The organism is bacterium (genome assembly GCA_021372615.1).
In the GTDB taxonomy this organism is placed as follows: Bacteria; Armatimonadota; Zipacnadia; order Zipacnadales; family UBA11051; genus JAJFUB01.
Genome location: JAJFUB010000150.1, coordinates 1 through 57,671 on the forward strand (window position 1 = coordinate 1; position 57,671 = coordinate 57,671).

The following is a 57,671-nucleotide window of genomic DNA, read 5'->3' on the forward strand; positions in this document are numbered from 1 at the left end:
GGGGCCCGCCGCACACGACGCGGCACCCGCCGCCTGAGTGTGTCGTCGAGATGCGCAAGTAGGACCCAAGGGGAGTTGGACTGACGTGAAGTCGAAGGCATGTCGTGACGCAATTGTCTTGACGGATGGGGAACGCGCGGCGCTGGAGGATCTGGCGCTGCAGCACCTCGGCCATTCCGCCGGAGCCCGGCGGGCCTGTATCATCCTGCTGAGCGCGGACGGCCGCAGCGTGACCGACATCTGCAACATGCTCGGCTGCACGCGCCAGACGGTCGTCTCCTGGCGTCGCCGCTTCCAGCGGGCGCGCGTCGAGGGCCTGCACCGGGCCCGGTCGGCGCGCCGCCTCGGCTCCTGCGGTTCGGTGCCGATACAGCCCTGACGCCGCCTCCGCGCCCGCGGCAGGACCCTCGCTCCCCGGCGGCGAATGTTCCTACATTCCCCGCAAGGAGCCACCGGTGCCTACGTTAGCCATCCTCAACGGCGCACTCGAGGGGCAGGTCTTCGACCTCGACAAGCCCATCATCACGCTGGGGCGACGGGCTGACAATGATGTCGCGGTGACGCTGGACCCGCGCATCTCGCGCTTCCACGCCCAGCTCTCCCAGCGCGGGCAGGAGTGGCTGCTCGAGGACCTCGGCAGCGCCAACGGCACCTTCGTCGGCCAACGCAAGATCCACGGCCCTACCGTGATCCGCCCCGGCGACCGCTTCCGTCTGGGCCGCACGTGGCTGGCCCTGGTGCCCGAGCCGATTCACACGTCCGAGGCCGAGGCCCGCGAGCGCGTACAGCTCACCGAGGAGGAGCCCGTGGACCTGCTCGGCACGCCGGCCGAGGAGAGCGACGCCCTGGCGCCCGAGGTCTCCACGGCCACCTCCGCGCCGCAGTCGGTCGTCTATTCGCTGGGCCTCGACCAGCCGCAGAGGCCCACCGACGAGAAGTACGCTCAGCGCTGGTTGGAGGTCATGGGCCATGTCAGCCGCAGCCTGGCCTCGACCCTGGACCTGGGGCAACTGCTGGATGTCATCATCGAGAGCATCATGGCGGTCATGCCCGCCGATGCCGGCTTCGTGATCCTCGTGGATCGCAAGACCGGGGAACTCGTGCCCAAGGCCATGCGGCAACGGGGCGCCGGGGACGCGCAGATCGCCGTCTCGCGCCACATCCTGGAGTATGCCCTCGCGGAGCGCGCGGCTCTGATGACCGCCGACGCCATGAGCGATGCGCGCTTCGAGAACCTCGACAGCGTCCAGGACCTGCGCCTGCGCTCGACGATCTGCGCCCCGCTCTTCCACGGCGAGGAGGCGCTCGGCGCGATCTTCCTCGAGGCTCGCTCGGCCACCGGCGCCTTCACCGAGCAGGACGTGGAGATGCTCCGGTCCATCGCGGCCCAGGCCGCCACGGCCATCGAGAACGCCCGCCTGTATACCGACGTGCGCCAGGCGCTCGATACGGTGCAGCAGGCCCAGGAGCAACTGCTCCGCAGCGAGCGCCTCTCGACCATCGGGGCGCTGTCGGCCAGCATCGCCCACGACATGGCCAACATCGTCACCCCGCTCAAGCCGCTGCTGAAGCTGGCCCTGCGCGACCAGGACACCGACCCCGACCTCACCGAATCCCTCAACCGCCAGATGGACCGCCTCACGACCCTCCTGGAACGCCTCATGTCCTTCTCCAAGAGCGAGACCCACCTGGGGTCGGTCAACGTCAACGAGCTGCTGCAGAAGACCGTCACGCTCATCCGCAGCGAGATCTACCACCGCAACGTGGAGCTGGTCATGGACCTGGCGGAGGATGTGCCACCGGTCCTGGGCGACGCCGCCCAGCTCGACCGGGTCTTCCTCAACGTGTGCATGAACGCGCTGGAGGCCATGGAGACGATGCCGGAAGGGGAGGAGCGCGCGCTCACGATCAAGACCGAGCGCGACGGCGAGGAGGTGGCGATCAGCTTCAGCGACACCGGCCCGGGGATCTCCGAGGCCGATCAGGAGCGGCTGTTCGAGCCGCTATTCACGACCAAGGAGACGGGCACGGGCCTGGGCTTGCACTCCTGCAAGCGTATCGTGGAGGAGGAGCACCGGGGCACGATCGAGGTGGACTCGATGGAAGGCATCGGCGCCACCTTCACGGTCCGTCTGCCGGCCACGCCGTAGCGTCGAGGCCCCCGGGGGGCTCCATCGTGCCCAGTAGGGCAGGCGGCCTCGCCTGCCCGTTCCGCCGCGCGCGGGCGAGGCCGCCCGCGCTACTGGACAGCGGAAACCCCTACGGCGACGCCGTAGCGCCCCCTCGTCCCTACTCGAACCACAGCGCCCCGTAGCGCTCGACGTTGTGGAACGACCCGAACGCCGGGCGCCAGCTTGAGATCTCCCACTGCCATAGCGGCGAGTCCGGGGTCCGGTAGTGGTAGTTGCGGCAGAAGTTCACTCGCCACGGCGCCTGCTTGGTCGGGGTAGGCAAGTCCAGCGAGGCCAGCGGCACCGCCAGCTCCGCCGTCCACTCCTTGTCCCTCAGCACCGTCTTGTACTGCACCCCGGCGCAGTTCCACCGGAACAGGTCCATCGAGAACTCGCGCGTCAGGTCCGGCTGGTAGTTGTCCGCGAAGATGTCGCGGGGCCCCAGCAGGAACTGGACCTGCCTCTGCCCCTGCACCAAGAATACCTCACAGCTCTCGTCGTCCCACACCTTCCCGTCGCGGCTGCCCGCCTCCACCGTCTGCTTGGTCTCCGGCTTCTCCAGCGGGGCGCGCATGGCGATGTACAGGTTCGCCCGGTCGCGCAGCAGGCGCATCGTGGTCTGGGAGCGCAGTTGCGGGTTGTTGTACATGTCGAAGAAGCCCTCGACCGGGGCGGCGGCCTGCCAGCAGGCCTCATCGGGCCGGCCGTCGATCTTCGGCGCCGTGGCCGACAGGGGCACAACCACCTGCTCGTTCTTCACCGGGGCCCCGGCGGACGCGGCGTAGCGCCGACTGCTGGCCTCGAAGGGCAGGAAGCCCGTCAGCGTCTTGGCCACGCGGGCATGGTAGGGCTCCTGGCCGCGGGTGGCCTGTTCGGCGGCGCGCAGGTACCCCATGGCACGCTGCGCGAACTCCGGCGGGTACGTCTTCAGCCAGCACGTGCTCCAGTCCCACATGGGCTTCGGGCCGCCCTTGGTGCCCGGGTCGGCCCAGGCGGCCTCCAGTTCGGCGTAGAACCGGCGCACCTGCGGCGCCGCCGGCCCGTAGAGCTGCGTCATGTACTCGTCCAGCAGCGCGTCCACATCCTGGTCCACGTTCCACATCAGCCGCATGGCCACGTACATGTCCAGCGCGTCCATCATCCAGTCGGCCCAGTCCGTGCTGGAGCGGCCGTCGGCGTAGAACTCGCACAGCTCGATGACCCGCCCCTGCACCCGCCCGCGCTCCAGGGCGAACCACTCCTGCATCGCGTGGGGGAAGACGCTCGGCGCGCCGTACGTCCCGGCCCCCCGCCGCGCATACCAGTAGTCCCAGACGTAGATGCCGGAGGTCTTCCGGGCCCACCCGCCTAGCTCGTCCAGGTACTCCTGCTTGCTCTCCGGCTGCCAGACGGCGGGCAGGTAGTTCGTGCACAGGGTGATGGCCACGTTGGGGAGCAGGTAGACCTCCGCCGGCGGCTCGCGGTATTCCGAGTAGGCGCAGCAGGTGACCACGCGGTCGGGATGGCTCTTGCGGATCTCGGCCGCGACGTTGTTGACGAAGGTCCAGACCAGCTTGCTCCAGTGGCCGGACTTCGGCTCCTCGGGGCCCGCCTGGGCCTGGCACTTATCGCACCGGCACTCGAACATCCCGTCACCGGGCATGACCGTGGCGTAGCGCACTTCGGGGTGCTTGTCGAAGAACTCGCGCATGTCGGCCACGGTCTGGGCGAAGACCTCCGGGTTGCTGAAGCACACGTAACCGCCGGGGTCGTGGGCCGCGCGCTGGCCGTTGCGCTGCAGGGCGAACCAATCGGGGTGCGTGTCGCCGAAGCGCTTGGGCCACTGGTTGAAGGAGTGCATGCCGATGGGGCTGCCGCCGACCCCTCCCCACCTCATGCGCCGCCACCAGACCTGCGTATCGCGCGGGGTGAAGTCCGGGTCCTTGGGGACGGAGTAGAACGCGAAGCGCGTGCTGTACGTCGGGGCCCCGTACCAGGACACCGGCCCGACGGAGAGCGAGGGGTGCCTGGGCACAACCCGCCCCAGCTCGCCGGGCCAGTACCAACGCACGCCCACCACGCGCTCCAGGAACTCGTACACGGCGTAGAGCGTGCCGAAGGGTTGCAGCGTGCCAAGCGGCTCGACGTCAACGGCGGCGTCCCCGCCGGACAGGATGATCGCCTCGCCCACGCGCTGCACGGTCCAGTGGTCGGGCGCGAAGAACGCCGGCGCCAGGCCGAGGCGCTCGCTCAGGGCGGTCCTGCCCAGGTGGAGCGTCGGGCCGCTGACCGGCTCCCCGTCCTTGACGACCGGCAGTTCGGCGCCGGTGCTCAGCTTCAGGTGCGCCTGGAGTTCCTGCAGGGCATACTTCAGGGCCTTGCTCATGGGGTCGGCGACAACGATGCTGGCGAGGGGCTTGCCGTCGCGCACGAGGTCCAGGGGCTTGCTGTCCGCCGGCCGCTCATAGGCCGCGAAGCCCGGCTTGCCGCTCACCGTCGCCGCCGCGGTGTCGGCTTCAATGACCAACTCGTCCACGAGCATCACCGGCGGTTGCTGGGAGTTCTCCAGCCACACCATGAAGTTGACGATGTTGGCTTCGGGCATCGGCGGCACGGTGGCGTGTAGCTCAAACGGCGCCCACTTCCCCGGCTGCGGGGTGAAGACAACCTGCTGGGCGATCGTCCCGGCCAGCTTCTCGCCGCTGGCGCGCATCTGCAGCGTGACCCGCCCCTCCCCGGCCAGCCACTTGATCTGCCCGCGGAAGACCACGGCCTGGCCCTTGTACGGGGCGAGCTTGCCGGGGTGGATGTAGCACCCGACGCCGATGACCCGCTCCTTGGTCTTCGTGCAATCCATCCGCAGGCAGGGCTTCTCCCGGACGGCGTCGGTCTCATCGGGCTTGACGGCGCCCTCAGCGACGTTGCCCGACAGAAGGGGGTAGCCGCCGACTTTGGGGAAGAGCGGCTTGAAGCTGAGGGTAAGGTTCGCCGGGGGCTGGGCGGGCACGACGGAGACGAGCCCCAGCAGGGCCGCGAGCAGTCCAAGCACTCTCATGGGAGGCACCTCAGACGTTCAGGCAGCGCCCGGTTGCCCGGGCGATGGCGGCGGCGTCCTTGCTGGCGAAGGGGACCGGCTCCTGGTACTGCCGCCGCGCGCGGTCCAGCGTCCGCAGGTAGGCGCTCAGGCGCTCGTTGACCACGTCGCTTTCGAAGACCGCCTGGCAGGAACGGTAGTCCGGGCCCAGGATCAAGTCGAAGCCCGCCCCGAAGGCCAGCACCCCCACGGCGACATAGGCGGGTAGCACCTCGGACCTCATCCCCCCGGTCACGAAGAAGGGGAAGCTGCGGTACGTGGCGGGATCCATGGCCCGGAAGTAGTCCGGCCCGCCCTCCAGGTGGGGATTGACGAACTTCACGAGGTTGGCGCCCCAATCCAGGGCCTGTGCAGCCTCGCCGGGGGTCTTCACGCCGGCGATGATCCCCACTTGCCCGGCGTAGCGGGCGTACGTGGGCTCCCGGAAGGGCAGCAGGGAGACGATGAAGTCTGCCCCGGCGTCCACGGCCTCGCCGATGGTCGGGACGATGTGCCCGGTGCTGTTGACGAAGTCCCGCAGCTTCCCCTCCTCCAGCAGCGTCGCCGCGCCGATGGCCATCTCCGGGAACTCCCGCTTGGCCTCGGCGATGAAGCGGATGGCGTCCGGGCGGCGGCACGAGATCTCGATCGCCTCAATGCCGACGGCCGCGACCTGCTCCACACACTGCAGCGGGGGCAGGTCGTCGCCTATCACGATCGGCACGAAGCCGCAGTACAGGATCTTGCCAATCGCCTCAGCTGCGGTCACTGCAGGCCCTCCAGGAAGCGCGCCAGCTTGCCGATCATGTGCGCGATGGTCATGCGTTGTGACTCCAGCGTCACGCCGCCGGTGTGCGGCGAGATCACCAGGTTCTCGTGGGTGGCGGCGTAGCGGATCAGCGGGTGGTCCGCCAGGTCCTCGCGCCATTCGCCCTTGATCACGTCGAGTCCTGCCCCGCCCAGTCGTCCGCTCTCCAGCGCTACCAGCAGCGCTCCCTCGTCAATGACCGCGCCGCGGCTGGTGTTCAGCAAGATCGCGCCCGGCTTCATCCGCGCGAAGGCCCCGGCGTCCAGCAGGCCCCGGTTCGCCTCGCTCAGGTGGATGTGCACCGAGAGCACGTCGGACTCGCCCAGGAGCGTGTCGAAGTCCACCAGCCGCACCCCCGGCGCCAGCGTCACAGGCCGGACGTCGCAGGCCAGCACCTGCATGCGGAAGGCGTGGCCGTACTGCGCCACGATCCGCCCCAGGCGACCATAGCCCAGGACCCCCAGCGTCTGGCCGGAAAGCTGTACCCCGCGGAACCGGTCGCGCGCCCACTCCCCTCGCTGCGCCGCCGCGAACGACCACGGCAGCTTCCGCGCCACCGCCAGCAGCAGTCCCCAGGTCATCTCGGCTGTCGCGGTGATGCTGTCGAGGAACTCCGTGTCCTCCTTCAGCGACAGCAGCGCGACGCCACACGCGGCCATCGCTTCCAGGTCGAGGTGATCCAGCCCCGTGGAGGGCGTGGCGACGACCTTGAGGCGAGGCGACTGCCGGATGATGTCGGCGGTGAGGCGGGCATGGAGGGTGGCGAGATAGGCGTCGAAGTCGGGGAGCAGGTCGGCCAGGACCTGCGCGTCGGGCGGGACGGTGACGACCTCCGCGAGACCGGCGAGGGGCTGCCAGATGTCCGGGAAGAGGTCGGTCTCGGCCATGTTGAGGACGCGTCGAGGCTGCGGGCGCCCCTGGTACTTGTCGCGAGTCAGGCACAGGTCGTAGGTGCGCTCAGCCTTGTGGCCCGGCGGCTCCGGCACGACTTGCTCCACCTCGTAGCCCACCTTGCGGAAGGCCCCACGGCTGCGGGGGTTGTAGTCGGCCACGCAGCATGCGTAGATGCGGTCGGCCGCCTGCTCGCGGAAGCCGAAGTCAGTCAGCAGACGGATCGCGTCGGCGCCCAGCCCCTGGCCCCACAACGCCTTCTCCCCGATCATGAGGTCAATGCGGAAGAGCTTCCCGCCCGGGTGTTGGGCCAGGATGCGGTCCACATTCATCTCCTGCAGCCAGCACTCGCCGATGGGCTGCCCCCCATGCTCCATCATGAAGCAGAAGGCTGTCTCGGACACGCTGCGGTAGATGTCCTGGACCTCCTCGAGGGGATAGCCCGGTACGTCCTGGCCGTCGGTCCCCGTGGAGGAAAAGTGCAGCACTTCGGGGTCGTTGTTCCAGCGCAGGAGGATGTCCCAGTCGTCCTCGGTGAGGGGCCGGAGCCGCAGGCGGGGAGATTGCAGGACGACGCTGTGGGGGCGGAGGCGGTCCATGGCCGTCAGGCCAACCGGAACTTCGTCGCGCCGCGCTCGATGTGTCCCATCTGCATGACCGGCAGGCCCCGCTCGGACAGGAACTGCACGAACAACTCCAGCGCCTCGGCCGCCACGATGACGATCATGCCGATGCCCATGTTGAAGGTCTTGTACATCTCGTCCCGCGCCACGCCGCCCAGGCGCTGGATCAGCGCACAGACCGGCGGCACGGGCACGGCAGCCGGGTCGCAGACCGCGCAGAGGCCCTCGGGGATGACGCGGGAGATGTTGTCCGGCCAGCCCCCGCCGGTGATGTGGGCCATCCCGTGCGGGCGCAGGCCCTCATCCAGCATCGCCACGAGGTCGGCGCAGTACAGGCGCGTCGGCTCCAGCAGGGCCTCGCCAAGCGTCTGGGGGAGTTCCGGAAGGCTCTCGTCCAGGTGCAGCCCCGCGTCCTCCAGCAGCACCTTCCGCGCCAGCGAGAAGCCGTTGCTGTGCAGCCCCGACGAGCCCAGGCCAAGGATGACGTCGCCCTCAGCCACGGCCGATCCGTCAATGATCTCGCTCTTCTCGACCGCCCCCACCGCGAAGCCCGCCAGGTCGTACTCGCCCTCGGCGTAGAAGCCCGGCAGCTCCGCCGTCTCGCCGCCGATCAGCGCGCACTGAGCCTGCTGGCAGGCGGCGGCGATCCCCTTGATGACGGCGCTGCCCGTCTCGGGCTTGAGCTTGCCGGTGGCGAAGTAGTCCAGGAAGAACAGGGGCCGCGCGCCCTGCACGACGATGTCATCCACGCACATGGCCACCAGGTCCTGGCCGATGGTGTCGTGCCGGTCCAGGGCGAAGGCGATCTTGAGCTTCGTGCCCACCCCGTCGGTGCCCGACACCAGCACCGGCTCGCGGTAGCCGGTCAGGGCATACAGCCCGCCGAAGTCCGAGAGCGTCTGCAGGACGCCGGCGGTGTGGGTGCGCCGGACGGCGTCCTTCACATCGGCCAGCATCGCCTCGGCGGCGGCAATGTCTACACCGGCGGACTTGTAGGTGGCCTGCTCACTCATCGCGGGGCACTCTCTTCGTGGTAGTGGGTGTACATCGATTATAGCCTCCGCTGCCGGCAAAGTAAAAGGCCCCGACGCCGAGGCGTCGGGGCCTGTACAGGATGCGTCCACGAGGCTGTCTAGTTGGCTTCGAGCCACAGGCGCTGGCCCGCGGTGTCGGTCGCGCGCAGGTTCTGCCGCGACATCCACTTGGCGTGGCCGTCCATGAAGGCGACGTTGGAGCCGCCGTTGTGCCGGTCGGCCACATAGCCGACGCCGCCGTCTTCGGTGCGGCACACCGGGCAGTAGATCCACGTATAGCTCCGGCTCTCACCAAACATCATGCACTCTGCCGGGTAGTTGATCGTGCCAATCGAGCGGCTGCTGTAGCGGTAGGGGTGGTGCGGATGCGGCCACCCATAGCCACAGACGCTGGCCTGCGACGGGCAGATGGCGACCTGGGAGTTCTTGATGTAGGGCAGGAGCACACTCGGCGCGCTCGTCGAGAGGATGCTCACCAGCGGGTACGTGGCCGGGCTCGTGTCGAACTGGCCCAGCGGCAGCATTTCGTCGTAGTCCTGCGTGTACTGCATGACTGCCAGCGCCAGCTGCTTGCAGTTGGACAGACAGGAGGACTGCCGGGCCTTCTCGCGGGCCTTGGCGAAGACCGGGAAGAGAATCGCCGCCAGGATGGCGATGATGGCAATGACGACCAGCAACTCAATAAGCGTGAATCCACGTCTCATACCATGTGACCTCCGCGGTATCTGTGATGTCGTCCGAACGGCACGGCATCTTACACTGACTCGGCCCTCGGGCACAACCGCTGCACGCCCCCGGCTGTCCACGCTGGCACGGCAGCGGCGGCGCCGCCGCGCGTGGCGGAGCTAGAAGTCCGGCCAGAACCGATCATCGCGTAGCGCGGACTTCTTGGCTGACTTCACGTGGCCGTCGAAGTACAGCACGTTCGCCATGTCGTTGTGGCGCTCCACGATGTGGTCGCCCCAGGCGTCCGTGTTCAGCCACTGGTCCTGGCAGTCAGCGAAGTAGACTGTCTCGCTCGGGCTGACGACCTGGCCCAGCCCTACGCCGCGGCCGTACGTCGCGAGGTCAGGGTAGGCGATGCCGATGCCGTTGCTGCCGTCGTACTTGTTCACATTGGCGGGATCCCAGCGGCCGCTGTTGCTCGGGCAGTTCCACACCTGGCTGTTCTTGATGTACGGCTCCATGATCCACTTGAAGTCAGTACGCGGGTTGGCGCTCTGGTACGCGAAGAACACCGTGAGTTCGTCGTAGTCCTGCGCGTACGACAGGGCGGCCAGACCGACTTGCTTGAGGTTGCTCAGACAACTCGACTGCCGGGCCTTCTCGCGGGCCTTGGCGAAGACCGGGAAGAGGATCGCCGCCAGGATGGCGATGATGGCAATGACGACCAACAACTCAATCAGCGTGAAACCACGTCTCATACCATGTTACCTCCGCAGTATCTGTGATGTCGTCTGAACGGCACGGCATATTACACTGACTCCCCCGCCGGGCACAACCGCTACCCGCGCGGGGAGCGCAGTCAGCACGTCAGATGCAGCGCCGCCGCCACGTCCCTGCCTTGCGTCCGCAGGTCCACGAAGTGCTCCAGGGCCTTGTCGGTCGGCATCGGCCGTCCGTCCACGCCCGCCTCGGCCAGCTTGCTCAGGACCTTGTCGGGCACTTCCATGGCGCCCATCTGGCCGGTGCCGATGACCAGGATGCGCGGCGGCTGATCCATGACCTCGGCCAGGTCGCTGAACTTCAGCCGGTGCCCGTGTTCCCGCACCCACGGGCTCAGCACCGTATCCCCGCGTATGATGACATCCTTGCGGTAACTCCGCCCCTGCCACCGCAGATGCCCGAAGCTGTACTCGTAGTCGGCCATGGGACCACCTCCCACTGATGTCGGGCAGGTCAGCCTTCCCCGACCAGGGAACCCCTACCTGCGCCACCCGCGCAGGAGGAGCCCCCATGCGATTGCTCACTGTTGCCCTGCTGCTCGCCCTGACGCTGCCTGCCTTTGCCCTGACCCTCGCCGACGGCGGCAAGGCCGCTGTGGTGATCGCCTTCCCCGACAGGCCCGACGGCGCCGAGCGCGAGGCTGCCGCCGAGTTGGCCAAATACCTGGGCAAGGTCACCGGCGCGGCCTTCGAGCAGGTCGCGGAGAAGGACCTGCAGGGCAAGCCGGCGGTCTTCGTCGGCGCCACTGCCGCCGCTGCGGCGGCCGGCGTCTCGGCCGAAGAGCTCGACCGCGACGGCTTTGTCATCAAGGCCGACGGGGGCAGCCTGTTCATCGTCGGCCATGACGCGACGGCTACCGAACTAGGGGCGCACTTCTTCCTGCAGCGCTACGGCGGCGTGCGCTGGTACGCGCCGCTGGAGCTGGGCGAGCACGTCCCCTCGCGCCCGCGCCTGGCCGTGCCCGACAAGCTGAGCGACACCCAGGAGCCCGCCTGGAAGTCCCGCCTGTGGAGTTCCGTGTCGCGCATGGACCCGATGTGGGAGAAGCGCAACCTGTGCCGGGCCCGCTACAACTTCCACCACAACCTGCTCAACGCCATCAAGCCGTCCGAGGTGTATGACCAGCACCCCGAGTGGTTCCCGCTCATCAACGGCCAGCGCCTCCCCAAGCCACCCGACACCGCGCACTCCTGGCAGCCCTGTTTCGCCAACCAGGAGCTGGCGACGTGGGTGGGCCAGAAGATTGTCGAGTACTTTGACAAGAACCCGACCGCCACGAGCTACTCCCTGGGCATCAATGACGTCGGCGCCGGCGGGTACTGCCAGTGTGAAGCCTGCCAGGCTCTCGACGACAAGTCTCAGCCCACCTTCCGCGACCGCCCCAACTACTCCAACCGCGTCTTCACCTTCATGAACCGTGTGGCGGCGATCACGTCCCAGAAGTACCCGGACAGGCTGCTGGGCTGCCTGTCGTACGCCAACTGCGAGGCCGTGCCCAGCTTCCCGGTGCACCCCAACATCATTCCGTACCTGACCAACGACCGGGCCCAGTGGCGTGACAAGCAGTTCCGCGCCCAGGACCAGGCGTTGCTGAAGCGCTGGGCCAAGGCCGCACGGCAGCTCGGGGTCTATGACTACTACTATGGCTCGGGCTATGTCATCCCGCGCTTCTTCCCCACCGTGAGCGCCGAGAGCATCAAGTTCTGTCACAGCACCGGCGTGCGCGCGTGGTATGCCGAGATCTACTCGAACTGGGGACTGGACGCCTGCAAGGCGTGGCTGGCCAGCCAGCTGCTGTGGGACGTCAAGCAGGACCCCAAGAGGTTGGTGGACGAGTACTACACGAACTTCTTCGGCCCGGCGAAGGGCCCCATGAAGAAGTACTGGGACCGCTGCGAGCAGATCTGGATGAAGCAGCCGGGCGAGGCCCGCTGGTTCAAGGGCTTCTTCCAGCTTGACCAGCTCGACATGTTCCCCCCGGAGGTGTGCGCGGAGTTGCGCGGCTACCTCGACCAGGCGGCGAAGCTGGCCGACAGTGACCTCCTCCGCAAGCGCATCAAGCTCTACTCAGATGCCTTCCACTACACCGAGCTGTACTCCGGCGTGTACTGGGGCGAGAGGCGCATGGCCGGGGCCACGGTGACGACGACGCGTGACGCCGAGAAGGTCCGCCAGACCCTGGTGAGCTACGCCCGGGCCGAGCAGGGCCTGCAGCGCCACTTCGACGAGGTCATCAACGTGGACCCGCTGCTCAAGCCGTGCCTGCCCTTCGCCGGGGAGGCGCGCTCGACGTTCGGCCAGGGGCTGTTGCCGGGCATCGTGCGCCTGGCTGACTACTATGAGAAGGCCGGCCAGCCCCTGCAGGAGCCCTTCCGGCTCTCGCCCGACCTGCCCGACGACAATCCGGTGGCGAAGATGTTCGCCGCCTACATGACGATGCGAACGCACCCAGAGACCGCCGAGGAGAAGCTGCCCAACCCGGGCTTTGAGGACAAGGCCGGCGGCACGACGCCCCAGGGGCCCGAATGGACCTCTGAGGGCTGCCCGCAGGGCTGGGGGAGCTGGATCCGGGGTGGCACCAAGGCAGAGCTGCGATGGGTGGCCAGCCCCGTGCACGGCGGTCAGCGCGCCGTCATGCTCAAGGGCGCCGAGGGTGCGGCCTGCTACCTGATGGACGTGCGCGGGGAGCCCGGCACCGTCTACCTGTGCACGGTCTATGCCCGCTGCCGGGTCAGCCGGCCTGAGCGGGTACACCTGACCATCAAGTGGCGCGACCCCAAGGGCGCCTGGTTCAGCGGCGCCCCGAACCAGAGCGTTTCGTTGCCCCAGGCGGAGCTGAAGGAGTGGACGCCGCTGAGCCTCATGTTCACGATGCCCCGGGGCGCGGGCTCGGCTGTGATCATGCTGGGCGGGGAGGACATGAAGCCCGATGACGCCGTCTGGTTCGATGATTGCTCGGCCAAGCAGTTGCGGGTGAAGTAGGGCTCGAGGGGTGCGCCAAACCTGCTTGACATCGCATCCGGTTGGGGTATCTTGTAGTTGTCGTTTCCTGGAGGAGGTGCACTCATGCGCATTCGGCGACGCGGGTTCACGACCGTCGAGGTCATGGTCGTCACCGGCATCCTCACCAGCCTGGCGGGTGGCGGCAACAGCTTCCAGAACGTCACGAACAAGGCCCACCAGGTCGCCTGCTTCAACCAGCTACGGCAGATCTTCATGGCCTTCCAGATGATGGCCACCAACGACGAGCCCCTGCCGCAGGCGTGGTTCTATCCGCCCGACAACCACCCCTACCGGGAGCAGTACAACATCGTCAACATCATGGCCCGCCAGGGCGTGCCCAAGAACTTCTTCATCTGCCCCTCGGCGCCCCAGGAGCTGCAACAGCGCGGCTGCTGCTATCTGTACAATGACAAGCTCTCCAACCGCAACCTGGACGGCGTCGAGGACCCCGTCAATACCTGGCTCATGATGGACGTCAACGGCGTCACGGACCAGGTCCCGCCGGCCCACAACGGCGGCTGCAACGTGCTGTACTGCGACGGCCACGTCAAGTGGGTGCCCTCGGCGTCCATCCCCAAGCTCATCACCCAGGCCGTAGACTACCGGGGCGAGTAGCCCCCGGAGGAGCACACTCACCCCGACGGGCAGGCGAGTCGCCTGCCCGTCTGCCGTATTGGCTTGCCCTACTATGGCCCGCTACTCCGTCGCTGCCAGGCCCACCTGGGCCGCTACGACCTGGGTCAGGTCGGCGTCGGCGATCGTCTTCCCCTCCCGCACGATCCGGATGTGCCCGCCGATCGCCCCGGTCGTGGGCAGCGTGACCGTCACCTGCGCCCCGTGGGCCTGCAAGGTCAGTCGGGCCTGTCCCCCCTCCAGCCGCGCCTCCGCCGGCTCCATCACCGTCACGGTCTGATCGCCCACTTGCAGCAGGTGCAGGAACACGTCGTCCGCCCGCGCCGCGCCGGGCTTCACCTCCAGTCGCCACCGCCCCATCAGCTCCGGCACTTCCTTGTACTCCAGCTTCTTGATGCCGGTGTATTCGCTCTTCACAATCGCCTCGGCCGGCCCGGCGTTCAGGTCGTAGTTGACGCCCTCGACCAGGAACTCTCGGCCGGGCCCCCCGACCTTCTCCACCGTCGCGTCCGTCGGCAGCAGCGTCCGGCACAGCAGCCGCCCCTGGCCCTGATCCGCCCGCGCGGTGAGGCCGTCCATGGCCGGCTCATTGGCGAAGTGGATCAGCCACGTCTTGGCGTACTCCGGCTTCGTGGCCGCGACGCGGTCGAAGACGACGAAGTGATCCGGCATCACGAAGAGGAACTGCCGCACTATCTGCGCGCACTTCTCGGTGTTGTATGTGGGCGTCGCGTCCACCGCGACATAACTGTACGCGGGGTGGGTCTCGAAGGCGATGACCTTCGATCCGACCTGCTTGTCCTGCCCCCCGGCCTGCGCGACCACCGTGCCGTTCCAGTACGGCGAGGGCTTCTCCCCGGGCATCTTGATGAGCAGGCAGTTGTGGGCGATGGTCTGGGCGAAGTAGTTCTGCAGGTTGTCCGTGTTGCCCTGGCGGGTGCCGGTGTCGAGGGCCAGGTAGCCCTGCTTGAAGAGGGTGAAGTGCCCGGCGTCATAGTGCCGGTGCTGGGCGGTCGGCCCGTCCCCGGCGATCATGCAGTACGTGTCGGCAGGCCCGTCGCCCGAGCGCATGAAGACCTGCCCCATCAGCGGGAAGAAGCGCGCGGCGGGCAGCCGCCTGGGGTCCAGCGGCGCCGGGGCGCTGTCGAGGTCGGTCAGCAGGTACGGATGGATGCACAGGCCGCTGGTGGCGAAGTACACCGGGAAACGTTGGCGCAGGTATGCGGCCAGCGCCGCCTCCTGCGGCCGCGTCTTCCCGTACAGGGCCATGATGTGCGACAGGTGGTTGTACATGGGCCAGCGCGTCAGCCGGTTGTCCACGTGCGGCGTGTCGCCATAGCCGAACTCCAGCAGCCCCGGCAGCGCGTTCCACATGATGTAGTTGGGGAAGCCGGCGACGTAGGCCAGCTCCTCCCGGCGGTCCAGCCCCGCGGCCGACTTCATGCAGTGCAGGTAGTTCCACTCGGCGAGGGGGTATTCGCCCATGGAGTAGCCCAGCGTCGGTGAGGCCGCGCCCCCGTCGTCGCCGGCCATGCTGCGCCGGTGGGCGATGACCTTCTGGTAGGTCGCGTAGCCCTCGTTCAGGCACCGCAGCGCCATGGCGTCATCGGCGCCGGTGCGATGCAGCGCCAGGCCGGTGAACAGCGCGAGGTTGTCGTCGCCGTAGTAGCCGGTCTGGTAGCCCCCACGGTTCTGGCGCTGCTTGCCCTTGCCGTGGAGGGCCTCATCCACATGCTGGAGGAAGCCCCGCGCCAAGTCCATCCGCTCGGCTGCGGGCAGCTCGTTCCAGGTCCAGTCCAGCGCGCTCAGCCACTCCAGGCGGCTGAAGCCGTACCAGTTGACCGACTTGCCCTGGGCGAAGCAGGCCTGGTAGTAGTCCAGGCTGGCCCACAGCATCTGCCGGATGCGTTCCAGGCGCTGCGGGTCCGGCTCGATCCGCTGGACGAGGGCCGCTCCCATGAGCCGGTCCCCCCAGTCGTAGGCCTCGTAGGCGCTGCCCTCACGCTTGGGGGGCCGCTGGATCGCCGACCACTCCCCCGGAGGCTTCGGGTTGTCGGCCGCCTTGCGCACCTCGGCGAAGTGCTCCTTGAGCGGCCCCTTGGCCCGGGCTTTGACCGTCGGCCAGGTGTCGACGTTGAAGTACAGGCGGGGGTGATCGGGGCGGATCGTGCTCCAGTCAGGGGGCTGAGCCACTCCAGCCGAGCACAGGACCAGCAGGAGCGCCAGGCACACCGGCGGCCACAGCGAGGGCATGGTCATCACCTCTGCCCCGCAGTTCGCCAGCCCAAAGCGAAGAGCCTTCCGGACGCGGATGACTCATCCGCCGGAAGGCTCTCATGGTTCGCGTGCGACCAGATGTGTCGTGACTAGACCAGGACGGCAACGACCTTGTCGCCCTCGGCGACGTTGATGACCTTGACGCCGCCGGCGGTCCGGCTGCGCACGGAGATGTCGTCCACGTTGGTCATCAGGGCCATGCCCTGGGCGGTGATGATGAGGACGCGCTGGCCCTTGCCGGTCTTGACGTGCTCGGCCGCGGCCACTGCATCGCCCTCGCCGACCTTGAAGCCGCCAACGCCCTTGCCACCCTTGCCCTTGGTCGGGAACTGGGTCTCCTCGACTACCTTGCCCTGCCCCTTCTTGGTCACGATGAGAACTGCTTCAGCCATGTTGTTGTCTCCTTTGCCGGGTCCTTCCAGGTCGGGGGGTACCCCACCAGGTAACTCGAATGCAGCGATTTTAGCCCAAGCGCCGCCCTAGATGCAACATGAATCAGCCGCTGAGAGTGCGAGAGCGGGCGGCGGAGGTCCTCGCAGGGCGCCGGAGAAGGGGACGGGCGACGGCTCTACGCCGCCCCGAAGGCCGCCACCACCTGAGCCTGGAGAGCCCCCAGATGGCAACCACCGAGGCCGACTTCTACGTGAGCCCCGCCGGTCGTGACAGTTGGAGCGGGACCTGCCCCGAGCCGCAACGTGACGGCCGCGACGGTCCCTTCGCCACCCTCGCCCGCGCCCAGAAGGCCGTGCGCAAGCTGCGCGAGGCGGACGGCCGCCCCGTCACCGTGCTGATCCGCGGCGGCGTCTACCGCCTGGCCCGCCCGATCGTCTTCACCCCCCGGGACAGCGGCTCCGCCGAAGCCCCCGTCACCTACGCGGCGTACGGCGACGAGCGCCCGGTGTTCAGCGGCGGGCGGCTCATCACGGGCTGGACGAAGCGCCAGGACGGGATCTGGACCGCCGATCTGCCTGACGTCAAGGCAGGCAAGTGGGCCTTCAACCAGCTCTGCTGCGATGGGCAGCGGTGCGTCCGTGCCCGGCACCCCAACGAGGGCTTCCTGCGCACCGCCGGTCTGCCGCCGGGCATTGACAACCCGCACACCCAGCGCGGTAACCCGGCCGCCTGCCAGACGCTGAGCTTCCGCCCCGGGGACATCAAACGCTTCCATAACCTGGAGGATGTGAACCTCTTCGTCTACCACGCCTGGACGGCCTCGCTGCACTGGATCGAGAGCCTCGACCCGCGGCGCCACGCGGTGACCTTCACGGCCCCCTCGGGCTGGCCGCTGGGGTACTGGGAGGCCGAGCAGCGCTACGTGATCGAGAACTGCCTGGAAGCCCTCGACATGCCCGGCGAGTGGTACCTCGACCGCAAGCAAGGGCGGCTCTACTTCATGCCCCAGCCCGGCGAGGACCCCAACGACTCCGAGTTCGTGGCCCCGGTGCTGCGGGAACTCCTCGTTTTCAGGGGCAACCCGGCGCAGGAGCAGGTCGTCCAGCACGTGCATCTGCGCGGGCTGTCCTTCCAGCACGCCGACTGGCACATCCCCGACCGGGGCCGCGCGGACGGGCAGGCTGCCATCTGGCTCAGCGGCGCCGTCTTCGGGCGCGGGATGACCCACTGCTCGCTGGAGGACTGCGAGGTCGCCCACGTCGGCACGTACGCGGTGTGGCTGGAGCGGGGTTGCCGGGACAACGCCCTCCGGCGCTGCGAGTTGCACGACCTGGGGGGCGGCGGGGTGAAGATCGGCGAGACCTGCACCGTCACCGACGCGAAGCTCGCGACTGCGCACAACGCGGTAGATAATTGCTACATCCACGGCGGCGGGCAGGTCTTCCCGGCCGGCGTCGGGGTCATCATCCTGCGCAGCAGCTCCAACACCGTCACCCACAATGAGATCAGCTACCTGTACTACACCGGGGTCTCAGTGGGCTGGAGCTGGGGCTACGCCCCCAGCTCGGCCAGTCAGAACGTGATCGAGTACAACCACATCCACCATATCGGGCAGGGCGTGCTGAGCGACATGGGCGGCATCTACACCCTGGGCATCTCCCCCGGCACCCGCCTGCGCTACAACCTCATCCATGACGTGGAGTCATACAGCTACGGGGGCTGGGGTCTGTACCCGGACGAGGGCAGCACGCACATGCTGCTGGAGAACAACATCTGCATCCGCTGCAAGACCGGCGGCTTCCACCAGCACTACGGCCGCGAGAACGTCATCCTCAACAACATCTTCGCCGACGCCACGCTGATGCAGGTGGCGCGCAGCCGCGAGGAGCCCCACGCCTCCTTCACCTTCGAGCGCAACATCGTGTACTGCACCAACCCCACGGTCCTGGGCGGGTCGTGGAAGAACAACAACTACCGCATGGAGCGGAACATCTACTGGAACGCCAACGGGCCGGAGCTGGACTTTGGCGGCCTGACTTTCGGGCGCTGGCAGGCCGAGGGGCGGGACCTGGAGTCCGTCGTCGCCGATCCGCTCTTCGTGGACCCCGAGCACGACGACTTCCGCCTCCGGAAGGGCTCACCGGCCCTGAAGCTGGGGTTCCACCCCATCGAGACCGACAAGATCGGCCTCTACGGCCCGCCGGAATGGGTCAAGAAGCCACGGCGGTAGCGGACACAGGAGCCGCACAGCCACCCGTCCGGGCGATTCCGGGCGGGCAGCTGGCCCCGGAGCCGGCTCCCCGGATGGTGCCTGTGCCCCCGTCCCCTGACACATATCGAATACATACCATACTGCATTGTGTCGAGCCACCGGGGGTTGACTTCGCTTTTCCGGGGGCCTTATACTTTTGGCGCTATGCATCTCCGAAAACTGGTGGGCTTCGGCCCTTTGAGAGCGGTGGGGCTGGGGATCGCCCTGTTGGCAGTCTGCGTACACCCTGAGCCGGCGCTGGCCGCCAAGGCGCGTGCGGCGTGGGTGATCCCTGAGACCCTCAACGTCCGGTCCGGGCCGCGGATGGACAGCAAGAGGATCGATTCCCTGTCCCGCGGCGCCAAGGTCTACGTCATTTCCTTCGGCAACAAGTGGTGCTGGTGCTCGCTGCCGGGCGGCGGCAAGGGGTGGATCGCCGAGTGGTACCTGCAGTTCTCGGCGGACAAGGGCCGGCAGATCGCCCACTCAGCGGGCAAGTCCCCCGCGACGCATGTCAGCCGGTCGAGCCCCCCGGCCTGGGTCAAGGTCGCGGCGGCCAATGTCCGCAGCGCCCCGGGCCTGGGCGGCGACTCGTACGGGACGCTGGACAGCGGGACCAAGGTCTACGTGTTGGCCCGCCGGGGCGACTGGGCCAAGTGCAAGACCCCCGGTGGATCCGGCTGGATCCGGAACGACCTGCTGGAGTACAGCATGGCAGCCGGGCGCAAGCTGGCGGGGACCGGGGGCTCCGCCCCGCACGCCAGCTCCCCAGCTCCGAAGGTCGCAGCCGCCTCCGGCAAGGCCTTCGTGCTGGAGGACAAGGTCGCGCTCCGTTCCGGCCCCGGCAGCCGCTTTGACCGCAAGGCCACCGTCGTCAAGGGCCAGACGCTGTACATCTCGGGCACCAAGGGCATGTGGCGCAAGGTTACGGTCCATGGCGGCCACAGCGGCTGGATTGCCGCGTGGCTCATCAAGGAAGACAAGCCCAAGTCGCTGCCCGGAAACGCGAACACGCCCGACGTGGCGCGGACGGACAGGGTGCTGACGGCCTGGGTAACGGCCGACACCGCCCGTATCCGCGAGCGCCCCAGCAGCGAGGCCAAGGTCAAGTTCTCGCTCAAGCAGGGCACGAAGATCCACGTGGCGGCTGTCTGCGGCCACTGGTGCAAGATGCGCACGCTGTCCGGCAGCTATGGCTGGGTGGCCGGCTGGCTCATCAAGTTCGTGCCGCCGGGTACGGCCGTGACCGCCACGGAGGCCGGTGAGAAGGTCGAGGTCAACGTGGGCTGGGTGGCGCGACCGGTCGTGAACCTGCGCACCGCTCCCAGCACCGACGCCGCGACCAATGGCGACGCCCGGCTCGGAACCCGCCTGCTGATCATCGGCAAGAAGCCCGGCTGGTACAAGGTGGCGCTGGAGGACGGGAACATCGGCTGGATGTCGGCGCGGCTGGTGGACACCCGGTCCGAGCGCATGGTGCGCTATCGGGTCGCCACGGCCGGCAAGAGCGCCTCCAAGGAGTCCTCGTCGGCCACGCTGCAACAGGCCTCGCTCAGCGGTGCGGATGACTTCCCCTCACCGACCGCCGGGGGCAACGACGACGATGCCCCCAGCAGCGGCATGGGCGCCGATCTGGTGGCCACGGCCAAGCGGTTCATTGGTTGCTCGTACGTGCGCGGGGCCTCGCGCCCCGGCGCCTTTGACTGCTCCGGCCTGACCTCCTACGTCCACCGCGTCCACGGCATAGATATCTCGCGCTCGTCCGTGGCCCAGTTCCGCCAGGGCACGCCGGTCGCCCGTGACGACCTGCAACCGGGCGATGTCGTCTTCTTCCAGAACACCTACAAGCGCGGCATCTCCCACGTCGGCCTGTACATCGGCAACGGCCGCTTCGTACACGCCAGCAACCACCGGGGTGGCGTGAAGATCACCGGCCTGGACGAGGACTACTACGCGCGGCGCTATGTCGGCGCCCGCCGGATGTACTGAGCCCCGCCGGGGCCCACCATGCTCCTGATCCGCCAGGGACCTCCTGAAGCACGGAGGTCCCTGTGCTGTCTGGAGACAATCTCCACCCGTATCGCCGCCGTACCGAGACGAACAACATGATGAGTGTTCTGATAGTCATAGGTTACATTCTGTTCGTGCTCGTCCTGCTGTCGGGGATCATCGCGTGCCTGTGCGGCATGGCCGGCACGCTCCTGATCCTGCTGGCCGGCGTGGGCCTGTCGGCGGCCACGCACTGGCAGCGGCCCAGCCTGTGGGTCCTGCTGGTCCTGGCGGTCCTGGGGATCGGGGCGGAGGTCCTCGACAACGTCCTCAGCGCCGTGGCGACGCGGCAGCAGGGGGCGAGCAGCCGCACCGGTTGGGTGGCCATGCTCGGGGGGATCGGCGGCGCGCTGATCGGCTCGTGGATCGGCCCGCTGGTCGGTGCTGTCGGCCTGGTCGGCGGCCCGCTGGGGTTCATCATCGGGGTGGTGCTCATTCCCCTCGTCCTGGCCGGGGTCGGGGGCTACTGCGCCGCGTACTGGTATGAACTGCGCCAGGGCAAGACGCCCGAGGAGGCCCGGCAGGCGGGCAAGGGGGCCCTGGTCGGGCGGCTGCTGGGTGTCATGGGCAAGACGCTGATCGCCGTCATCATGTCCGGCGCCCTGCTGTGGATCGCGTTCGTGCACCCGAAGTAGACGTCCCGGCGTGGTGTGTAGCTTCGGCAATCACTCACATCGCAGTAACGCGGGCGGCCTCGCCCGCGCCGAGGCCGGGCAGGCGAGGCCGCCTGCCCTACTGGACGGGGAGGGTACCTACCCTATCTACAGGGGACGCCCCGCCGGGCGGCGCACGGTGGCGCGCGGAGGTTACGTGAAGGACTGCATCTTCTGCCAGATCGTCGGCGGCGAGGTCCCGGCGGCGGTGGTGCTCGACGACCCCTCCGCCGTGGCGTTCCTGGACCGTCGCCCGCTGCTGCCGGGCCACACGCTGCTTGTTCCCCGTGCTCATGTCCCCACGCTGATGGACCTGCCGCCCGAGCTGGTGGAGCCGCTCTTCCAGCGGGCGCGGTTGCTGGCGCAGGCGGTCCAGCAGGCCCTGGGGGCCGATGGCATCTTCGTGGGGATCAACAACCAGGTCAGCCAGAGTGTCCCGCATCTGCACATCCACATCGTGCCGCGTCACCGGGGGGACGGCCTGAAGGGGTTCTTCTGGCCGCGGAGACAGTACGAGAGCGAGGCGGCCATGGCCGACATCGCCACCCGCATCCGCCAGGCCCTGGCGAACCTCCAGGAGCCCTAAGGACGTGATGGACATGCCCCGCCCGCTCGTCTGGCTGCTGTTGCCGCTCCTGTTGTCGGCCCTCCCCGCCTGCGCCCAGCCCCCCGACCTCTCCCCCGCCCGCAGCCGCCTGGGCATCAACCTCAACGGGCCCACCGACTGGAACTCCGAACTGCCTTTTGTGGACGTGTTCCGCCTGTCGCGGGCGTGGATCAGTCAGCGCCAGGGGGAGGGCTGGGGCAAGGGCCCGGCTCTGCAGCGCGATGCCAGGGGCTGGGTCACGCAACTGGAACCCAACTGCTGGGCGGACACGCCCATGTGCACCATCCGGGGCGGGCACTTCCCCAAGGGTCGCTACACGTGCCTATACGAGGGCCAGGGGGAGATCGAGTTCTGGGGCGCCTCGGCAGTCATCGAGAAGGCCCCCGGGCGGCTGGTGGTCGAGGTGAACCCCGAGGCGGAGGTCATCTGGCTGCGCCTCCGCCAGACCAACCCGCAGGACTACGTCCGCAACATCCGCGTCGTCATGCCGGGCTGTGAGCAGACCTATGCCCGGGAGCCCTTCCGGCCGGGCTTCCTGGAGCGCTGGGCCTCGATGAACACGATTCGCTTCATGGACTGGATGCTGACCAACCATGATCTCCCCGGCACGTCGGCGGCCCGGCCGACGCCGGACTACTGCAACTTCACCGAGCGCGGCGTGCCCGTCGAAGTCATGGTGGACCTGTGCAACCGCCTGAAGTGCAACCCGTGGTTCTGCATGCCCCACCGGGCTGATGACGACTACACGCGCCAGTTCGCCAGGTACGTCCACGAACACCTCGACCCCTCGCTGAAGGTGTACGTGGAGTACTCGAACGAGGTCTGGAACAGCATCTTCCCCCAGTGCCGCTATGCCCAGCAGAAAGGCCAGGAGCTAGGCCTGGGGCCCAGGGAGCGGCCGTGGGAGGGCGGGGGCATGTACTATTCGCGCCGCAGCCTGCAGATCTTCCGCCTCTGGCAGGAGGTCTTCGGGGGCCGCTCCCGCCTCGTGCGGGTCCTGGCGTGGCAGGCGGTCAACCCGTGGTGGGTGGAGCACATCATCCTGCCGACCGACGAGGCCTTTGCCAGCGCCGACGCCGTGGCCATCGCCCCGTACTTCGGGCCGCTGGTGCCCCCCACCAGCACCGAGGGCCGTCCCGGTGCCGACCAGGTGGACAACTGGACCGTGGACCAGTTGCTCGACTACGTGCAGCAGACCACGCTGCCCCAGGCCCTGGAGGCCATCCGGCAGCAGAAGATCATCGCCGACCGCTTCGGGCTGAAGCTGGTGGCATACGAGGCCGGACAGCATCTGGTGGGCCTCGGTGCGGCGCAGAATGACGAGAAGCTGACCGCGCTGCTCACGCAAGCCAACCGGCACCCGCGCATGGGGGCGCTCTACACGCAGTACCTGGACGGCTGGAAGGCCGCCGGGGGCGATCTGATGTGCATGTTCAGCTCGGTGAGCGCCTGGGGCAAGTACGGCAGTTGGGGGCTCAGCGAATTCTACGACGAGGCGGAAGCCGATCACCCCAAGCTGAAGGCCGTCACGGAGTGGATGCGGAATAACCCGCGCTAAGGCGGCTGGCAACGGGCCAGGAGGAAGCCAGTAGGGCGGGCGGCCTCGCCCGCCCCTTCGCCTGCGCGGGCGAGGCCGCCCGCGCTACTCGGGCCCCATGGGGCCCGGATCACGCATCCCGATTCCCGGTCACAAGGAGACCACCCCATGAAGCTGTCTGTCATGCTCTTCCCGTTCCATGGCCCCGTCACCGATGGGTCGCTGACGCCGCAGGCCGCCGTGGACGCCATTCAGTCCGTCGGCATCGGCGCGATCGAGCCGATGCTGTCGAACCTCGACGCCACCCCCGGGCCGTGGGAGCAGTTCATAGACCTGTGCCGGGCGGCCGGTATCCAGGTCAGTTGCGTGGACATCGGCGCGAACCTCGTGGGCAATAACGACGAGGAGCGCGCGAAGGCCCTCGAGACCGTGCGGCGCGGCCTGGACCTGTGCGTGGACCTGGACTGCCCGGTGGCCCTGATCGCCGGTAGCCGGCCCGGCGAGGGCATGAGCAACGAGGAGGGGCGCGCGATCTACTCGCAGGGCCTGGCGAAGTCTGCCACCATGGCGCTGGAGCGCGGCATCATCCCCACCATCGAGGACTTCGGTGTCTACCCCGAGTTTGCGTGCCGGTCGGACCATGTGCGCGAGGTCGTCACGGGTGCCGGCCCCGACGTGAAGGTCACCTGGGACAACGGGAACTTCATCCTGGCCGATGAGATGCCCATGCACGCCTACGCGGCCCTGCGCGACCTGACGGTCCATACGCACATCAAGGACTTCGTCCTCGACCCCGCGGGCCAGGCCAGCCTGAAGAGCCCCTCGGGCAAGGCCCACAAGAGCATCGGGATCGGCCTGGGCGACTGCCAGGTGCGCGAGGGCGTCACGGCCCTCAAGCAGGACGGCTTCGACGGCTGGGTGTCGCTGGAGATCGGCAGCAACCGCGTCCAGGAGATGCTGGACGGGGCCGAGTTCGTGCGCAAGGTGTGGGACGAGGCGTAGGCCGGTACGCCCGACACTCCTGTCGGGCGCAGGCGACGAATCCGCCCGACAGGAGTGTCGGGCGTACTGCTGCATCGGCATCGGCGGGATACAAGCCCCCGCCCTACAGAAGAGGCAACAACATGGACAAGCTACGCATTGGCATCCTCGGCATGCGCCGGGGGATGTCACATCTGCACAACTTCCTGGCCGTCGAGGAGGCCGAGGTCATCGGCGTCGCCGATCGGCTACCGGACCGCCAGGAGGCGGCCGCAAAGGTCCTAGATGACAAGGGCTGCAAGGCTCGCATCTGCAACGAGTATGAGGAGTTGCTGGCGATGCAGCCCGATGCCCTCGTCGTCGCCAGCAACGGCCGGGCCCAGTGCGGCCATGCCGTACAGGCGCTGGAAGCCGGCTGTCATGTGCTCTCGGAAGTCCCGGGGGCGTTCTCGCTTCAGGAGTGGCTGAAGATCCGCGACACCTCCGAACGCTGCGGCAAGCAGTACATGATGGGCGAGAACCTGTGCTTCATGGACTTCATCCGCTACTGGCGCAAGTGGATCGAGGCGGGCCAGTACGGTCAGATGTCCATCGCCGAGGCCGAGTACCTGCACTACCTGCCCCACACCATGACCAACGCCAAGGGCGAGTTCTTCAAGCCTTCACAGGCCAAGGAGCAGGGGCTCAAGGACGTCTTCCCCACCTGGCGCGCCGACCAGCCGCCGATTGGCTACCTGACCCACGACCTCGGTCCGCTGCTGGAGGTGCTGGACGACCGCGTGGTGACCGTCACGTGCATGAGTGGTCCCTGGCGCTGCCAGGAGGCCCCCCTGCGCCCCGACGGCCAGATCGCGCTGTTCCACACCGCCAAGGGCCTGCTCATCCAGATCCTGGTGACGCTCAACACGGTCCGCCCCAGCGAGCACCGCTTCCGCCTCTTCGGCACCGGCGGCAGCCTGGAGTGGACCCTCTACGAGCAGTTCTGCCGGCGCTTCGACAGCAGCCGGGCGGAGAGCGACGGCTGGGAGGTCGTGAACATCGGCCTGGCCGCCAAGGACACCGACCCCACCACCGGCCATGGCGGCACGGACATCAACCTGGCGCGGCAGTTCACCCGCTGCCTGCTCAAGAACGGCACGGTGCCCATTGACGTGTACCGCAGCATCGAGTACTCGCTGCCGGGGATCATCGCCGGGCAGTCGGCCGACCTGGGCGGTGTCCCGCTGGCCATCCCCGACCTGCGCCGCGAGCCGTTCGTGCACACGGACTTCTGGAAGGTCGTCGGCTTCCCCGAGGACGAGCCGGAGGGCAAGCCGTTCAAGGAGATCATGGAGCTGGGGTAACGACCTGAACGGCATCCTCACCCCCAACCCTCTCCCTCGCCCGCGATACGGCTGCGGGCTCCGGAGAGGGGAACCACGGGCGACCACATTGTGGCTACGCAGCCACGGAGCGACAACCAACCGCCCCTACCCATCTTCCTCGCCCGCGATGCGGCTGCGGGCTCCGGAGAGGGGAACCACGGGCGACCACATTGTGGCTTCGCAGCCACAGAGCGACAAGCGACTGCCCCTCTCCGGAGCGGAACGAAGTGGAGCGAGGGAGAGGGGAAGGGGTGAGGACGCCGTTTGCCGTACGGGAGATACATGCGACTCAAGATCATCGCCTGTGGCGTACTGGAACCTGAACTGACGCACCTCGCCGGGGAAGCCCCGCACGAGGTCGTGATCGAGCTGCTCGAGGCCGGACTACATGACCGGCCGGACCTGCTGCGCGAGCAGGCGCAGGCGGCCATTGACCGCACCGAAAGCGAGGGGGGCTTCGATGCCCTCGCGCTGGGCTACGGGCTGTGTGGGCGCGGCGTGGCCGGGCTCATCGCCCGCAGCATCCCTGTCGCCATTCCCCGGGCCCATGACTGCATGACGCTCTTCATGGGCTCGCGCGCCGCCTACCGCAAGCAGTTCGCCGCCGAGCCGGGCACGTTCTACATCACGCCCGGCTGGTACGAGAACAAGGTGCGCCCGCTGGGGCATGACAAGGAGAAGCATTACGACAGCGGCTGCGACCTGACCGAGGACTCACGGTTCGCCGCTCTGGCGGACAAGTACGGCCCCGAGCGCGCCGCCTACATCATCCACTTCCACGATAGCTGGAAGCGCAACTACACCCGCGCCGCCTACATAGACACCGGCGCCCCCCACCCCGAGAAGTACGAAGCTTACGCCCGGCAGATGGCCGAGGACCTGGGCTGGCGCTATGAGCGCCTCTCGGGCGACCCGCACCTGCTGCGCAAGCTCGTCGATGGCGAATGGGACGAGGACGAGTTCCTGGTCCTCCAACCCGGCCAGCGCGCCACAGCCAGCGGCGACGATGGCGTGCTGGCAGCGATCACCGCGGGGGCTGACCCCGTTCCGACCACTCCGCCCCATGATGACCACCAGACCGACGCCCGGAATGGGGTCTGTCCCCCCCAGGCACCCACACAGACGGGGACAGCCCCCAGCGCGGGAGCTTCCTCGCCAACTCCTCCCTCCGCTACCGGCCGCGATGGGGACAGTCCCCTGGTCGGCACGATAGGCCTGGGGATTGACGCGGGGGGGACTTATACCGACTGTGTCCTGTATGACCTGGACCACCGCCGGGTCATCGCGAAGGCGAAGGCCATCACGACTCACCACAACCTGATGCTGGGGATTGACGAGGGATTGCAGGCGCTGACATTGCCTGACCCGGCGGCAGTTCGTGTCGTGGCGCTGTCCACGACGCTGGCGACCAACTCCATCGTCGAGGGCAAGGGCGGGCGGCCTGGCGCCATCATCATGTCGCCGCTGTCCGCGCCCGGTCAGGACATCAACTGGCGGCCCCTGCGGCACGTCGCCGGGGCCATGGACATCCGCGGGGATGAACTGGAGCCCCCCGACCGGGACGAGATCGCGCAGGCTGTCCGCGACCTGCTGACCGAGGGCGTGGATGCCTTCGCCGTCTCCGGGTATGCCAGCGTCCGCAATCCGGGCCACGAGCTGCTGGTGCGCGAGGTCATTCGCGCCCACTGCTCCCTGCCCGTGATCTGCGGGCATGAGCTGTCCCAGCGCCTGGACTACCTCGCCCGCGCCAACACGGCCATCCTGAACGCCCGGCTGCTCAGCGTCATCGGCAAGCTGCTGGAGGCGGTCAAGCAGTCGCTGGCCGGTCTGGGCATCGCGGCGCCGGTCATGGTCGTGAAGGGCGATGGCTCGCTCATCAACGAGCAGACGGCGCGGGAGCGGCCGGTGGAGACCGTTCTGTCCGGCCCGGCGGCGAGCGTGTCCGGGGCCCGGCACCTCACGGACATCACCGAGGGCCTCGTCTTCGACATGGGCGGCACCACCACCGACAGCGCGGTGCTCAGCCAGGGGATGGCCCGCCTGCACCCCGAGGGCGCGCTCGTCGGCGGCTGGCGCACGAGCGTCGAGGCCGCGCAGATCAACACCATCGGCCTGGGCGGCGATAGCCACATCGCGTTCAATGCCGACCGGGACCTGCTCATCGGCCCGCGCCGCGTGCTGCCGGTCTGCTACCTGATGGCGCAGAACCCCCAACTGGTGCCCAGCCTGCGCCGCATTGACCCCCGCTTCATCACCAACCGCACCAGCTCACAGCCGCTGGAGTTCTTCCGCCTCGGCCGCGACCACGAAGACGCGCCCTTGCCCGAGCGCGATCTGCGGATGGTGGCCGCCCTGCAGGAGGGGCCGCTATCACGCGAGGACCTGGCGCGACGGCTGGGGCTCGTGGAGGCCTCGCTGCTGCGGACCGCCCACCTGGAGGACCTGGGCTTCGTCCAGCGCTCCTCGCTGACCCCCACCGACCTGCTGCACGTCACCGGCGAGTTCACGCACTGGGACGTGGCAGCCGCCCGGCTGGCCCTGGACATCTTCGCCGAGCTATACGGCGCCGACCCGGACGAGATCATCGAGCGCGCCCGGGACGAGATCGTCCGGCGACTGTGCCTGCAACTGGTGCGCCACGTGGCCGACCGCGACCTCGGACCGGCAGGGGCGGGCGCCGGCCCTGGCATGGCCGAGTACCTGCTGGACCTGGCGCTGTCGGACAGTGCCACGGGCCCCCTGCAGTTGACGTTCACCTACAACGACACGATCGTGGCCCTGGGGGCGCCGGTGCATCCGTTCTTCCCCGAGGTCGCCCGCCGCCTCAACGCCCGGCTCGTCATCCCCGAGCACGCCGAGGTCGCCAACGCCATCGGGGCGGTCGCCAGTGAGGTCGTCGTGCGCGAGAAGACCGTGGTGCGCCCCGGCGAGCTGTCGGCGTACGTGGTGCACTCCCGGCAGGGCAAGCGTGAATACGAGAAGCTGGAGACGGCGCTCGAGGCGGCCAAGCAGGAGGCGCGAGAGCTGGCCGTGGAGCGCGCCAGCCGCTCTGGCGCGGCGTCACCGAAGCTGCGGCTGGATGTGGATGAGCGGCGGGGCCTGCTGGCCGACGGCCAGGAGGAGCTGATCGAGGTCGTCATCGAGGCCACGGCGTCGGGGCGGCCCCTGCTGGAGGTCGCGACGTAGGGGGGTGTTCTCCCTCCGGTCCAGGAGGGGCAGGGCGCAGTCAACACGTGTCCGGGGGTCTGCCAAGATCATGCCCCATCGCCTGCTGTGTCCGTTGGCACTCCTTCTCCTGGCCGCGCCATGGGTCGCCGCGCGTCCGACTGTCCTCGAAGACGGTGAGCGCTTCACCGTCACCGGCCAGGCCTACCGGGTCGTCTTCGCCCGCGCCAGCGCGGAGGTGTCGTACGAGCTGCGCGATGCGGCCGGGGCCTGGCAGCCCGTGGCCGCCACGCCCCGCGACACCGTCAGCGCCCTGAACGCCGACGGCGGACTGATGGAGGCCGGTCGCCAGCGCGCGACATGGGAGACGACCACGGGTGCCGACTATGTGGCCGTCAGCCGTCGGACGCGCCTCGGCCTCACCGGCCGGCTTACCGTCCAGACGGAGTACCTTTGCAGCGATGGCGGCGTGCTGGTCGGCTATCGCGTCCAGGGCGCCCCTGCTGCGGGCACGTACTGGTCGCCGCCCCGATTTGGCCTGCGCCCGGCGGATTGGGACAGCTATGCCTTCTACGGCCCCGACGGTCGGCGCCATGCCGGGCCCCTGGCGGCCCTACAGCCGCTCCCGGCCTATGCGGGTGTGTCGCCGTGGGGCGCGCAGGGCGACACGGTGCCCCGGCTCGATCCCCGCCACCCGCTGCTGATGATCCGCTCGGCGGCGCGCCCCCAGGGCCTCGGTGTGGTGTACGTGGACTACGACGGCGCCTGGCAGGGGGCCAGCGGCTTCATCCAGCGGCATACGCCAACGGCGCTCTTCTTCTACTCGGGCATGTCCCCGGCGACCGATGACCGCGTGCGCTGGGCGTGGCTGGCGCCGTTCGCCGCCCTGGACGCGCCGGCCGAGGCAGCTCACGTCGAGGCACTGCTGCGTCAGGGCGAGGCCCTCGTGAAGTCCTACACACCCCCGACAACGACGATACCCGAGGACTGGCTCAAGCCCGTTCCCGACTTCCCGACCGCGCTGCGGCGTACCGCCCCCGTGTCGGACATCCGCGAGGCCGCCGTCTACACGATCAACGAGTCCATCACCTCAGCCGAGGGGATCGAGCTGGCGCGCAAGGCGGGCTCAGATGTCCTGATCCGGGCCTGGTTCAAGTGGGGCGGGGCTCCCAAGGTGAGCCAGTGGCAGGACCTGCCGACTCAGGCCCACGCCCTCGGCGCCCTGTTCGGCGGGGGCATCACCTGCAGCGCCCTGTATGACACGGAGAATGGCCTGACGCCCGAGGAGATAGCCGACATGGCGACCCGCGGGCCTGACGGGCAGTTCGTGGACGCCTGGGACACCCCCGGCCTGCGCCATGGGTCACTGTCGAGCCCTGCCTATCTCGACTACCTGTTCCGCTGGTGCCGCGAGCAGATGGACGCCGGGGCTGATTATCTGTTCATGGACGAGACCACCGCGGCACTCAGCGAGCGGGAGGGCTATGACGACCACTCGCTACGCGACTTACGCGCCTACCTGCTGCACGACTGCGCGCAGACGCAGGGCTGGAAGCCTGATGACCCACGCTGGCGGGACACGTGGGGAGTGCCACTGGACAACCGCCAGGTCTGCCCCGATGGCACCATGGCTTCCTTCGACTACCGGGGCTACCTGCGCGCGCTGGGCATTGTCGAGAAGCCCAACCAGGAGCGGAACAAGCTGACGCTCCTGTGGCGGCAGTTCCGCAGCTTCCGGGACGACCGCGCCTGGAAGGCGCTGACCGACCGGATGCGCGAGTACGCCCGGGCGCAGGGCCGCCGGCTGCTCATCAGCGGCAACGGCCTGGTCAAGTACGTGGACTTGCAGGTACTGGGGGTCTGGGGCAACTGGCGGGTGCGGGACGGCCATGTGGACCTGTCGGAGAGCCTCATGCCCCACTGGCGGAGCCTGGTGGAGCGGGGCGTAGCGGCGGCCGGGAAGCCGGTGCCGGTGGTGCTGTTCCATGACTGGGGCTTCGGCGAGCCCCCCTTCCCCTGGCTGGCCGTGCCGCCGCCGGACCGCGAACTGTGGATGCGCACGCGCGGGGCCGAGATCTACGCCGCCGGGGGCTTCTTCGCCTTCCCGGTGCTCGGTCCGTTCCACTGCAATGCCGCCGAGGACGGCACGCTGGGCTGCATCGCCTCGCAGGCTGCCTTCTACCAGGCCCACCGCGACCTGTACCTCCAGGGCCGCTACCTGGGCTGCGAGCGGTTGACCTCGGACACCGACCGCCTCAGCCTCGCCGCCTGGTGGCACCCGGAACGCCAGGCCCTGCTGGTGCATGTCATCAACCGTGCGGCCGAGGGCGCGGCGCTGACGCCGCGCCAGGTCATCACCATCCGCTTGCCGCTCACTGTCGCGCCCACCACGGCCACGGTCATCTCCCCCGACGCGCCCGGTGAGACCCCGGCACGGTGCCGCCTCGCGGGCAAGGCCCTGGAGCTGACGCTGCCCGTGCTGCAGGCCTATGATGTCGCCATCCTGCAGTATGGGGCAGAGCCGGACCTGACGGCTCTCGCCGACCCGATCTACGCGCGCCCGACGCCGCGGTGGGGTCGCCCCGAGCGCAGTGAGTTCCGAGTGGGCCCGGGGGGCGCAGTCGGGAATGTCTCCGACCTGGTGTCCTACCTGCAGGGGCTGCTGCACACGGAGTTGCGCAACCCGCCCACGTTCCTGGTCCGCGCGGAAGCGCCAGGGAAGCTGGAGGTGCATGTCCGCGCCGTGGCGGCTGCCGGGGCGCGGCTGGAGTACCGGGTGGACGGCGTGATGGTCCAGACGGTGGACCTGCCCGACCTGGACGGCAAGAACGACGGCGGCGTGCTGGAATACAACCGGACGGTGTCGTTCGACATCCCGGCGGGGGAGCACAAGCTCACCGTGGACAATGTGGGGGGCGACTGGGCCGTGATTGACTGGTACGGCTTCCGGGGCAAGCTCCTGGAGGCCCGTTAGTGCCGCCCCCGAGGCTGCAAGAGCACTGGCTGACGCGCGCGTGGAGGGCCTTCGACCTGTGGTTCTTCGGGCCGTCCGCAGAGTCTGTCACCCGCACGCGTGGTCAGGAAGCCGAGGACCTCGCGGCCCGCTACCTGCAGGCCAAGGGCTACAGCGTCCTGGAGCGCAACTGGAAATGGCACCGGGGGGAGCTGGACCTGGTCTGCCTGCACGGGGAGTGCGTGGTCGTGGTCGAGGTGAAGTCCTCGCGGGCCGACGAGGCCTACCATGCGGCGGACCGCGTCGGGCCGACCAAGCGCCGCCAGCTCTGCAGGCTGACCGAGCACTTCCTCAAGCAGCGGCGCTGGCTGGGCCGTCCGGTGCGGATAGATGTGGTCGAGGTGACGTTCGACAAGGACGGGCAGCCGACCATCCGCCACCTGGAGGCGGCCGTGACCGAGGCACGGCGGCGCTGAGGCCGCGAGCCTCGGGGGAACGGGCCGATGGGCCCCAAGGGCAGAGCGGAATAGTGCGGGCTTCCAGCCCGCCCATGGCCAGCGCGGGCTGGAAGCCCGCACTACCTCCCTTGTCGGTCTGACAGCAGCCCCCCATGCGCCCCGGGCCGGTGCCTTGACAGGGGCGGCGCAGCAATCTACACTCTCCTCAAGCGGGCTCCCCCCAAGAGGGAGCCCTTGTTCGCCTATTGCGGGCGTGAGGACACGCCCGTCCACGCGGGATGTGGCCTCTCCACCCCGGAGCCATGTGCCGTCCATACGAGGTGCCTCCATGACCATCACCGAGAAACTGCTGGCCCGTGCCGCCGGACTGGACGCCTGCAAACCGGGCGACTTTGTCACCTGCAAGCTGGACCTGGTGCTCGCTAACGACATCACCGCCCCCATCGCCATTGACCAGTTCTTCGAGATCGGGGCCACCGAGGTCTTCGACCGCGACAAGATCGCGCTGGTGGCCGACCATTCGACCCCGACCAAGGACATCAAGGCCGCGCAGCTGGTCAAGAAGATGCGCGACTTCTCGCGCCAGATGGGCCTGACGAACTTCTACGAGGGCTGCCATGGCGGGATCGAGCACATCATCCTGCCGGACTTCGGGCTGGTGCTGCCCGGCGATGTCGTCATCGGCGCGGACAGCCACACCTGCACGTACGGGGCGCTGGGGGCCTTCTCGACGGGCGTGGGCTCCACCGACGCCGGCGCTGCCATGGCTACCGGCGAGATCTGGTTCCGCGTGCCCGAGAGCATGCGCTTCTCCTTCTCCGGCCCCAAGAACAAGTGGGTCACGGGCAAGGACCTGATCCTGTACACGATCGGCCAGATCGGCGTGGACGGCGCGCGCTACCGGGCGATGGAGTTCGTGGGCGATACCATCGAGGCGCTGCCGATGCATGAGCGCTTCACGATCTGCAACATGGCCATCGAGGCCGGGGGCAAGTCCGGGATCATTGCCCCGGACACGACCACGGAGGCCTGGGTGGCACCGCGCGCGAAGCGCCCGTATACCATGATGGCCAGCGACCCCGACGCGGAGTATGTCGAGACGTTCGACTGGCAGACCCCCGACATCGAGCCGCAGGTGAGCTTCCCGCACCTGCCCGAGAACGCCCGGGGCCTGTCGGAGGTCGGGGAGGTCAAGATAGACCAGGCGGTCGTCGGGGCCTGCACCAACGGGCGGCTGGAGGATCTGCGCCTGGCGGCCGAGGTGCTCCAGGGGCGGCAGGTGGACCCGAACGTGCGCTGCATCATCATCCCGGGCAGCCAGGAGATCCACCTGCAGGCCACGCGCGAGGGCCTGGTGGAGCTGTTCCTGGAGGCCGGCTGCGTGTTCAGCCCGCCGACGTGCGGCCCGTGCCTGGGCGGCCACATGGGCATCCTGGCCGAGGGCGAGCGCGCCATCGCCACCACCAACCGGAACTTCGTGGGCCGGATGGGTCACCCGGCCAGTGAGGTGTACCTGGCGAATCCGGCCGTGACGGCCGCCAGCGCCATCCTGGGGCGGATCGGCGGGCCGGAGGAGTTGTAGGGGAGAAGCGAACTGCAATGAAGATGAGCAGTAGAGGGGTCATCACTGTACCCAAGGCGCTGCGAGAGCAGTTCGGTCTGCTGCCGGGAGGCGACGTGGAGTGGGTGGACACAGACGCAGGGCCACTGCTGCGGCGTAAGGCGTCGCCAGACGAACAGGAAGTGGACAGGCGAGAGGCGAAAAGGCGAGCTATCGAGGCAATCAACCACGCTGCCGGCGCGTGGCGACTTGAGGACCATCCGGAACTGCTCAACGAAGAGACGCTGCAGCGTTGGCGTCGTTGCCTTGGGGGAGGGACGGAGTTCCGTCTGTCGCCCACTGAGTACGCACAATGGCGGCGACGTGTTGAGGAAGAGAGGCGCACACCCATGCCCATCACAGGCACAGCACACAAGTTCGGCGACCATGTAGATACCGATGTCATCATCCCGGCCCGGCACCTGGGCACGACCGACCCGGCGGAGCTGGCCTCGCACTGCATGGAAGACATTGACGCGGAGTTCATCAAGCGCGTGCAGCCCGGCGACGTCATGGTCGCGGGCCGCAACTTTGGCTGCGGGTCCTCGCGCGAGCATGCCCCCATCGCCATCCAGGCCGCCGGGGTGTCGGTCGTCATCGCCGAGACCTTCGCGCGCATCTTCTACCGCAATGCGCTCAACATCGGCCTGCCGATCGTCGAGTCGGCGGAAGCCGCGGCCGGGATCAGGGCCGGCGACCAGGTCGAGGTGGACCTGGAGGGCGGGACGATCAAGAACCTGACCACCGGCCAGGCGTTCACCTTCGCCCCGCTGGTCGGCGCGGCCCAGGACCTCATCCAGGCCGGCGGGCTGGTGGCACTGACCAAGCAGAAGCTGGCAGCGAGGGCGTAGGCGTACCCGATCACCAGAGACGGACGGGGGTTGAAACCCCCGCCTATCAGAACCGTCCCTACGGGACGGGGAAGGGGCGTCCCGGAGGGACGCTTCGGCAAGGCGGGCCCTTCAGGGCCCGATGGGGTCCGGGGGTTGGGATCTGCAGCATGGCCTTACCAGTCGTCGCGATAGTCGGTCGCACCAACGTCGGGAAGTCATCCCTGTTCAACCGCCTCGTCGGACGGAAAATGGCGGTCGTGGAGGACTTCCCCGGCGTCACGCGCGACCGCCTTTATGCCGAGGCCGAGATGGATCAGCGCCAGGTGCTGCTCGTGGACACCGGCGGGATCGTCGGCGGCGAGGGGGACGAACTGTTCGCCCGGGTCAAGGGGCAGGCGGCCACGGCCTTGAAGCAGGCCGACGTCATCGTCATGATGGTGGACGGCCGGGAAGGCCTGACGGGACTGGACCACGAAGTGGCGGACATTGTCCGGCGGTCGGGTAAGCCGTACGTGCTGGCCGCCAACAAGATGGAGAAAACCTCGCTGGACTCGGAGGCCTTTGCGGAGTTGCGGCTGGGGCTGCCGATTGACATCTCGGCCATGCACGGGCGGGGGCTGCAGGAACTGGTCGAGGAGGTCGAGGAGCTGCTGCCGCCCGAGGAGCCGGCGGAGGCCGAAGCCGAGCAGGCGCTGGCGGTGGCGATCATCGGCCACCCCAATGTCGGCAAGTCGGCGCTGACGAACGCCATCCTCGGCGAAGAGCGCGTCATTGTCAGCGATCTGCCCGGCACGACCCGCGACTCCATTGACACGGTCTTCGAGCGCGAGGGAGAGCGCTGGCGGCTGATTGATACGGCGGGGCTGCGCCGCCGGGGCAAGCGCCAGGACACGGAGTTCTATACCAGCCTGCGGACGCTGCGCTCCCTGTCGCGAGCGCAGGTCGCGGTGGTCGTGGTGGATGCATATGAGGGGCCCAGCGCCCAGGATGCGCGCGTGGCCGGCGAGGCGCACGAGGCGGGACGCGCGATGGTCGTGGTGGCCAACAAGTGGGACCTGCTCAAGCAGTACGCCCAGCCGAATGAGGACCATCCGGAACTGAGCCCGCAGAAGGCCGAGAAGGCCCTCAAGAGCGATCTGCAGCGCCTGATCGGCCAGGAGATGCCCTTCGCCTCGTATGTGCCGCTCGTGTTCACCAGCGCCGTGACCGGGGAGGGGCTGCCGGAGTTGCTGCAGACGGTGCGGCAGGTGGCGGACAACTTCCGCCGCCGCATCGAGACAGGCAAGCTCAACCGCACGATCCGCGATGCCCTGGCCCGTCATGCGCCCCCGACGCGCAAGGGGAAGCAGCTCAAGATATACTACGCAACACAGGTACGGGCCGAACCACCCACCTTCGCGCTGTTCGTGAACGACCCGCAGCATGTCCATCTGTCGTACGAGCGCTACCTGGTGAACGTGCTGCGCCAGGAGTACGACTTCACCGGCACGCCGATCCGCATCTTCTGGCGCGCGCGCCGGCGGGAGGATGAGGAACGCTGAGCAACCCGTCTGTCGGTGTGGCGGCGATCATCGGCAGCTACCTGTTCGGCGGCGTCCCGATCGGGCTGCTGGTCGGGCGCGCTAGGGGCATTGACGACATCCGCAAGTACGGCAGCGGCAACATCGGGGCCAGCAACGTGCTACGGGTGATCGGCGTCAAGGCCGGGCTGTTCGTGTGGGCCATGGATGCCATGAAGGGGCTGCTGCCGGTGGTGGTGGCCCGCTACGCCGTGTTCCCGATGGTGGAGCCCGTGCCGGGCACAGGGGTCGTGGCGGGGGCGCCGGAGCGGCTGTGGTGGCTGGCGGCGGTGGCGCTGGCGGCGATGGTCGGGCACTGCTTCTCGCCCTATCTGAAGCTCACCGGGGGCCGGGGGGTGTCCACCAGCCTCGGCGTGATCCTCGGGCTGGACTGGCGCGTGGGTGTGATCTGCTTTGCCTGCTGGGTGGCCATCGTGGCCGTCACCCGCTACATCTCGCTGGGCTCGATGATCGCGTGTGCGCTGGCGGCGCCGATCCTGTGCCTGTTTGGCGCACCGGCTCCCTTCGCCGTGGCCATCGCGCTGGTGGCGCTGGTCGTCATCATCCGCCATATCCCCAACATCGGGCGCCTCCTGGCCGGCACCGAGCGCAAGATCGGCCAGAAGGAGCGCCCTGCCTCCGACACTGAGAGCGCATCGTGAGTAGTTCACAGCCCATCACTGCGGTGCTGGGGGCCGGGGCCTGGGGCACCACCCTCGCCTGCTTGCAGGCCGGGAAGGGCCGCAAAGTGCGGCTGTGGGCCCGGCGGCCGGAGTTCGCGGCGCAACTGGCGAGAGAGCGCGAGAACCGCGACTACTTGCCCGGCACTCCGCTGCCGGAGGCGGTCGCGGTCACCGGAGACTTGCGGGCGGCGCTCGAGGCTGCCGGTCAAGTGATCGTCGCAGTGCCCTCCCACGGGCTGCGGGAGGTCATGGGCCAGGCTGTCCCCCACCTCGCGCAGGGCGCGCTGGTCGTGTGCGCCACGAAGGGCCTGGAGCGGCCGTCCGGGCGGCGCATGAGCCAGGTGCTGGACGAGACGCTGGAGGACCGGGCGCCCCGCATCGTGGCGTTGTCGGGGCCCAACCTGTCGGCCGAGATCATCGCCGGGGAGCCCGCCGTCAGCGTGGCTGCCTCGGACGATATGGCGGCAGCCCTGGAGGCCCAGGAGTTGTTGTCAAATAGCCTCTTCCGCGTCTACACCAATTCTGATATAATAGGTGTCGAGCTTTGTGGGGCGATCAAGAACGTGATCGCCATCGGGGCGGGGATCGGCGACGGTCTGGGTTTTGGCAACAACGCCAAGGCTTCGTTGCTGACGCGGGGGATGGCGGAAATGAGGCGTCTGGGGCTGAAGCTGGGGGCCCAGGCGGACACCTTCGCCGGTATCGCGGGCATGGGTGATCTCATCGCCACCTGCCACAGCCACCATAGCCGTAACTGGACTGTGGGCTACCGCCTGGGGCGGGGTGAACGCCCCGACGAGATCACCGGTAGCCTGCACAGCGTGGCCGAGGGCATCTTCACAACCTTTGCGGCTCGCGACAAGGCGCGTGAGGTCGGGGTGGAAATGCCAATCACCGAGACGTTGGCGCGGGTCCTGGCGCAGGAGATCCCGCCTGCCGAGGCCGTGAAGTACCTGATGGCGCGGCGCTGGCGGGCGGAAGAGGAGTAGCGATTCAGGCTGACCTGTGGTCAGTCGGGATATCGGACCGGGCTGGCGAGCGGCTGCGGATATCACAGTTGGGAGGGCTCAAAGATGGCCGCAACGATGGGCAAAGCCGATGTCGCGGACATGGTCGCCGAGAAGACCGGCCTGAGCAAGAAGGATGCCGCTGCCGCACTGGAAGCCTGCATGGGCGTGATCACCGCCGCGCTCAAGCGGGGAGACAAGGTCCAACTGACGGGCTTCGGGGTGTTCGAGGTCCGCACGCGCAAGGCGCGCAAGGGCAAGAACCTGCGCACCGGCGCGACGATTGACATTCCGGCGAGCAAGGTGCCTGCCTTCAAGGCGGGCAAGGGGCTCAAGGACGCCGTCAAGTAGCATCGGCAGCAGCCGGCAGACGTCAGGGCACCACTTCGGGCGGTGTCGGCGGAATGACTGCCGGTCAAGAGTGTCGGGGCGTGGCGCAGTTTGGTTAGCGCGTTGGACTGGGGGTCCAAAGGTCGCTGGTTCGAGTCCAGTCGCCCCGACCATATTCTTCCTGTTAGTGACGCAGGCCAACAGGCGCCCAGGACCATAGCGGCCCTGGGCGTTTGTGGTTTGAGGTGCGGGCGTCTCGGCCTCCACGCCTCTGCGGGCTGGAAGCCCGCACTACGGGCCGGTGGCGGGCTGGAAGCCCGCACTACAGACTGTACGACAGAAGGGTTCCCTCCTCATGCCCAACTCCCCCGAACTGCTCGAGCAGACCTACAACCGCTACATGAAGCATGTCAGCCCCGGCATGGCCACGATCGTCCGGTTCATGGGTTTTGAGACGGTCGAGTGGCGCTCCGAGGGCTGCTATGTGTACGGCCCGGAGGGCGAGAAGTACCTGGACTGCCTCGGCGGCCCCGGGGTGTTCACCTTCGGCCATCGCCATCCACGGATCGTCGAGGCAGTGTCGCGGCAACTGCAGGAGATGCCGCTGTCCTCTCACCTGCTGCTCGACCCGGTGCTGGCCGAGGCGGCCGAGGCTGTCGCCGGGATCGCCCCCGGGGACCTGCAGTACTCGTTCTTCTGCAACTCGGGCGCGGAGGCCATCGAGGGGGCGCTGAAGATCGCCCGCATGTACACGCGCCGTCCGCACTTCGTCTGCGCCGTCAATGGCTTCCATGGCAAGACCTTCGGGGCGCTGAGCGCTTCGGGGCGCGACACGTACAAGACGCCGTTCGAGCCGCTGCTGCCGGGCTTCACCCACGTGCCCTTCGGCGACACCGAGGCGCTGCGGGCCGCGGTCAACGACCAGACGGCCGCGGTGCTGCTGGAGCCGATCCAGTGCGAGGCCGGGATCATCGTACCGCCGGAGGGCTACCTCCGGGCCGCGCGCGAGATCTGCGACGCCGCGGGGGCGCTGCTGATCCTCGACGAGATCCAGACCGGCTTCGGGCGCACCGGCGCGACCTGGGGCTGTGACCACGAGGGCGTGGCGCCCGACATGATGACCCTGGGCAAGGCGCTGGGGGGCGGCGTGGTGCCGGTGGGCGCGTTCATGGCCCGCCCGGAGATCTGGGAAGTGTTCCACGACAACCCCTACATCCACACCACGACGTTCGGCGGCAACCCCCTGGCCTGTCGGGCGGCCATCACCGCCGTGCAGGTGCTGCAGGAGGAGGGCATCGCCGAGCTGTGCCGCGTGCGCGGCGCCGAACTGCTGGCAGGGATTGGGCAGGTGGCCGCGGAATATCCGGAGTTGGTCAGAGAGGTGCGCGGCAAGGGTTTGCTGGTCGGCGTGGAGTTCGCCGACGCCGACATTGGCAACCTGGTCATCGCGGGCCTCGCCCAGGAGCACATCCTGACGGCGTTCACGCTCAACCGGCCGGAGGTCTTCCGGCTCGAGCCCCCGGCGGTCATCACCAGCGACGAGATCGCCATGGTGGTCGCGGCGTGCGGCCGGGCCATCCAGTCCACCAAGGAACTGCTGCAGTTGTAGCGTTCCGACGAACACCGAGGTGTGGCGATGCCGCAACTGCGACGCGCGCTTCTGCTGATGCTGCCGCTGGTCTTCCTGGCCGGCTGTGGCTGCCGGCGCCATGCGTCGGGGGAGCAGGGCGTCACGCCCCCCAAGGCGCTTCCCGTGCGTCTGACGCACGTGCTGTGCTATCACCACCTGACCACGACCCCCAAGAGCGTCTACGACGTCAAGCCCGCCGACTTCGAGGCGCAGTTGCAGACCCTCAAGTCCGGCGGCTACCAGACCATCACCTGCAAGCAACTGGCCGACTATCTGGCCAACACCCAGGACATCCCCGAGAAATCAGTCATCATCTCCTTTGACGATGGGCGCGCCAGCGTGCTGTCGGTCGCCAAGCCGCTGCTGGACAAGTTCGGCTTCCAGGCGGTGCTGTTCGTCAACCCCGGCAGCGTCGGCGCCAAGAACTACCTGAGCTGGGACGATCTGAAGGCCCTGGCGCAGGCGGGCTACGAGATCGATTCGCACACCCAGTCGCACCTGAACCTCACCCGCAAGCCCAAGAACCTGACGATGGTGCAGTTCCAGGAGAAGGTGCGGGCGGAGATCGAGGACTCCTACGCGGCCATCGAGGAGCACCTGGGCCAGGCGCCCGTGGCGCTGGCTTACCCGTTCGGCAACTATGACCTGTTCGTCATGCGCGCCACGAAGGAAGCGGGTTACCGGCTGGGGCTGAGCATTGACCCCGGCGCCATAGACAACCGCAGCGATCCCTGGGCGCTGCCGCGCAAGATGATCGTGGACGGGACCTCGGCCAATACCTTCGCACGGAACCTGGAGACCGAGCCGCTGCACCTGACCGGCGTCCGGCCGGGCCTGGGCGTGCGGATCAACTCCCGGGCGTACACGTTCACCGCCGGCCTGGCCGACGCGGACGCCGCGGAGTCGCTGGAAGTCGAGGGGGGGCGCGGCGCGAAGCTGAAGGTTGACGCGACGACGAGGCAACTGACGCTGACCAGCCGGCTGAACCGGGGCGCGAACCTGATCCGGCTGCACTCGCCAGGCCCACCGCGACGCGAGGCCGCCTGGATCGTTGTGTGTGATGTGGCCGAGTAGGGTGGCACGGCGCCACCTGTCCGCTCGACTCGACGTCCCTTGCTGATCCCTATGGCCTACGAACCTCCACCCCTGATCTCGCACGAGGCGCCGCGCAGCCGGCGGCGCCGGCGGCGTGCCCAGCAGCAATCCAGCTGTTGCTGTTGCCTGGTGGTAGCGCTGGCGCTGCTCGTGGCGCTGATCGCGTGGCGGGGGCCCATCTTCTCCGTCTTCAGCCGCCACCACCATGATGCCGCGAAGCCCGGCTCGGCCGCCTTCCCCCTGGAGCTGTCAACGGACGCCGCCAGCTACCTCCGATACAGCATCGTGCGACTCTCGGCGACGCTGGTGGATGCGCGGGGCAACAGGCTGAGCACCACGACGACCCCGCCCGAGGTCACCGTGACTCGCGACGGCCAGGTCGTGACCACGATCGGCGACTTCAGCGCCATCACGCCCCGCTATGACCGCAGCCAACAGGCCTACGTCGCCTGCTGGCCCGTGCCGTGGAACTGTCCGGCCGGCGAGTACGTCGCTGAGGCCCGCATGGCCGTGACCGACCCGGCGTCGTGGACGTGGGACACCGAGGAGACGAGACGGCAGAAGCGCCGCGAGCGGCGCAAGCAGGCCGAAGAGATAGCCCCCACAGGAGAGACCTGGTGCGTGGCGCGGACCCGCTTTGCCATCACCGGTCTGGCACCCCGGACCGACATCCCCAAGGGCACGTGCGTGGCCACCTGGGAACCGGACTTCCGCGCCAGCGGCATCCGCAAGCCGGACGGCACCATGGGTGACTGGCGCGCGATGTTCGACTGGTGTGACTTCATGGGCGCCGACACCTTCTGGTTCCGCGGCGCCGTCACCGAGGTGTATGAGGGGAACCTGTCCCTGGATCGCCCCTTCAACCAGGGGAACATCAGCGTCATCCCGCAGATGGCGGCCGAGGCCAAGCACCGTGGCCTGCGCTTCGGCACCTGGGCTTCGGCGTACTCGACGTACCCGACCCGATCCAACGCAGGGAAGCCGAAGTACGACTACGCCCAGGACATCTCCCGTGGCTCGGGCGCCATCCGCAGCCTCGATTTCATCTCGCTGTTCGACCGCCGGCGCATCAACCACATCGCCAGCTTCTTCAGCCAGATGCAGGCCGATCCGAACGTGGACTACCTGGGCCTCGACTACATGCGCAGCGACCGCGGCGGCTACGAGATGGTGGACCGCTTTGTCCAGGAGATGCCGCTGCGTCTGCCTGCCGGCTTCTCCCAGTGGAGCCGCGGCCGCCGCTGGAGCTACGTAGCCCAGAAGGCGGAGCAGGAGTGGCAGAAGGACCCGCGCTTCTACGACGCCTGGAACTGGTACCGGGCCCACACCGGGGCCGAGAACGTGCGCGACATGATCGCCCAGTCCCAGCTCAAGAAGCCCCTGTGGATCTTCGTGTTGAGCTGGTGGCACGGCAAGCAGCACGGGCAGGACCCGATCATGTTCACCGATGCCGGCGTCGGGCTGCTGGCGCCGATGCTCTATCAGGTCCCCAACCGCCTGCACTTCGACACCATGGTCCGCGACTGGAATGAGTACCTGGCCGCCGGTCAAGTGAACCTGTGCCCCGGCGACCAGGTGGACTTCTACTGGCACCAGAAGACCCTCCGGCCCGCCGCACCGGAGGAGTTCTACGACCGGATCATCACCGCCCACGGGGCCAAGGGCAAGGGCTACCTGCAGGGCGGCCTGACCCTCGGGGCCTTCCTGCACGACATCAACCGGGCCCAGAGCCCGCACCCGACGTGGCCGCACCGGGGGACCGAGTGGGCGCTGGCGGGCGGGGCGGCGTTCTCGACGATCCGCATGGACTGGCGCGTGTTCCCGCTGGTGGCCAAGCTGGAGATGCCGGCCTCGGCGCTGCTGAACACCACCGTCGAGGGGCAACTCACGATCCAGAACGTGGTCAAGAAGCCCGTGAACCGCATCACGCTGTCGCTGGAGAAGACCGAGGGCGTGGAGCTGGCGGGGCCGCTGGAGTCCATCTCGCTGCGCGGCGGCGACACGATCATCAAGAAGGTCCCCGTGCGCATCAAGGGTGGACACGGCGACCGCGCCAACCGGCTGATGGCCTGTGTGCGCATCCGCTGGCCCGATGATGACTACGGCCCGGACGTCCGCCGCGACCTGCAGCCGATGATACTGGTGATGGATTACGTGCAGGGGAAGTGACGGCAGGGATCAGGGATCAGGGATCAGGGGTCAGGGATGGGGGGAGCAGGCCGCGCGAACTACACGGTCAGGGATGTGGCAATGCGCATTTCCATTCTGTCTGATGAGATCTCGGTGGACCCCGTCGCCGCTTGCGAGTTGGCGGCCGATTGGGGCCTGAAGCACCTGGAGTTCCGGCTGTGGATGACCACCCGCGCGCCGAGTGGGATGAGCGAGGGGGACATGAAGCGGGTGCGGCAGGTCGCCGACGGCTTCGGGCTGGACTTCCCCTCCGTGTCGCCCGGGCTCTTCAAGATCAAGCTCGACGATCCGGCCTATGCAGCGCACTGCGGGGACTTCCAGCAGCAGTGCTACGACCTGGCCGAGGCGCTCGGAGCCGGGATCGTGGTGCTCTTCCCGCCGATCTGCGGCGACTATGCCCAGTGGGAGAACTGGCCGGCGCGCATCGTGGACGACCTGCGCCAGGCGGCCGAGAACGCCGCGCAGCGCGGGCTGGTGCTGGCCCTGGAGAACGAACCGATCTGCTACGGCGGCAGCGGCCCGGCCCTGGCGAAGCTGGTCGGGGAGATCGGCCACCCGAACCTGAAGGCCAACTGGGACCCCGGCAACCACTGCCATGCCACCGGGCAGGACTTCCGGGTGGGCTACGAGGCCCTCAAGCCCGTGCACCTGCATACCCATGTGAAGGACTACCGGCCCGGCACGAACCACGCGATCGTGCCCGGGGACGGCGACGTGGACTGGCTGGGCCAGTTGCAGGCGCTGCAGGCCGATGGCTACCAGGGGCTGCTGGTGCTGGAGACACACTTCCAGCCGAAGATCGCGGGGAGCCGGAACTGCGTGGAGCGGCTGCGGGAGCTGCTGGCGCAGATCGGCGAGGGGGCGGAGTAGTTGCCCGACCCGGCCGACCTCACCCGCCCCGGACAGGGCGAGTTCGACGCAGTAGCACAGTACTATGACCACCTGATGCGGACGGTGCCGTATGCGGGCTGGGTGGACTATGTCGAGGCGATCCTGCGGCGCTGGAAGGCCCACCCGAACACGGTGCTGGACCTGGCCTGTGGCACGGGACGGGTGGGGAGCGAGCTGCTGCGCCGGGGCTATGACGTCGTCGGGGCGGACCTGTCTGAGCCGATGGCGCGGGAGTGCAGCCGCCAGGCCCCGCCGCTGGCCGCCGTAGCCACTGACGCCCGTTGCCTGGCCCTCGCCGATGATACCTTCGACCTCGTCGTCTGCCTCTATGACAGCCTCAACTACATCCTGGAGCCGGACGACTTCCGCCAGGCCATGGCGGAGGCCCATCGGGTGCTGCGCAGCGACGGGCTGTTCGTCTTTGACATGAACACGATCCGCGCCCTGTCCACGGCAATGTTCACCCAGGCGAGCAGGACTGGCCCGGACCCGCTGCACTACGACTGGCAGGCCAACTGGGACCCGTGGACGCGCATCTGCCGGGTGGAGATGTGGTTCGGCTACCATGCCGATGGGGAGGTGCGCGAGTTCCGCGAGACGCACTACCAGCGCGCCTACACCAACCGGGAGATCGTGGGGGCGCTCGAGGCGGCCGGGTTCCGCCGCCACAAGTCGTATGACGCCTATCGCTTCACGCCGGTGACGCCGTGGAGCGACCGGGCCTACTATGTCGCGCGCAAGGAGTGACGTGCCCATGCGACGCCTCATCCCCGTGATCGTGGCGATGCTGTTGCTGGCGCTGCTGGCCGGCTGCGCCGGGAAGGTGACCAAGACGCCCGAGAGCACCACCCGCGCCTACCTCGCCCTGATGAAGGCCAGCAAGTGGCAGGACGCGGCCCTGCTGTGGGACTACGACGCCCAGGGGCGGGCCGGCAACGCGGACTGGGACACCTTCAGCACCAGCCAGCGCAAGCTCATCGTCAAGGAGTCCAAGTGGGCCGACCAGAAGGCCAGCTCGCTGGAGCAGTGGTCCTCACACTTCGCCGGTGACATCAAGATCGAGACGGTGGAGACGAGCGGCGACAAGGCGCACGCGGTGCTGAACGGCCAGGTGACGGGCCTCGACCTGGTCAAGGTCGGCGACGAGTGGCTCATCTCGGGGATGAACTGAGCGGACCGCAACGGCGTACACTCCGGCGGGCTCCCCGGCCCGCCCTTTGCGTGGGCCATGCCCTATGTCCCTGTCCTGGCGCCAGGCTGAAGAGATCATCGCCGCGGAGCGCGGGCGGTTCCTGTCACCCCGCGCGCCCATCCACGTCGCGCGCGCCCCGGCGCGGCTGGATGTGATGGGGGGCATCGCGGACTATTCGGGCTCGCTGGTGCTCGAGGGGACGCTGGCGCGGGCGGCCTATGCGGCCGTCCAGCCACGCCGCGACGGCAAGCTGCGGGCCATGAGCGTCGGCGTGACCGAAGCGCAGCCGGTCGAGATCAGCCTGGACGATCTGCTGACCCGCGGCCGGCCCAAGAGCTACCCGCAGGTGCGGAAGCTGTTCGGCGGGGCGGCGCGCTGGGCCGGCTATGTGCTGGGGACGCTGCACGTCCTGCAGCGCGAGGGCGTGGTAGCGCAGTGGCCGCATGGGCTGAACCTGCTGCTCCTCAGCGACATCCCCATCGGCGCGGGCGTGGCCTCATCGGCGGCCATCGAGGTGGCTGCGATGGTCGCCGTCACGGCGGCGTACGGTGTGGCCCTGGAGCCACTGCGCCTGGCGCAGCTCTGCCAGATGGTCGAGAACCGGGTTGTGGGTGCGCCGTGCGGGATCATGGATCAGGTCACCTCGGCGCTCGGACAGACCAACCGCCTGCTGGCGCTGTGCTGCCAGCCGTGCGAGGTCGAGGGCCTGCACCGGGTGCCGGAGGGCTACCAGTTCGTCGGGATCAACTCGGCAGTGAAGCACTCGGTGGGCGGAACGGCCTATGGCCGCGTCCGCTGCGCGGCCTTCATGGGCTACCGGATCATGGAAGACCTGCTCCCGGCAGGCGACTACGGGGGCTTCTGGTGCCGCGCCACTGCAGCGGAGTTCGCCGCGATCGAGGCGGAGCTACCGGTGGAGATGGTGGGGCGCGAGTTCCTCGCGCGCTATGGCCGCACGCGCGATGCCGTCACGGCCGTGCAGCCAGACATGGCGTACCCGGTGCGGCAGGCCTCGCGCCACCCGGTGCTGGAGAACGCCCGCGTCCGGCGCTTTGTGCAGTTGCTCGGCCGTGGCGATGAAGGCGCGATGCGGGCGGCGGGGAAGCTGATGCTCGAGTCACATGCCAGCTACTCGGCCTGCGGGCTGGGAGCGGACGAGACCGACCTGCTGGTCCGCCTCGTGCGCGAACGCGGCGCCGAGGCCGGGCTGCTGGGGGCGAAGATCACCGGCGGTGGCTCGGGCGGCACCGTGGCCGTGCTGATCCGCAACGAGGCCCGCCCGCTGCTGCGCGACATCACGCGCGAGTACCGCCGGCGCACCGGCCTCTCCCCCCTTCTGCTGACCGGCTCGACCGCCGGGGCGGCCCGGTGGGGGACGCGCACCATCTGACAACACGGGAGACAGGCCATGTCCATCCTGCGAGCCGCCGCCAGCGCCGTGCAACTGACCGACGAGGCTTTCCCCGGCACTGAGCCGGTCTTCGCCAAGGGGCACGAGGGCGAGTTCCGCGCGACCGCTCTCGTCGTCGAAGCCGAGACCCGCCTGTGCTTCATCTCCATAGACGCGCTGGTGCCCCCGACGTCCATGATCCGGGCGGCGGCGCGCCGCATCGCCGAGACAACCTCGATCCCGGCCGAGAACGTGCTGCTCTGCGCCACCCATACCCACAGCGGGCCGACGACCCACGACTCCTTCGGCGCCACGCCCAACCCCGAGTACAAGCGCCGCATGGAGGAGGGGGCTGTGCAGGCCGTGCAGCAGGCCTGCGCCATCCTCGATGACACCACGCGGCCGCCGGACGAGACGCAGGTGGAACTGCTGCTGGGTCTGAGCCAGGAGGCGACCATCGGCCGCAACAGCCGCCTGCTGCTCAAGGACGGCCAGATCGGCTGGTACAACTACGAGGCCGAGGACGCGGTGCGGCCGACGGGTCCGCATGATGTGAACGTGCCCGTGCTCGTGTTCCGACGGCCCGACGGCTCCGAGGCCGGCGTACTGCTCAACCACTCGGTGCACAACATCGGCGCGACCAACTGGGACGTGTTCTCCCCGGCCTTCTCCGGCCTGGCGCGCGGGGAGATCGAGCAGCGACACGGCACGACGGCCCTGTTCCTGCCGGGCGCCTTCGGCTCGAGCCACAACAACACCTACAACGGCGGGGGCCTGGAGCCCGCGGAACTCGTGGTCCGGCTCGTAGCCGCTGTCGAGGAGGGCCTCCAGAGCGCCCGTCCGTGCCTGTTCGGGCCGGTGCAGGTGCTACAGCGGCCCTTCGAGTATCGCCTGCGCGCGTTCGACGAGGCCCAGGCGGCGGCCGACGTGCGCCGCTACTCCGAGCGCTACTTCGGCGACCACGCGGAGGCCAATGATCGCATGTTCGCCTCGATGCGGGCCGAGATGATCTCCCGCCAGGGCGAGCAACGGACCACACTCCTGACGGTCATCCGCCTGGGCGAGGTCGCCCTCGTCGGCATCCCCGGCGAGATGTACGCCCGGCTGGGCCTGGACCTGCGCCGGCGCTCGCCCTTCCGCCACACCATCCTCGTCGGCCTGGGCAATGAGGAAATCGGCTACATCCCCGACCTGAAGGCGTACGAGGACGGCGGGTACCAGACGTGGGTCGGCTGGCACTGCTGCGTGGCCCCGGGCACGGGCGAGGCGATGGTGGAGCAGGCGCTGGAGATGCTGCAAGATGTCTTCGACGACCGCGGGGGGCCGGATGTCCCGGATGGTGCCTGCCGCGACCACGCGCCGACCATTCGCGAGCTGCGGGCGGACGACGGGCCGGCGCTGCAGCGGTTCTTCAACTCTTTGGCACCCCAGACGCGGCGCCTGTTCCGCCCGGCGGGCTGGAACATGAGCCTGCAGCAGTGCTCCGGCCTGTGCCGGCAGAGCGCGGACGGGGAGCGCTACGACCTGGTGCTGGAGGATCGCGGGCGGATCGTGGGCTGGTCGTTCCTGCAAGCCCTGGACCGCCCGGCGCCTTCGTTCGGCATCGGGCTCGCGGAGGCCTACCACGGCCGGGGCTATGGCCGGGAGCTGATGGGCCGGATCCTCGCCTGGGGGCGGGAGGCGGGCCGGACCGAGTTCGAGCTGACGGTCGTGCAGAGCAACGAGCGCGCCCAGCGCCTGTATGAGAGCTTCGGCTTCACCCGCACCGGGATGTGGCAGGGCTCGGACGGCCTGGACTACTACGAGATGCGGCTGACGCTGTAGCCCGGGGAAGCCGTCGGCGTCGACGATGTCACCTGGACGGCACATGTACAGACCCTAGGAGCCCCATGAAGACTGTCATCCTGCTGGCCGGCCATGCCACGCGCATGAGGCCGCTCACCACCTACCTGAACAAAGGCATGATCCCCCTGCGCGGCAAGCCGCTGCTCGAGCACGTCATCGAGCGCCTGCGCAAGCAGGGCTTCACCGACCTGCTCGTGGCCGTCACGATGTTCCCCGAGCAACTGCAGGGCTACTTCGGCGACGGCAGCCGCCTGGGCGTGAACATGCAGTATGTCCTGCGCCCGGAGCCTTCGCAGACCGCCGGTGAGGTCGCCGCCCTGCGCGAGTATCTGGCCGACGACGAGTCCTTTCTGGTACACTATGGTGACATCATCACCGGGCTGAACACCGCCGCCATGGCCGAGCAGCACCTGCAGACGGGCGCAGCGGCCACGCTCGGGCTTGTGACCAATGTCGAGATCCATACCGGCGTGGCGGAACTCGGCGCCGACGGCCGTGTCATACAGTTCGTTGAGAAGCCGCCGCTGGACAAGCCCTGCCACGCGGCGGTGAACATCTACAGCCCGCGCGTGTGGGACTACGTCGGGCCCGGCAAGGACTTCGGGCATGACGTGATCCCCGCCATGGTCGCCGCGGGCGAGGACGTGCGTGGCTACCTCGACAGAGAGGCATACTGGATGGATGTGGGGAGGCTGTCGGACCTGGACGGCGCGGAGGAGTTGCTCGGGAAGCATGAAGTGTGAAGGCAGAAGGATGAAGACGAACGGCACCCACCCCCGCTGCTGCGCAGCGACCCCTCCCCACGGGGGAGGGGCATGGCGTGGTGACGGCCGTTGGCGTTCGCCTCTTTGCCCTCCCCGCAGGGGAGGGGCATGGCGTGGTGACGGCCGTTGCCGTTCACCCCTCCCCTGTGGGGAGGGGTCGCCCCGCAGGGGCGGGGGTGGGCCCGTCGTCCTGGCCTGCCTCCTGCTTCTGGTCGCCGGCACCTTCGCCTCCGCCGACATCGTGTCCGACATCTGCGCGTGTGGCACGTCCAGCCCCAGCTTCGACGGCGTGCTGCACAGCCTGCGCGAACTGCAGTCCAGCCCCCGCGTGACGCTCAGCAACCTGGGGGCCTCCCGTCAGGGGCGGCCCATCCCCCTACTCATCGTCCATGACCCCGCTGTCCCTCTCGCGGAGACTGTCCGCCTCTTCATCGTCGCCCGCCAGCACGGCACGGAGGCTTCCGGTACGGTGGCCTGTCTCGCGCTGGCGCGGCACTTCGCACAGGCCCAGGGCGAAGAGGAGCAGGCGCTCCTGCGGCAGTTCTCGCTCCTCATGGTGCCCGTCGCCAACCCGGACGGGATGTGCGCCGGGCGGCGCGCCAATGCCGGGGGGGCCGACTTGAACCGCCACTGGGGCGGCAGCGGCGAGCCGGAGATCAGCGCCATCAAGGCCGCCGTGCGCAAGCACCAGCCCCATGCACTCATAGACATGCACGAGTTGCCGGCCGGATCGGGCAAGCCCTCGTTCCGCGACAACTTCATCCAGACCATCGGCCGCGACGGGACGCTGAGTGCCGACCTGACGACCGACTGCGCGGCGACGAGTGCGCGCTTGGCCAGTTGGATGAGCCAGTGCGGGCTGCCGCTGAGCGTGTACTACGACGGCGCGAACGAGAGCCTGAACCTCTGCCATCGGTACTTCGGCCTGGGGGCAGGCATACCCTCATACCTGTTTGAGGCCAAGTGCGGGTCCGGCCGGCCCTTGGCCAGGCGCGTGCGCTTCCACGTGCTGGGCACGCTCGTCGTGGCCAACTATGCGCTGCACCGCTACTACCAGCCCGAGGGCCAGGCGACACCGCAGCCGGAGGAGCCGGTGGCCCAGGCCCCGGAGCCGACCACGACTGTGCCCACGACCGTGACCCTGTCCTCGCCGCGTCCGGAGCAGGTCGCGCGCGGGCAGTTGCCGGTCGTGGCGGACGTCACGGGGCTGCCGCCCGGAGGCACCATCGGCTTCTCGGTGGACGGCAAGCTCCGGTCCCTGACGACGGCGGCCCCGCACGAGTACCTCCTGGACACGCTGGGCTACGCGGACGGGCGCCATGAGGTGACGGTTGAGGTGTGCGATGCGGCCGGACGGAATCTGGGCGCCTCGCGCAGCGTCATCATCGTGGACAACCGGGTGGCGGCGGGCGAATGAAGCGGCTGGCGGATAGGCCGTGGCTCCCGGCCGGCGTGTGGGCCGGCGTGATCCTGATCGGGACCTCCATCCCGATGCCAGCCCTCCCACCGGGACCGCCCGGCAGCGACAAGCTGGTCCACCTCCTGATGTACGGCGTGCTCGGCGCGTTGCTGGCCAGAGCGCTGCTGCGGGAACATCCCGACCGGGGCCGCTTGTTACTCTTGTTGATGTCCACGGGCCTGGCCGCCGGGTTCGGCCTGTTCGATGAGTGGCACCAGCAGTTCTGCCAGCGGTGCCCCAGTGCCGGAGACTGGCTGGCCGATGTGATCGGGGCGGGGCTTGGCGCGACCATCCTGTGCGCTGTGAACACCATACGAGCCGGAGGAAGCAAGATGCCGGAAGCAAGGCGGATCAGTGGTGCGGACCTCGGCGCGGAGTTGACCAAGCCCGAGCCCTGCGTGGTCGAGTTCTGGATGGTGGGGTGCCCGGCGTGTGCGCGGTTTGGGCCGACCTTCGGCGACCTGTCCGAGGAGTACCAGGGGCGGGCCAACCTGGTGGCGATCGAGGCGCGGGAGAACATGGACGCCGCCAAACAGTATGCCATCCGAGGCGTGCCGACCGTGATCGTCTTCAAAGACGGACAGGAAGTGCAGCGCATGACGGGGGCCAAGACCCTCGCCGAGATGCGCGAGTGGCTGAACCCCGTGTTGGGTTGACGCCGCGAGATAGTCAAGCCGCCGCTCCGCCGACTCGGTCGCGCTCGGAGTGGACCCCAGCCTCCGTTCGTGGGGCTCATATGGAGGAGAAAGCTGATGTCGCAGGCCAAAGAGCTAACAAGTGCCGAGTTCGACGGTGAAGTGCTGAAGTCCGAGACGCCGGTCCTGGTGGATTTCTGGGCGCCGTGGTGCGGCCCGTGCCGCATGATGGCTCCGGTCGTGGACGCCGTCGCCGCCAAGTACGAAGGCCGCGTCAAGGTGTGCAAGGTCAACGTGGATGAGGCCGGGGACATCGCCGGCAAGCTCGGCATCCGCAGCATCCCCACCCTCATCATCTTCAAGGGCGGTCAGCAGGCGGACACGGTCGTCGGGGCGGTGCCGGAGGCGGAGCTGACCCAGCGCCTCGACCGCGTACTGGCCTAGCGCCCAACTACGCGTACCCGTGGCTCCTGCCTCCGCACTTGCAGGAGCCGCTTCGTAAGTGGCGACCAGCCACAGAAGGCCCACAGCAGCAGGCGTATGCGTCCCGGGGTGGGTAGCTAACGCAGACGTGGGTAGAGTAGGTTGAAGGAGGAAAGAGTGTATGGACCCTCGTGAACATGCCGGACACCGGCATAGTCATCTGGCGCTAATCCTGTTGAGTGTACTGGTGGGGGCTGTGCTAACGGCCCTCGTCTTGGCACAGACAGACCGGACCGCGCCCGTACTGACCCCTGCCGCGGCGCAGACGCAGGCGGCGCCGCAGTTTGAGGATGTCGCCCAGCGCGTGCTGCCGGCGGTCGTCTACATCAACAGCGACCTGGCGACGCGCACTGATCCCCGACAGGAGGAGATGCGGCGACGCCTCGAGGAGATGTTCAAGGACATGCCGGGATTCCGCGGGCAGATGCCCGACGGGATGGGCGGCGGCCAGGAGCGCTCGCGGCCCGCAGCCGGCTCCGGCTGGATCTACAGCCCGGACGGGTACATCGTCACGAACGCCCACGTAGTGCGCGGCGCGACGAAGGTGACCGTACAACTGCACGACAACGACGGCGACACGAAGGACTACCCGGCCAAGATCGTCGGGATAGACCCGCGTTCGGAACTCGCCGTCATCAAGATTGACGCCGGACGGAAGCTGCCGACCCTGGCCCTGGGCGACTCGAGCAAGGCCCGCATCGCCTCGTGGGTCATGGCCGTGGGCAGCCCCTTCCAACTGCAGCAGACAGTCACGGTCGGGGTCATCTCGGCGCGCAACCGCACCATCAGCGCGGAGAGCCAGTACTTCCAGCTGGGCGACCTGATCCAGACCGATGCCTCGATCAACCCCGGCAACAGCGGCGGCCCGCTGATCAACCTGAGCGGTGAGGTCATCGGCATCAATGTCGCCATCGCCTCACCCGGCGCGACCACCGTGCCGGTCAACATCGGCATCGGTTTCGCCATCCCCTCGAATGTGGCGAAGACGGTCGTGCCGCAGCTTATCCAGAAGGGCAAGGTGGCCCGTGGCTGGCTCGGCGTGCAGCTCAGCCGGGAGAGCGCCAAGAGCATGAGTGACAACCTCAAGCAGCACTTCGGCGTGCCCGAAGGGGGCGCGCTGGTCACCATGGTGTACGAGGATGCGCCGGCCGCCAAGGCGCTGCAGGGCAATGATGTCGTGGTGGCCGTGAACGGCCAGAAGGTGACCAACAACGCCGAGTTGCAGGCGGCCATCCAGAACACGCCGCCCGGCACCAAGGTCAGCATGGAGATCGTGCGTGACCGCAAGCACCAGCAACTCACAGTAGAGCTGGGCGAGATGCCGGCCCGCTACTCGGGACTCGACGGCGGCGATGAGGGAGCCACAGCCGCGCAGCCCACGGTCGGCCCGCCTATCCAGGTGCGCAACATCACGCCCCAGATGGCGCGCGAGCAGAACCTGCCGCGCAATCAGGGCGTCGTCATTGAGAGTGTGGGCGGGGAGTTGCAGGACCGCCTGGAGCCAGGGAGTATCATCGCCCAGGTGGATGGCGCCAAGGTCATGACCGTGGAGCAGTACAACGCCGCGATCCGTCGAGCGCTGGACGCCAAGCGGAAGTTCGTGGTGCTGACCATCGAGCAGGCCGGGGACGACGGACAGGTTCTGCGTGATGTGGTGGAGGTGCCGCTGGCCAAGGAGCAGTAGACCGCGGGTGTCGTTGACACGCCGCTGACGTCACTGGAGGGACGGCTTCACCGGAAGCCGTCCCTCTTTGCTTGGGTCTGCGATGGGACGGGGGTCAGGAGGCCTTCTTGCCGAGTTCGTCGGCGATGCCCAGGACACCCGCCGCGATGGAGAACATCAGCAGGACGCCGGTGACCTCCAGCCAGGTGGCGGGCAAGATCGTGAGCAACAGGGCGGGTTGGATGAAGCGGGCGATCAGGGCGCAGACGCCGGTCAGAGCGGCAAGGATCAGCAGCAGTCGCGAGAGAGCCAACATGTCTACCATCCTCCTGCCTATGGAATGAGCCCACCGCCGCAGCGCCACGGCGCCGGTCCCATCACAAAAGTATACGCCGACGCTTCCAGTCGTCAAGCGCGAGTTGGGTCGCGGGTCCGACATCAGGCTGCCTCGGGCATGGCCACTCTCGCTGTCCGCGGCGTGACCGTTGTCTCTAGGCGCCCCAGTTCTTGCTGCGGAAGATGAAGGCCGCGTCGCGCTGATCGCCCTCGTTGATGGGGGCCTTGAGCTCATCCCAGGTCGGCAGGGCCTCGACGCGGTCGGCGATCACGGACAGGTCGAGTTTGCCCAGGCGGCTGAGCTTGCCCTCGATCATCAGCACCGGCGAGGCAACCACCGCCCGCCCGTACTTCTGGTAGCAGTCCTCGAAGATAGCCGCATCCACCAGCCCCGTCTCATCCTCCAGGCAGACGAAGATGGCGGTGCGCCCGCTCTTGGTCGGCGGCCGGGCACGGGCCACCACAATCCCGGCGATGCGCACCCGCTCCCCGTCCCGGTGGCGATACAGATCGGCGCTGCGCACCACGCCCAGCCGCTTGACCGCACTGCGCCAGAACTTGAAGGGATGACTGGTCGTGCTGAGCCCCAGCAGTCGTAGGTCCAGGCCGACGCGCCCGAACTCTGTCTCCGCGTCCAGTGCCGGCAGGGCCTCGGCAAGGCTCTCGCCTTCCCCCGCGAAGGAGGCGGCGGCCCAATCCAGTTCCTGGGGGGCGCGGCGCCCGCCACGGTCGGTGACGCAACCTGCCGGCAGCGCCGCCAGCATCCACATCAGTTCCGCCGGCGAGAGCCCTGTGAAGGCAAAGGCTCGGGACAGGATGAGCGTTTCGACCAGGGGTCGCGGCACGCGGGTACGCCGGCAGAAGTCGCGCAGCGAGGAGAAAGGCCCCCCCTCGGCACGGGCCTGCAAGATGGAGTCCATGGCGACCTCGCTCATGCCGTAGATGAGCCGCAAGCCGGTGCGGATAGCGGGGCCGGTGCCGGTGCCGTGAGGCGTCGGGGGCTGAAGCCCCCGCCTGCCAGAACCGTCCCTCCGGGACGGGCCGCTGCCGTCCCCCCCCTCCCCCGTGGGGAGGGGGCCGGGGGGTGGGACGATGTTCGCCGTGCCCTCCTCCACCGTGAATACCGCCTCACTCCGGTTCACGCACGGTGGCAGCATCGCAATCCCCAGGCGCTTGGCTTCCTCGGCGACGGTACGCGGCGGGTAGAAGCCCATCGGCTCGGCCGACAGGATGCCGGCCAGGAACTCGGCGGGGTAGTGGGCCTTCAGGTAAGCCGTCTGGTAGGTAAGGCGGCCGAAGCAGGCCGCGTGGGCTTTGTTGAAGCCATAGGCCGCAAAGCCGGCGATGTCGTCGAAGATGCGGTCGGCGATGAAGCGATCCACACCCTGAGCGATGGCGCCCCGGACGAACTGCTCCCGCAGCTTCTCCATCTCCCGGTGCGAGCGGTCCGAGGTCATGGCCCGGCGCAGCAAGTCGCCCTGGCCCAGGGTGAAGCCCGCCACGGCCTGCGCGATCTGCAGCACATGCTCCTGGTAGATGATGACCCCGTAGCTGGTCCTGAGTACCGGCTCCAGCGCCGGGTGCAGATAGGTGATCGGCTCCAGGCCATGCTTGCGCGCGATGTACGGGCGGATCATGTCCGACTGCACCGGGCCGGGGCGGAACAGCGAGATGTTGGCGATGATCTCCTCGAACTCATGGGGCTGCGTCCGCCCCAACAGGTTGCGCTGGCCGGGGCTTTCGACCTGGAAGAGGCCAATGGTCTTCGTCGAGCGCAGGAGGCGATAGGTCGCTGCGTCATCCAGCGGCAGGTCCTCCACGTCCAGGCGGTGGCCCGTGCGCCGCTCGACCTGCGCCAGGCAATCCGCGATGGCGGTGTGGATGCGCAGGCCCAGGATGTCCATCTTCAGCAGGCCGAGTGCTTCGATGTCATCCTTATCGAAGGCGCTGATGACGATGCCCTTGTTGGCCAGCTCCAGGGGCATGAGATGCGTGAGCGGCTCCGCGCCGATGACCAGCCCGCCGACGTGGACGCTCAGATGGCGCGGGTAGCCGCTGACCTGGTGGCATAGCTCCAGGAGCAGGCCTTTGTCGCGGAAATCGAAGGGGGCGTCGCGCACCTCGGGGAGCCGCAGGGCCGCCTCCTCGATCTGTGAGGCGCGAATGTAGGGAAAGGCCGTGGCCAGGGGCCCCAACTCCGCCTCGGGCAGGCCGAGGGTCTTGCCCAGGTCGCGGATCGCCGCCCGGGCGCGGAAGGTGTTGAGCGTGCAGACAGCCGCGACGTGCGCGGCGCCATAGCGCTCGTAGACATAGGCGGTCACTTCATCCCGGCGCCGCGCGCAGAAGTCCACATCAATGTCCGGCATGCCCTGGCGGTCGGGGTTGATGAAACGCTCGAAAAGCAGCTCATGGGCCAACGGGTCGGCCTGGGTGATGTCGAGAAGATAGCTGAGCAAGGAATCGCCGGCGGAGCCGCGACCGGTGGCGGGGATGCCGCGACTGCGGGCGAAGCGCACGATGTCCCACACGATCAGGAAGTAGTCACAGAGGCCCTTGGCCTCGATGACACTCAGCTCGTGCTCCAGCCTCTGCCCCACCTCGGGAGTGATCTCCCCATAGCGCCACTTGGCGCCGGTATAGCACAGGCGGCGCAGGTAGCGGCGGCTGTCTTCATCGGGGGCGGGCGGCGGAAAGATCCCCGTGCCGTCGGCGGGCACGGCCTGCAGGTCGAACGCCGGGAGGTGCAGGTGCTCCAGATCCAGCTCCCAGCCACACCGTTCGGCGATGGCCTCGGTGTGGCGCAACGCCTCGGGCAGATCGGCGAACAGCTCCCCCATCTCCGCCGGCGACTTGAGCCGGTACTCCCAGTTCACCTTGCGATCCGGATGGGCCTCATCCACGGTGATGTTGTGGCGCAGGCACGTCAGCACGTCCTGCAGGGGCGCCTGGTCGAGCCCGACATAGTGCACATTGTTCGTCGCCACCAGCGGCAGGCCCAGACGGCCGGCCAGATCCGCGAGGGCATAGCGCAGCCGATGCCGCGGCGGCGGCAGCAGCAGGTGCTGCAGCTCGATGAAGAAGTTGCCCGGACCAAAGAGCCCGCGGTAGGTGTTGGCCACCTGTGCGGCGGCGGTGGCCTGGCCGCGTTCGAGCAGTTGGCCGATCTCGCCACGCTCGCAGCCCGACAGGGCGATCAGATGGGAGGCGTTCTGGCGCAGGTGCTCCTGGGTGAGGCGGGGGTGGTCACGGTCTACCGCGGCGTAGGCCGGGGCGAAGGGACCGGCGCTTTGCGCCTGGCCCAGTCGCGCAGCGGTGACCAGGCGGCACAGATTGCGGTAGCCCTCGTTGTCTTCGGCCAGCAACACGAGATGGGGTTCGTAGGGCAGGTCCTGTCCCCCACAGGGCTCGAGGGTGAACTCCACGCCGATGATGGGCTTGACCCCCGCCTGCCGGGCTGCCTGGCAGAACCGCACGGCCCCGTACAGACCGTTGTGGTCGGTCAGCGCCAGGGCCTTCATGCCGTAGGCGGCGGCGCTGCGGGTCAACTCCTCTACTGTCGCCGCGCCGTCAAGCAGAGAGAAGTTGGAATGCACATGCAGATGTGTGAAGGGCATGGTGGCGGCGGTCAGTGGAGCGTAGGAAGCTGTGGCGGGGAGGTGGGCAGCGCCCTAAGCGACCTCGCGGTAGCTCAGGCGCGGGGCCGGAGTTGGGATCCGGCGAGCGGCAGGGCAAGGACG

At 68.5% G+C, this 57,671-nt stretch carries 45 protein-coding genes and 1 tRNA gene (1 of these 46 running past the window's edge); 34 read left to right on the forward strand and 12 right to left on the reverse strand.

The genetic code is table 11. The features are described 5' to 3' along the window. The first annotated feature begins 85 nt into the window (after positions 1 to 85). Together LLH23_21545 and LLH23_21550 are read left to right on the forward strand one after the other, a co-directional pair. Positions 86 to 379, forward strand: coding sequence for a helix-turn-helix domain-containing protein (locus tag LLH23_21545; GenBank protein ID MCE5241056.1), 294 nt, complete (start codon positions 86 to 88; stop codon positions 377 to 379). A 76-nt stretch (positions 380 to 455) separates the two neighbouring features. Beyond that, on the forward strand, positions 456 to 2,150 hold the full coding sequence (locus LLH23_21550) for an FHA domain-containing protein (protein MCE5241057.1): 1,695 nt from the start codon (positions 456 to 458) through the stop codon (positions 2,148 to 2,150). Between the two features lie 139 nt (positions 2,151 to 2,289). Here the strand turns inward: LLH23_21550 and LLH23_21555 are convergent, their stop codons facing one another. From LLH23_21555 to LLH23_21585, 7 genes are all read right to left on the reverse strand, one after another. Continuing rightward, positions 2,290 to 5,205, reverse strand: a complete 2,916-nt coding sequence (locus LLH23_21555; protein ID MCE5241058.1) for a DUF4838 domain-containing protein — start codon at positions 5,203 to 5,205, stop codon at positions 2,290 to 2,292. A gap of 10 nt (positions 5,206 to 5,215) precedes the next feature. Then, complete coding sequence (locus LLH23_21560; protein ID MCE5241059.1) at positions 5,216 to 5,992, reverse strand: hypothetical protein; 777 nt, start codon at positions 5,990 to 5,992, stop codon at positions 5,216 to 5,218. Beyond that, positions 5,989 to 7,521 carry a GNAT family N-acetyltransferase gene (locus LLH23_21565; GenBank protein ID MCE5241060.1) on the reverse strand — a complete coding sequence of 511 codons (1,533 nt, stop codon included), beginning with the start codon at positions 7,519 to 7,521 and terminating at the stop codon, positions 5,989 to 5,991. Before LLH23_21565 ends, LLH23_21560 begins: the two co-directional genes overlap by 4 nt. Positions 7,522 to 7,526: 5 nt before the next feature. Beyond that, on the reverse strand, positions 7,527 to 8,558 hold the full coding sequence (purM, locus tag LLH23_21570; GenBank protein ID MCE5241061.1) for a phosphoribosylformylglycinamidine cyclo-ligase: 1,032 nt from the start codon (positions 8,556 to 8,558) through the stop codon (positions 7,527 to 7,529). Between the two features lie 119 nt (positions 8,559 to 8,677). Then, a complete protein-coding gene (locus LLH23_21575) occupies positions 8,678 to 9,283 on the reverse strand; it encodes a DUF1559 domain-containing protein (GenBank protein MCE5241062.1) in 606 nt (201 codons plus the stop codon). Positions 9,284 to 9,424: 141 nt separating this feature from the next. Continuing rightward, positions 9,425 to 10,003: a prepilin-type N-terminal cleavage/methylation domain-containing protein gene (locus tag LLH23_21580; GenBank protein ID MCE5241063.1), complete on the reverse strand. Its 579-nt coding sequence runs from the start codon at positions 10,001 to 10,003 to the stop codon at positions 9,425 to 9,427. A 101-nt stretch (positions 10,004 to 10,104) separates the two neighbouring features. Then, the gene (locus LLH23_21585) at positions 10,105 to 10,449 is read right to left on the reverse strand and encodes an MTH938/NDUFAF3 family protein (protein MCE5241064.1); all 345 of its coding nucleotides are present in this window, start codon (positions 10,447 to 10,449) and stop codon (positions 10,105 to 10,107) included. 86 nt (positions 10,450 to 10,535) lie between these two features. Here LLH23_21585 and LLH23_21590 point away from each other — a divergent pair, with 86 nt between their 5' ends. Next, positions 10,536 to 13,007 (forward strand): DUF4838 domain-containing protein, encoded by a 2,472-nt coding sequence (locus tag LLH23_21590; GenBank protein ID MCE5241065.1) that lies wholly within the window; start codon positions 10,536 to 10,538, stop codon positions 13,005 to 13,007. Positions 13,008 to 13,091: 84 nt separating this feature from the next. Then, positions 13,092 to 13,643 carry a hypothetical protein gene (locus tag LLH23_21595; GenBank protein MCE5241066.1) on the forward strand — a complete coding sequence of 184 codons (552 nt, stop codon included), beginning with the start codon at positions 13,092 to 13,094 and terminating at the stop codon, positions 13,641 to 13,643. 81 nt (positions 13,644 to 13,724) lie between these two features. Here LLH23_21595 and LLH23_21600 read toward each other — a convergent pair whose 3' ends face one another. Both LLH23_21600 and LLH23_21605 read right to left on the reverse strand, forming a co-directional pair. Beyond that, positions 13,725 to 15,914: a heparinase II/III-family protein gene (locus LLH23_21600; GenBank protein ID MCE5241067.1), complete on the reverse strand. Its 2,190-nt coding sequence runs from the start codon at positions 15,912 to 15,914 to the stop codon at positions 13,725 to 13,727. Positions 15,915 to 16,027: 113 nt separating this feature from the next. After that, complete coding sequence (locus tag LLH23_21605; GenBank protein ID MCE5241068.1) at positions 16,028 to 16,330, reverse strand: hypothetical protein; 303 nt, start codon at positions 16,328 to 16,330, stop codon at positions 16,028 to 16,030. Positions 16,331 to 16,554: 224 nt separating this feature from the next. Here LLH23_21605 and LLH23_21610 point away from each other — a divergent pair, with 224 nt between their 5' ends. The 30 genes from LLH23_21610 to LLH23_21755 all read left to right on the forward strand — a co-directional run bounded on the left by LLH23_21610 (position 16,555) and on the right by LLH23_21755 (position 53,619). Then, positions 16,555 to 18,561 (forward strand): right-handed parallel beta-helix repeat-containing protein, encoded by a 2,007-nt coding sequence (locus LLH23_21610; GenBank protein MCE5241069.1) that lies wholly within the window; start codon positions 16,555 to 16,557, stop codon positions 18,559 to 18,561. A gap of 249 nt (positions 18,562 to 18,810) precedes the next feature. After that, the gene (locus LLH23_21615) at positions 18,811 to 20,571 is read left to right on the forward strand and encodes an SH3 domain-containing protein (protein ID MCE5241070.1); all 1,761 of its coding nucleotides are present in this window, start codon (positions 18,811 to 18,813) and stop codon (positions 20,569 to 20,571) included. A 116-nt stretch (positions 20,572 to 20,687) separates the two neighbouring features. Continuing rightward, the gene (locus LLH23_21620; GenBank protein ID MCE5241071.1) at positions 20,688 to 21,266 is read left to right on the forward strand and encodes a DUF456 domain-containing protein; all 579 of its coding nucleotides are present in this window, start codon (positions 20,688 to 20,690) and stop codon (positions 21,264 to 21,266) included. Between the two features lie 175 nt (positions 21,267 to 21,441). After that, complete coding sequence (locus LLH23_21625; GenBank protein ID MCE5241072.1) at positions 21,442 to 21,870, forward strand: HIT family protein; 429 nt, start codon at positions 21,442 to 21,444, stop codon at positions 21,868 to 21,870. Positions 21,871 to 21,883: 13 nt separating this feature from the next. After that, positions 21,884 to 23,449 (forward strand): hypothetical protein, encoded by a 1,566-nt coding sequence (locus LLH23_21630; GenBank protein ID MCE5241073.1) that lies wholly within the window; start codon positions 21,884 to 21,886, stop codon positions 23,447 to 23,449. A 147-nt stretch (positions 23,450 to 23,596) separates the two neighbouring features. Then, the gene (locus LLH23_21635; protein MCE5241074.1) at positions 23,597 to 24,430 is read left to right on the forward strand and encodes a sugar phosphate isomerase/epimerase; all 834 of its coding nucleotides are present in this window, start codon (positions 23,597 to 23,599) and stop codon (positions 24,428 to 24,430) included. Between the two features lie 122 nt (positions 24,431 to 24,552). Beyond that, on the forward strand, positions 24,553 to 25,752 hold the full coding sequence (locus tag LLH23_21640) for a Gfo/Idh/MocA family oxidoreductase (protein MCE5241075.1): 1,200 nt from the start codon (positions 24,553 to 24,555) through the stop codon (positions 25,750 to 25,752). A gap of 303 nt (positions 25,753 to 26,055) precedes the next feature. After that, positions 26,056 to 28,959 carry a DUF1638 domain-containing protein gene (locus LLH23_21645; GenBank protein MCE5241076.1) on the forward strand — a complete coding sequence of 968 codons (2,904 nt, stop codon included), beginning with the start codon at positions 26,056 to 26,058 and terminating at the stop codon, positions 28,957 to 28,959. Positions 28,960 to 29,053: 94 nt separating this feature from the next. Beyond that, positions 29,054 to 31,912, forward strand: coding sequence for a hypothetical protein (locus LLH23_21650; protein ID MCE5241077.1), 2,859 nt, complete (start codon positions 29,054 to 29,056; stop codon positions 31,910 to 31,912). Next, the gene (locus tag LLH23_21655) at positions 31,912 to 32,367 is read left to right on the forward strand and encodes a YraN family protein (protein MCE5241078.1); all 456 of its coding nucleotides are present in this window, start codon (positions 31,912 to 31,914) and stop codon (positions 32,365 to 32,367) included. The genes LLH23_21650 and LLH23_21655 overlap by 1 nt, the downstream gene beginning before the upstream one ends. A 310-nt stretch (positions 32,368 to 32,677) precedes the next feature. Continuing rightward, positions 32,678 to 33,931, forward strand: coding sequence for a 3-isopropylmalate dehydratase large subunit (leuC, locus tag LLH23_21660; protein ID MCE5241079.1), 1,254 nt, complete (start codon positions 32,678 to 32,680; stop codon positions 33,929 to 33,931). A gap of 368 nt (positions 33,932 to 34,299) precedes the next feature. Beyond that, positions 34,300 to 34,800 carry a 3-isopropylmalate dehydratase small subunit gene (locus LLH23_21665; GenBank protein ID MCE5241080.1) on the forward strand — a complete coding sequence of 167 codons (501 nt, stop codon included), beginning with the start codon at positions 34,300 to 34,302 and terminating at the stop codon, positions 34,798 to 34,800. Positions 34,801 to 34,949: 149 nt separating this feature from the next. Next, the gene (gene der / locus LLH23_21670) at positions 34,950 to 36,323 is read left to right on the forward strand and encodes a ribosome biogenesis GTPase Der (protein MCE5241081.1); all 1,374 of its coding nucleotides are present in this window, start codon (positions 34,950 to 34,952) and stop codon (positions 36,321 to 36,323) included. A gap of 17 nt (positions 36,324 to 36,340) precedes the next feature. Further along, positions 36,341 to 37,003 carry a glycerol-3-phosphate 1-O-acyltransferase PlsY gene (gene plsY / locus LLH23_21675; GenBank protein MCE5241082.1) on the forward strand — a complete coding sequence of 221 codons (663 nt, stop codon included), beginning with the start codon at positions 36,341 to 36,343 and terminating at the stop codon, positions 37,001 to 37,003. Further along, a complete protein-coding gene (locus tag LLH23_21680; protein ID MCE5241083.1) occupies positions 37,000 to 38,013 on the forward strand; it encodes an NAD(P)-dependent glycerol-3-phosphate dehydrogenase in 1,014 nt (337 codons plus the stop codon). The genes plsY and LLH23_21680 overlap by 4 nt, the downstream gene beginning before the upstream one ends. A gap of 96 nt (positions 38,014 to 38,109) precedes the next feature. Next, a complete protein-coding gene (locus tag LLH23_21685) occupies positions 38,110 to 38,382 on the forward strand; it encodes an HU family DNA-binding protein (protein MCE5241084.1) in 273 nt (90 codons plus the stop codon). Between the two features lie 74 nt (positions 38,383 to 38,456). Further along, positions 38,457 to 38,534 (forward strand) — tRNA-Pro (locus tag LLH23_21690). Between the two features lie 182 nt (positions 38,535 to 38,716). Continuing rightward, a complete protein-coding gene (locus tag LLH23_21695) occupies positions 38,717 to 39,970 on the forward strand; it encodes an aminotransferase class III-fold pyridoxal phosphate-dependent enzyme (protein MCE5241085.1) in 1,254 nt (417 codons plus the stop codon). Between the two features lie 27 nt (positions 39,971 to 39,997). Beyond that, positions 39,998 to 41,065, forward strand: a complete 1,068-nt coding sequence (locus LLH23_21700) for a polysaccharide deacetylase family protein (protein MCE5241086.1) — start codon at positions 39,998 to 40,000, stop codon at positions 41,063 to 41,065. Between the two features lie 51 nt (positions 41,066 to 41,116). Continuing rightward, on the forward strand, positions 41,117 to 43,255 hold the full coding sequence (locus LLH23_21705; GenBank protein ID MCE5241087.1) for a hypothetical protein: 2,139 nt from the start codon (positions 41,117 to 41,119) through the stop codon (positions 43,253 to 43,255). 81 nt (positions 43,256 to 43,336) lie between these two features. Then, entirely contained in the window at positions 43,337 to 44,146 is an 810-nt protein-coding gene (locus tag LLH23_21710; protein MCE5241088.1) for a sugar phosphate isomerase/epimerase, read from the forward strand. After that, positions 44,147 to 44,914 carry a class I SAM-dependent methyltransferase gene (locus LLH23_21715; GenBank protein ID MCE5241089.1) on the forward strand — a complete coding sequence of 256 codons (768 nt, stop codon included), beginning with the start codon at positions 44,147 to 44,149 and terminating at the stop codon, positions 44,912 to 44,914. Between the two features lie 7 nt (positions 44,915 to 44,921). Next, positions 44,922 to 45,338: a hypothetical protein gene (locus LLH23_21720; GenBank protein MCE5241090.1), complete on the forward strand. Its 417-nt coding sequence runs from the start codon at positions 44,922 to 44,924 to the stop codon at positions 45,336 to 45,338. 64 nt (positions 45,339 to 45,402) lie between these two features. Further along, positions 45,403 to 46,749, forward strand: coding sequence for a GHMP kinase (locus LLH23_21725; protein ID MCE5241091.1), 1,347 nt, complete (start codon positions 45,403 to 45,405; stop codon positions 46,747 to 46,749). An 18-nt stretch (positions 46,750 to 46,767) separates the two neighbouring features. Further along, entirely contained in the window at positions 46,768 to 48,573 is a 1,806-nt protein-coding gene (locus LLH23_21730; protein ID MCE5241092.1) for a GNAT family N-acetyltransferase, read from the forward strand. A gap of 65 nt (positions 48,574 to 48,638) precedes the next feature. Then, positions 48,639 to 49,337 (forward strand): nucleotidyltransferase family protein, encoded by a 699-nt coding sequence (locus LLH23_21735; protein ID MCE5241093.1) that lies wholly within the window; start codon positions 48,639 to 48,641, stop codon positions 49,335 to 49,337. Positions 49,338 to 49,599: 262 nt separating this feature from the next. Further along, positions 49,600 to 50,775, forward strand: a complete 1,176-nt coding sequence (locus tag LLH23_21740) for a succinylglutamate desuccinylase/aspartoacylase family protein (protein MCE5241094.1) — start codon at positions 49,600 to 49,602, stop codon at positions 50,773 to 50,775. Further along, positions 50,772 to 51,473 (forward strand): VanZ family protein, encoded by a 702-nt coding sequence (locus LLH23_21745; protein ID MCE5241095.1) that lies wholly within the window; start codon positions 50,772 to 50,774, stop codon positions 51,471 to 51,473. Before LLH23_21740 ends, LLH23_21745 begins: the two co-directional genes overlap by 4 nt. A gap of 96 nt (positions 51,474 to 51,569) precedes the next feature. Continuing rightward, positions 51,570 to 51,896: a thioredoxin gene (trxA, locus tag LLH23_21750; protein ID MCE5241096.1), complete on the forward strand. Its 327-nt coding sequence runs from the start codon at positions 51,570 to 51,572 to the stop codon at positions 51,894 to 51,896. Positions 51,897 to 52,056: 160 nt separating this feature from the next. Then, on the forward strand, positions 52,057 to 53,619 hold the full coding sequence (locus LLH23_21755) for a trypsin-like peptidase domain-containing protein (GenBank protein ID MCE5241097.1): 1,563 nt from the start codon (positions 52,057 to 52,059) through the stop codon (positions 53,617 to 53,619). Positions 53,620 to 53,713: 94 nt separating this feature from the next. On the opposite strand, the gene LLH23_21760 is transcribed toward LLH23_21755, so the two are convergent. From LLH23_21760 to LLH23_21770, 3 genes are all read right to left on the reverse strand, one after another. Next, positions 53,714 to 53,914, reverse strand: coding sequence for a hypothetical protein (locus LLH23_21760; protein MCE5241098.1), 201 nt, complete (start codon positions 53,912 to 53,914; stop codon positions 53,714 to 53,716). Between the two features lie 175 nt (positions 53,915 to 54,089). Next, a complete protein-coding gene (locus tag LLH23_21765) occupies positions 54,090 to 57,548 on the reverse strand; it encodes a DNA polymerase III subunit alpha (GenBank protein ID MCE5241099.1) in 3,459 nt (1,152 codons plus the stop codon). Positions 57,549 to 57,602: 54 nt separating this feature from the next. After that, positions 57,603 to 57,671: the 3' end of a hypothetical protein gene (locus LLH23_21770; protein MCE5241100.1), read on the reverse strand. It continues 162 nt past the right edge of the window; the window shows 69 of its 231 coding nt (coding positions 163-231); the start codon falls outside the window, past its right edge; its stop codon occupies positions 57,603 to 57,605.

Bases quoted from the DNA above. Each gene is read 5' to 3' on its own strand.
- LLH23_21760 (MCE5241098.1), bottom strand. From the start codon at position 53,914: ATGTTGGCTCTCTCGCGACTGCTGCTGATCCTTGCCGCTCTGACCGGC.
- LLH23_21745 (MCE5241095.1), top strand. From the start codon at position 50,772: ATGAAGCGGCTGGCGGATAGGCCGTGGCTCCCGGCCGGCGTGTGGGCC.
- trxA (MCE5241096.1), top strand. From the start codon at position 51,570: ATGTCGCAGGCCAAAGAGCTAACAAGTGCCGAGTTCGACGGTGAAGTG.
- LLH23_21635 (MCE5241074.1), top strand. From the start codon at position 23,597: ATGAAGCTGTCTGTCATGCTCTTCCCGTTCCATGGCCCCGTCACCGAT.
- LLH23_21645 (MCE5241076.1), top strand. From the start codon at position 26,056: ATGCGACTCAAGATCATCGCCTGTGGCGTACTGGAACCTGAACTGACG.
- LLH23_21590 (MCE5241065.1), top strand. From the start codon at position 10,536: ATGCGATTGCTCACTGTTGCCCTGCTGCTCGCCCTGACGCTGCCTGCC.
- LLH23_21730 (MCE5241092.1), top strand. From the start codon at position 46,768: ATGTCCATCCTGCGAGCCGCCGCCAGCGCCGTGCAACTGACCGACGAG.
- leuC (MCE5241079.1), top strand. From the start codon at position 32,678: ATGACCATCACCGAGAAACTGCTGGCCCGTGCCGCCGGACTGGACGCC.
- LLH23_21665 (MCE5241080.1), top strand. From the start codon at position 34,300: ATGCCCATCACAGGCACAGCACACAAGTTCGGCGACCATGTAGATACC.
- LLH23_21585 (MCE5241064.1), bottom strand. From the start codon at position 10,449: ATGGCCGACTACGAGTACAGCTTCGGGCATCTGCGGTGGCAGGGGCGG.
- LLH23_21630 (MCE5241073.1), top strand. From the start codon at position 21,884: ATGCCCCGCCCGCTCGTCTGGCTGCTGTTGCCGCTCCTGTTGTCGGCC.
- LLH23_21710 (MCE5241088.1), top strand. From the start codon at position 43,337: ATGCGCATTTCCATTCTGTCTGATGAGATCTCGGTGGACCCCGTCGCC.
- LLH23_21735 (MCE5241093.1), top strand. From the start codon at position 48,639: ATGAAGACTGTCATCCTGCTGGCCGGCCATGCCACGCGCATGAGGCCG.
- LLH23_21700 (MCE5241086.1), top strand. From the start codon at position 39,998: ATGCCGCAACTGCGACGCGCGCTTCTGCTGATGCTGCCGCTGGTCTTC.
- LLH23_21695 (MCE5241085.1), top strand. From the start codon at position 38,717: ATGCCCAACTCCCCCGAACTGCTCGAGCAGACCTACAACCGCTACATG.
- der (MCE5241081.1), top strand. From the start codon at position 34,950: ATGGCCTTACCAGTCGTCGCGATAGTCGGTCGCACCAACGTCGGGAAG.
- LLH23_21565 (MCE5241060.1), bottom strand. From the start codon at position 7,521: ATGGACCGCCTCCGCCCCCACAGCGTCGTCCTGCAATCTCCCCGCCTG.
- LLH23_21575 (MCE5241062.1), bottom strand. From the start codon at position 9,283: ATGAGACGTGGATTCACGCTTATTGAGTTGCTGGTCGTCATTGCCATC.
- LLH23_21705 (MCE5241087.1), top strand. From the start codon at position 41,117: ATGGCCTACGAACCTCCACCCCTGATCTCGCACGAGGCGCCGCGCAGC.
- LLH23_21605 (MCE5241068.1), bottom strand. From the start codon at position 16,330: ATGGCTGAAGCAGTTCTCATCGTGACCAAGAAGGGGCAGGGCAAGGTA.
- LLH23_21600 (MCE5241067.1), bottom strand. From the start codon at position 15,914: ATGCCCTCGCTGTGGCCGCCGGTGTGCCTGGCGCTCCTGCTGGTCCTG.
- LLH23_21610 (MCE5241069.1), top strand. From the start codon at position 16,555: ATGGCAACCACCGAGGCCGACTTCTACGTGAGCCCCGCCGGTCGTGAC.
- LLH23_21720 (MCE5241090.1), top strand. From the start codon at position 44,922: ATGCGACGCCTCATCCCCGTGATCGTGGCGATGCTGTTGCTGGCGCTG.
- LLH23_21640 (MCE5241075.1), top strand. From the start codon at position 24,553: ATGGACAAGCTACGCATTGGCATCCTCGGCATGCGCCGGGGGATGTCA.
- LLH23_21755 (MCE5241097.1), top strand. From the start codon at position 52,057: ATGGACCCTCGTGAACATGCCGGACACCGGCATAGTCATCTGGCGCTA.
- purM (MCE5241061.1), bottom strand. From the start codon at position 8,558: ATGAGTGAGCAGGCCACCTACAAGTCCGCCGGTGTAGACATTGCCGCC.
- LLH23_21725 (MCE5241091.1), top strand. From the start codon at position 45,403: ATGTCCCTGTCCTGGCGCCAGGCTGAAGAGATCATCGCCGCGGAGCGC.
- LLH23_21555 (MCE5241058.1), bottom strand. From the start codon at position 5,205: ATGAGAGTGCTTGGACTGCTCGCGGCCCTGCTGGGGCTCGTCTCCGTC.
- LLH23_21620 (MCE5241071.1), top strand. From the start codon at position 20,688: ATGATGAGTGTTCTGATAGTCATAGGTTACATTCTGTTCGTGCTCGTC.
- LLH23_21595 (MCE5241066.1), top strand. From the start codon at position 13,092: ATGCGCATTCGGCGACGCGGGTTCACGACCGTCGAGGTCATGGTCGTC.
- LLH23_21580 (MCE5241063.1), bottom strand. From the start codon at position 10,003: ATGAGACGTGGTTTCACGCTGATTGAGTTGTTGGTCGTCATTGCCATC.
- LLH23_21685 (MCE5241084.1), top strand. From the start codon at position 38,110: ATGGGCAAAGCCGATGTCGCGGACATGGTCGCCGAGAAGACCGGCCTG.
- LLH23_21765 (MCE5241099.1), bottom strand. From the start codon at position 57,548: ATGCCCTTCACACATCTGCATGTGCATTCCAACTTCTCTCTGCTTGAC.